44 protein-coding genes (1 of these 44 running past the window's edge) are annotated in these 57,671 nt (G+C 52.0%); 12 read left to right on the forward strand and 32 right to left on the reverse strand.

The annotated features are described in order from the left end of the window. Window positions 1–115: 115 nt before the first annotated feature. A complete protein-coding gene (locus HB631_RS08515; protein WP_213990718.1) occupies window positions 116–1,036 on the reverse strand; it encodes a DMT family transporter in 921 nt (306 codons plus the stop codon). Further along, window positions 1,026–2,243: a radical SAM protein gene (locus HB631_RS08520; RefSeq protein ID WP_255556875.1), complete on the reverse strand. Its 1,218-nt coding sequence runs from the start codon at window positions 2,241–2,243 to the stop codon at window positions 1,026–1,028. The genes HB631_RS08515 and HB631_RS08520 overlap by 11 nt, the downstream gene beginning before the upstream one ends. On the opposite strand from HB631_RS08520, the gene HB631_RS26970 reads away from it, so the two are divergent. Continuing rightward, window positions 2,238–2,546 (forward strand): hypothetical protein, encoded by a 309-nt coding sequence (locus tag HB631_RS26970; protein ID WP_255556876.1) that lies wholly within the window; start codon window positions 2,238–2,240, stop codon window positions 2,544–2,546. The genes HB631_RS08520 and HB631_RS26970 overlap by 6 nt on opposite strands. 220 nt (window positions 2,547–2,766) lie before the next feature. Next, window positions 2,767–3,756, forward strand: a complete 990-nt coding sequence (gene ftrA, locus HB631_RS08525) for a transcriptional regulator FtrA (protein ID WP_213990720.1) — start codon at window positions 2,767–2,769, stop codon at window positions 3,754–3,756. 133 nt (window positions 3,757–3,889) lie between these two features. Here the strand turns inward: ftrA and HB631_RS08530 are convergent, their stop codons facing one another. The 16 genes from HB631_RS08530 to HB631_RS08605 form a co-directional block, all read right to left on the reverse strand. Next, complete coding sequence (locus tag HB631_RS08530) at window positions 3,890–4,855, reverse strand: D-2-hydroxyacid dehydrogenase family protein (protein WP_255556877.1); 966 nt, start codon at window positions 4,853–4,855, stop codon at window positions 3,890–3,892. Window positions 4,856–5,039: 184 nt separating this feature from the next. Next, window positions 5,040–6,650: a methyl-accepting chemotaxis protein gene (locus HB631_RS08535; RefSeq protein ID WP_213990721.1), complete on the reverse strand. Its 1,611-nt coding sequence runs from the start codon at window positions 6,648–6,650 to the stop codon at window positions 5,040–5,042. Between the two features lie 202 nt (window positions 6,651–6,852). After that, window positions 6,853–8,523: a methyl-accepting chemotaxis protein gene (locus HB631_RS08540; protein ID WP_213990722.1), complete on the reverse strand. Its 1,671-nt coding sequence runs from the start codon at window positions 8,521–8,523 to the stop codon at window positions 6,853–6,855. A gap of 796 nt (window positions 8,524–9,319) precedes the next feature. After that, on the reverse strand, window positions 9,320–10,369 hold the full coding sequence (locus HB631_RS08545; RefSeq protein ID WP_213990723.1) for a DMT family transporter: 1,050 nt from the start codon (window positions 10,367–10,369) through the stop codon (window positions 9,320–9,322). Between the two features lie 150 nt (window positions 10,370–10,519). Next, window positions 10,520–10,909 (reverse strand): 4-amino-4-deoxy-L-arabinose-phosphoundecaprenol flippase subunit ArnF, encoded by a 390-nt coding sequence (arnF, locus tag HB631_RS08550; RefSeq protein ID WP_213990724.1) that lies wholly within the window; start codon window positions 10,907–10,909, stop codon window positions 10,520–10,522. Continuing rightward, complete coding sequence (gene arnE / locus HB631_RS08555) at window positions 10,906–11,256, reverse strand: 4-amino-4-deoxy-L-arabinose-phosphoundecaprenol flippase subunit ArnE (protein WP_213990725.1); 351 nt, start codon at window positions 11,254–11,256, stop codon at window positions 10,906–10,908. The genes arnF and arnE overlap by 4 nt, the downstream gene beginning before the upstream one ends. Next, on the reverse strand, window positions 11,253–12,923 hold the full coding sequence (gene arnT / locus HB631_RS08560; RefSeq protein ID WP_213990726.1) for a lipid IV(A) 4-amino-4-deoxy-L-arabinosyltransferase: 1,671 nt from the start codon (window positions 12,921–12,923) through the stop codon (window positions 11,253–11,255). Before arnT ends, arnE begins: the two co-directional genes overlap by 4 nt. Then, window positions 12,920–13,825: a 4-deoxy-4-formamido-L-arabinose-phosphoundecaprenol deformylase gene (arnD, locus tag HB631_RS08565; protein WP_213990727.1), complete on the reverse strand. Its 906-nt coding sequence runs from the start codon at window positions 13,823–13,825 to the stop codon at window positions 12,920–12,922. The genes arnT and arnD overlap by 4 nt, the downstream gene beginning before the upstream one ends. Beyond that, the gene (arnA, locus tag HB631_RS08570; protein WP_213990947.1) at window positions 13,822–15,804 is read right to left on the reverse strand and encodes a bifunctional UDP-4-amino-4-deoxy-L-arabinose formyltransferase/UDP-glucuronic acid oxidase ArnA; all 1,983 of its coding nucleotides are present in this window, start codon (window positions 15,802–15,804) and stop codon (window positions 13,822–13,824) included. Before arnA ends, arnD begins: the two co-directional genes overlap by 4 nt. Continuing rightward, window positions 15,804–16,784, reverse strand: coding sequence for an undecaprenyl-phosphate 4-deoxy-4-formamido-L-arabinose transferase (arnC, locus tag HB631_RS08575; protein WP_213990728.1), 981 nt, complete (start codon window positions 16,782–16,784; stop codon window positions 15,804–15,806). The genes arnA and arnC overlap by 1 nt, the downstream gene beginning before the upstream one ends. Then, window positions 16,771–17,925, reverse strand: a complete 1,155-nt coding sequence (gene arnB, locus HB631_RS08580) for a UDP-4-amino-4-deoxy-L-arabinose aminotransferase (protein ID WP_213990729.1) — start codon at window positions 17,923–17,925, stop codon at window positions 16,771–16,773. Before arnB ends, arnC begins: the two co-directional genes overlap by 14 nt. 486 nt (window positions 17,926–18,411) lie before the next feature. Next, window positions 18,412–19,284: an NmrA family NAD(P)-binding protein gene (locus tag HB631_RS08585; protein ID WP_213990730.1), complete on the reverse strand. Its 873-nt coding sequence runs from the start codon at window positions 19,282–19,284 to the stop codon at window positions 18,412–18,414. Window positions 19,285–19,453: 169 nt separating this feature from the next. Then, window positions 19,454–20,071: a TetR/AcrR family transcriptional regulator gene (locus tag HB631_RS08590; protein ID WP_213990731.1), complete on the reverse strand. Its 618-nt coding sequence runs from the start codon at window positions 20,069–20,071 to the stop codon at window positions 19,454–19,456. A gap of 160 nt (window positions 20,072–20,231) precedes the next feature. Beyond that, a complete protein-coding gene (locus HB631_RS08595; RefSeq protein WP_213990732.1) occupies window positions 20,232–21,647 on the reverse strand; it encodes an efflux transporter outer membrane subunit in 1,416 nt (471 codons plus the stop codon). Beyond that, on the reverse strand, window positions 21,640–24,813 hold the full coding sequence (locus HB631_RS08600) for an efflux RND transporter permease subunit (protein WP_213990733.1): 3,174 nt from the start codon (window positions 24,811–24,813) through the stop codon (window positions 21,640–21,642). The genes HB631_RS08595 and HB631_RS08600 overlap by 8 nt, the downstream gene beginning before the upstream one ends. A gap of 10 nt (window positions 24,814–24,823) precedes the next feature. Then, window positions 24,824–25,963, reverse strand: coding sequence for an efflux RND transporter periplasmic adaptor subunit (locus tag HB631_RS08605; protein ID WP_213990734.1), 1,140 nt, complete (start codon window positions 25,961–25,963; stop codon window positions 24,824–24,826). Between the two features lie 275 nt (window positions 25,964–26,238). Between HB631_RS08605 and HB631_RS08610 the strand changes: the two genes are divergently transcribed. From HB631_RS08610 to HB631_RS08630, 5 genes are all read left to right on the forward strand, one after another. Continuing rightward, window positions 26,239–26,847 (forward strand): TetR/AcrR family transcriptional regulator, encoded by a 609-nt coding sequence (locus HB631_RS08610; protein ID WP_213990735.1) that lies wholly within the window; start codon window positions 26,239–26,241, stop codon window positions 26,845–26,847. Between the two features lie 1,502 nt (window positions 26,848–28,349). Continuing rightward, window positions 28,350–29,270 carry a LysR family transcriptional regulator gene (locus HB631_RS08615; RefSeq protein ID WP_213990736.1) on the forward strand — a complete coding sequence of 307 codons (921 nt, stop codon included), beginning with the start codon at window positions 28,350–28,352 and terminating at the stop codon, window positions 29,268–29,270. A 901-nt stretch (window positions 29,271–30,171) separates the two neighbouring features. Next, window positions 30,172–34,509 carry an Ig-like domain-containing protein gene (locus tag HB631_RS08620; RefSeq protein ID WP_213990737.1) on the forward strand — a complete coding sequence of 1,446 codons (4,338 nt, stop codon included), beginning with the start codon at window positions 30,172–30,174 and terminating at the stop codon, window positions 34,507–34,509. 161 nt (window positions 34,510–34,670) lie between these two features. Continuing rightward, window positions 34,671–35,795 carry an Ig-like domain-containing protein gene (locus tag HB631_RS08625; protein ID WP_213990738.1) on the forward strand — a complete coding sequence of 375 codons (1,125 nt, stop codon included), beginning with the start codon at window positions 34,671–34,673 and terminating at the stop codon, window positions 35,793–35,795. 308 nt (window positions 35,796–36,103) lie between these two features. Next, window positions 36,104–37,204, forward strand: a complete 1,101-nt coding sequence (locus HB631_RS08630) for a hypothetical protein (RefSeq protein WP_213990739.1) — start codon at window positions 36,104–36,106, stop codon at window positions 37,202–37,204. Window positions 37,205–37,266: 62 nt separating this feature from the next. Here HB631_RS08630 and HB631_RS08635 read toward each other — a convergent pair whose 3' ends face one another. The 9 genes from HB631_RS08635 to HB631_RS08675 form a co-directional block, all read right to left on the reverse strand. Beyond that, a complete protein-coding gene (locus HB631_RS08635) occupies window positions 37,267–37,980 on the reverse strand; it encodes an ABC transporter ATP-binding protein (protein ID WP_213990740.1) in 714 nt (237 codons plus the stop codon). Window positions 37,981–38,053: 73 nt separating this feature from the next. After that, window positions 38,054–38,929 (reverse strand): ATP-binding cassette domain-containing protein, encoded by an 876-nt coding sequence (locus tag HB631_RS08640; protein ID WP_213990741.1) that lies wholly within the window; start codon window positions 38,927–38,929, stop codon window positions 38,054–38,056. Then, window positions 38,926–40,212 carry a high-affinity branched-chain amino acid ABC transporter permease LivM gene (gene livM / locus HB631_RS08645; RefSeq protein ID WP_213990742.1) on the reverse strand — a complete coding sequence of 429 codons (1,287 nt, stop codon included), beginning with the start codon at window positions 40,210–40,212 and terminating at the stop codon, window positions 38,926–38,928. Before livM ends, HB631_RS08640 begins: the two co-directional genes overlap by 4 nt. Window positions 40,213–40,223: 11 nt before the next feature. Further along, window positions 40,224–41,138: a branched-chain amino acid ABC transporter permease LivH gene (locus HB631_RS08650; protein ID WP_213990743.1), complete on the reverse strand. Its 915-nt coding sequence runs from the start codon at window positions 41,136–41,138 to the stop codon at window positions 40,224–40,226. A gap of 164 nt (window positions 41,139–41,302) precedes the next feature. Then, window positions 41,303–42,421: a branched-chain amino acid ABC transporter substrate-binding protein gene (locus HB631_RS08655; protein ID WP_213990744.1), complete on the reverse strand. Its 1,119-nt coding sequence runs from the start codon at window positions 42,419–42,421 to the stop codon at window positions 41,303–41,305. A gap of 524 nt (window positions 42,422–42,945) precedes the next feature. Further along, the gene (locus HB631_RS08660) at window positions 42,946–43,821 is read right to left on the reverse strand and encodes a D-amino-acid transaminase (protein ID WP_213990745.1); all 876 of its coding nucleotides are present in this window, start codon (window positions 43,819–43,821) and stop codon (window positions 42,946–42,948) included. Window positions 43,822–43,838: 17 nt separating this feature from the next. Continuing rightward, window positions 43,839–44,831, reverse strand: coding sequence for an N-acetyltransferase DgcN (dgcN, locus tag HB631_RS08665; protein WP_213990746.1), 993 nt, complete (start codon window positions 44,829–44,831; stop codon window positions 43,839–43,841). A 761-nt stretch (window positions 44,832–45,592) separates the two neighbouring features. Beyond that, the gene (gene arsC, locus HB631_RS08670; RefSeq protein WP_213990747.1) at window positions 45,593–45,952 is read right to left on the reverse strand and encodes an arsenate reductase (glutaredoxin); all 360 of its coding nucleotides are present in this window, start codon (window positions 45,950–45,952) and stop codon (window positions 45,593–45,595) included. Between the two features lie 353 nt (window positions 45,953–46,305). After that, entirely contained in the window at window positions 46,306–46,488 is a 183-nt protein-coding gene (locus tag HB631_RS08675; RefSeq protein ID WP_213990748.1) for a general stress protein, read from the reverse strand. 628 nt (window positions 46,489–47,116) lie between these two features. On the opposite strand from HB631_RS08675, the gene HB631_RS08680 reads away from it, so the two are divergent. Then, window positions 47,117–47,413: a putative quinol monooxygenase gene (locus tag HB631_RS08680; RefSeq protein ID WP_213990749.1), complete on the forward strand. Its 297-nt coding sequence runs from the start codon at window positions 47,117–47,119 to the stop codon at window positions 47,411–47,413. A 136-nt stretch (window positions 47,414–47,549) separates the two neighbouring features. On the opposite strand, the gene HB631_RS08685 is transcribed toward HB631_RS08680, so the two are convergent. Together HB631_RS08685 and HB631_RS08690 are read right to left on the reverse strand one after the other, a co-directional pair. Then, on the reverse strand, window positions 47,550–48,422 hold the full coding sequence (locus tag HB631_RS08685) for an alpha/beta fold hydrolase (protein WP_213990750.1): 873 nt from the start codon (window positions 48,420–48,422) through the stop codon (window positions 47,550–47,552). A gap of 428 nt (window positions 48,423–48,850) precedes the next feature. Continuing rightward, on the reverse strand, window positions 48,851–50,413 hold the full coding sequence (locus tag HB631_RS08690; RefSeq protein ID WP_213990751.1) for an EAL domain-containing protein: 1,563 nt from the start codon (window positions 50,411–50,413) through the stop codon (window positions 48,851–48,853). 501 nt (window positions 50,414–50,914) lie between these two features. Between HB631_RS08690 and HB631_RS08695 the strand changes: the two genes are divergently transcribed. Further along, window positions 50,915–51,652, forward strand: a complete 738-nt coding sequence (locus tag HB631_RS08695) for a LuxR family transcriptional regulator (protein WP_213990752.1) — start codon at window positions 50,915–50,917, stop codon at window positions 51,650–51,652. Window positions 51,653–51,840: 188 nt separating this feature from the next. Here HB631_RS08695 and HB631_RS08700 read toward each other — a convergent pair whose 3' ends face one another. Further along, a complete protein-coding gene (locus HB631_RS08700) occupies window positions 51,841–52,470 on the reverse strand; it encodes an acyl-homoserine-lactone synthase (RefSeq protein WP_213990753.1) in 630 nt (209 codons plus the stop codon). A 225-nt stretch (window positions 52,471–52,695) separates the two neighbouring features. On the opposite strand from HB631_RS08700, the gene HB631_RS08705 reads away from it, so the two are divergent. Together HB631_RS08705 and HB631_RS08710 are read left to right on the forward strand one after the other, a co-directional pair. After that, window positions 52,696–53,337, forward strand: coding sequence for a DUF1933 domain-containing protein (locus HB631_RS08705; RefSeq protein ID WP_213990754.1), 642 nt, complete (start codon window positions 52,696–52,698; stop codon window positions 53,335–53,337). Between the two features lie 317 nt (window positions 53,338–53,654). Further along, on the forward strand, window positions 53,655–54,554 hold the full coding sequence (locus HB631_RS08710; protein ID WP_213990755.1) for an SDR family oxidoreductase: 900 nt from the start codon (window positions 53,655–53,657) through the stop codon (window positions 54,552–54,554). Window positions 54,555–54,786: 232 nt separating this feature from the next. Here the strand turns inward: HB631_RS08710 and exbD are convergent, their stop codons facing one another. Both exbD and exbB read right to left on the reverse strand, forming a co-directional pair. Next, window positions 54,787–55,212 (reverse strand): TonB system transport protein ExbD, encoded by a 426-nt coding sequence (exbD, locus tag HB631_RS08715; RefSeq protein ID WP_213990756.1) that lies wholly within the window; start codon window positions 55,210–55,212, stop codon window positions 54,787–54,789. A gap of 3 nt (window positions 55,213–55,215) precedes the next feature. After that, window positions 55,216–56,199, reverse strand: coding sequence for a tol-pal system-associated acyl-CoA thioesterase (gene exbB / locus HB631_RS08720; protein ID WP_213990757.1), 984 nt, complete (start codon window positions 56,197–56,199; stop codon window positions 55,216–55,218). Window positions 56,200–56,560: 361 nt separating this feature from the next. Between exbB and metC the strand changes: the two genes are divergently transcribed. Beyond that, window positions 56,561–57,671, forward strand: partial view of a cystathionine beta-lyase gene (metC, locus tag HB631_RS08725; protein ID WP_213990758.1) — the 5' portion only. It continues 86 nt past the right edge of the window; only the first 1,111 of its 1,197 coding nucleotides appear in the window; the start codon lies at window positions 56,561–56,563; its stop codon lies off the right edge, out of view.

Genomic DNA, 57,671 nt, shown 5'->3' on the forward strand with positions numbered 1-57,671 from the left:
CATTCTAGGCTATATACTTGATGTAAGGAAGAGGCATGGCTTAAAGTCATGACATGGAAATAACCCCAAGCTTGGCTGAGGGAAAATTATCCTTGCGGATTATCACATAAAATCTTTAGGGCGATGGCGTGGTTTGCGGTTTTGCTACCGTCGCTCTGTTGGACAGCATCACGCCGGCAATGATGATCAGTGCGCCTATCCATTTGAACAGACCGGCAGGTTCTTTTAAAACGTACACTGACAGCATAACCGTGATAAAAGGCACCAAATTGATGAACGAGGCCGCTTTGGTTGCGCCGATTTCATCAATGCCGTGATTGAAAAACAGATAGGCCAATACCGAACCACCGATAGACATGAATAACAGTGAAGCAATACTGATAAACGTGATGCCTTTTCCCGGATAGCAGTAAAACTGCAAATGGTAAGAGTCCGCCAACACCCATGGCAGGAAGGCAATGCTGCCATAAAAAAACAGGTAAAACATTCTTATCATACCCGGCAGGGGAATAACCCAACGTTTTATCAAAACATTATAAATACCGAAGCATAGCGTGCTGACAAGCAGCATGATATCGCCGATATTGTAGGATGCGGCAGATAAAATATTCAGATTTCCGCCGGTTATTGTAATAGTTACGCCGAGATAAGCTATTATTAATCCTAATAATTGCCAGGGTTTGACATGCTCCATACCCGACATGGCAGCGATGAGCAATGTGATCAAGGGTATGGTGGCTTCGATAATGCCTGCATTGAAGGCGCTGCTACCGTTTAGGCCATTGAAATAAAAGTAATAACATAATGTTACGCCAAAAATGGCCGTAATAAACATTCTCAAATGCGTGATGAGATCGATATGGATCAGCTTACGCTTATCCTTGATAAATAATAAAATTATCATTGCCGCAATAAAAAAACGCAAGAACGTGACGATGGAAGGCACAAAGACGTCTAAAGCATATTTACCTGCAATGGCGGATCCGCCCCAAAAAAAGGCGGATAGGGAGAGCGTGGTGTAAACTTTAATATTCATTTTTATCCGTCCCAAATAGTATTGATAACTCTCTTATCATTTTTTCCAAACGTGGGATAAAGATATATTCCTCTCGCAGAATCCGATCCGATATTGTGCCTGAGGCATCAAGCTCATTTATAATCGAGAGCAAGAACTCCACGGTATGTGCTTGTATCGATTCAACATACTTATCAAATCCCGCCTCCCGTTCTGAATACCCCAATACACCTTTATTAAAATTTTCGATCTTGATTTTGTCGCGGATTTCCCGTAACAAACGATCCTCCAAACGAATAATCTCGTAGCGATCGCATATTCTTTTCACATAGGAATAAAGCTGCGCAACCTTGTTGTTACTGAAAAAGTAGTTGGTCACATCCCATGGTACATGCCGGTTTTCCATGAGGGTGTGTTGATTAAGGCGTATTCCCGGCAGGGTTTCCGCGCGAGAGCAAATATTCCAGAACGAGGACAAGCCGACACCGTATAGAAATAAAATGGTTTTTTGTATTTGATTTAACGTGACATCCTGAAAAAAAGTGATGCAGCCATTGGTGGAGCCGGCCATTCCCTTTGATTTTAAATACTGAAATACTCGGTTGGATTCGGATGGGATGATTTTTTTATTGTAAATATCCATTTGTACATCGTCGCCCGCCTCCAGTCCCAGGTAAGTGCTAATCATACCTATACCGCGCAGCCTCATAAGCAGCCGCTGATCTTTTTCTTTGTCAATATTAAAGCTATCCGCCCGAATAAAGGCATCAAACGGCAGCGACAGTTCCCTTCTTTCCATTTCATCACAGAAAGCATTGATCCATATTCTGTTCTCTTTCGATGGGGTAACAAACGTCGCATCATAAATATGCAAATAATCTTTGGTCTGTCTAATCACCGGTTCTAACGCGGCAATTTCCTTCACGACGTTGGCAGGCGTGCGGGTTCTGACGCCGGTTGATTCATTGCCCAAAAAGCGTTGGGCATTGCAAAAAACACAGGGATAGGGACAGCCCCGATTGATCAATATTCCCGTTTTTACCGGTCGCCCGTTCTTGATGCCCCGGTGGGCTATGTCGTGCGCCGCAAACGAGAGGCCGTCAAGTTCAACGTTGGGCTGCCGGTTATCATTGATATGTATCTGTCCGGTCTTAGGGTCCCGGAACGTTATCCCGTCGATGCCGTTCAGCGGGAAATCATTGCTGATGGTGTCCACCAGCCGTTGCAAGCTGATTTCACCCTCGCCGCGGCAGATGGCATCAATGGACTGGTAGGCCGAAAGGATACCGACATCTTCATAAGAGACATGTTCTCCTCCCAAGACAATAAAGGGCTTCTCTTCGGCGAACTGATAGAGACGCTGGCTGATTCGCAGGGCGGACTGGAGCGTGACGTAGTTGACGCTGAAAGCCGCCAGGGTAAACCGGCCTTTGATGATTTTGGTCACCATCTCGTGTTCGGTCAGGCCGTCCACCCGCAGGTCGAAAAGTTCGACACTGTATCCGGCCGAGCGCAGCTGCGCCGCCATTAACCCTAACGCCAGATTCTCATAATGCCCGTAAAGTTCCCGCATCCCCGCGGTCTCAGTTTCCGGATTAATCAGAGCGATCCGCATTTTCTACTCCTCTTATAACAGCAATAAAATGCCAAGAGTTTGGCACTTTATGAATGAAATAGACGTCGCCAAGCCTCTAAAACAGGGATATTATCCCTTGACGATTCGCTTGTTTCATAGAATGTGAAGAGCCAACATGCGTACATATTCTGCCAATAAAGAACACCATGTCGTTGCCGTGGCCTACGATCGGTTGCGTACCTTTGAATTCGGCTGCGTGGTTGAGTTTTTTGCCGTGCAGCGTCCCGAGCTGAATGTCGACTGGTATCGCTTCACGGTATGCACGGCGGAAGGACACCGCATCCATGCCGTCGGCGGTTTGGTGATGGAAATTGAGCATGGTTTGGAAATATTGGAAACAGCGGACACGATTGTGATCCCCGCCTGGCGCGATCTTAATGAAGCGCCGCCCGAAGCTCTATTACAAAGCCTGCGCGACGCCTATCGACGGGGGGCAAGAATATGCAGTATTTGCACCGGGGTTTTTGTACTGGCGGCGGCGGGACTACTCCATGGCAAAAGCGTTACCACCCATTGGCATCATGCGCGCCTGCTGGCGCAACGCTATCCCGATACCATCGTTTTGCCTTCGGCATTGTATGTGGATGAAGGGCAGATAATCACCTCCGCCGGCTCCGCCGCGGGATTGGATATGCTGTTGCACTTGGTGAAATCCGATTACGGCCACCGGGTGGCGAATATGGTGGCCCAGCGGTTGGTGATTTCTTTTCATCGCGAAGGCCGTCAGCAGCAGTTGCCTAAAACCAAGGCGGTGGAAAAAGGTGAAAATCGGATTGCCAGCCTGGTGGATTGGCTGAGGGCCAATCTTGCCTTGACCCATACCGTGTCATCCCTGGCGAAACGGGCCATGATGTCCGAGCGGACCTTGCAGCGCCATTTTCAGGAAACGATGGGCTTACCCATTATGCAATGGCTGGCGTTGTGCCGGCTGGAGTACGCCAAGGAATTATTGAGCAACGGATCCTTTTCCATTGCCAGGATTGCGGAAGTTTCCGGACACACGTCGGAGGCGACGCTGCGTCACCAGTTCAGAACCCATGAGAAACTCTCCCCCACGGCATTTCGCCGGCAGGTCCTGCACGGGGAGCACGCCGACGCCCTATAACTTTGGGCCGCTACCCCTTTTGCGCTTAACTTTTGCGTTTAACTTTTGCGTTTAACTTTTCCGTTTAACTACAGCGGACCTACAGCGACGGCGCTGCCGCCGGTTCGGCAAACCGCGATGTGCCTCTGCTGATTCAACCGATGGTCCGTACCGGCCGGCCCCCGTGCCAGGCCTGGATATCTTCAATCATCTGGCTGAAAAAGATGCGGTAATCCTCCTGGGTAACGTAACCGATATGCGGCGTAGCCAGCACATTGTCCATCCGCCGGAACGGATGATCCCTCGGCAGGGGCTCCTGATCGAACACATCCAGGGCCGCGCCGGTGATATGATGCTGTTGCAGGGCTGCGATCAGCGCCGCTTCATCTACCAGCGGCCCGCGCGAGGTGTTAACCAGGTAGGCGGAGGGCTTCATAAGGGCAATTGAAGACGCATCCACAATGCCCCGGCTGCGCTCGCTGAGGACCAAATGTATGGATAACACATCCGATCGCCGGAACAACTCCTGTTTGGTGACATAAGACACGTCGTGCTGTTCCGCCGCCTCGGCGGTGAGGTTTTCGCTCCAGCCAATCACCCGCATTCCGAAAGCCCGGGCATAACCGGCTACCCGTTGCCCGATTTTACCCAAGCCGAGAATACCCAGCGTCTTGCCGTATAATCCGCTGCCCAGGCCCACCTGCCATCCCCCGCGCTTCAGGGAACCCGCTTCGTCCGCCAGATTACGCGTCACGGCCATAATCAGCGCCCAGGTTAATTCGGCCGCCGCATGCTTTCCGCTCTCGGTGCCACATACCAGGATACCCGACTTCGCCGCGGCTTCCATATCAATGGCCGCATTGCGCATGCCGCTGGTCAACAGCAATTTCAGCCTGGGTAACCGGGTCAATAAATCCTTATCAAACCGGCTGCGTTCCCGCATCAGGCAGATAACATCATAGGATTGCAACCGCTCCGCCATTTGCGCCGGAGCCGCCGGATAATCATGGAGAAAAGAGACCGACCCCATGGACTGTAAAACCGACCAATCCACAGCCTGCTCGGCTACGGATTGCCAATCGTCAATTACCGCGATGCGTATGGGTAGCTGTTTATTCAATGTGATCACCTTGAGACAATTCCGGATGAGTCAGAGTACAGGGATCTGAAAAGAGGTTGCCACTCATTCTGTCAGGCACTGTGTTAAATTTTGTTTCTTTTACACTTTCGTCATGGGGTCTTTGAGGACAGGAGAATATTCAGACAGCATGATTTATCCTGTAACAGCTTTCGGCCTTAGGCCGCTAGAGCGTCAATGAGAATTTACTGACGCTTTGCCGCAATCGCTGGGAATGGGAAATCAGCGAATCGGAGGCCTGGGCGCTGGCAACCGTCAACGAATGGCTTTGGTGTATTTGATCGTTAAGACGTTTAATCTCCCCGGCGATGGTATTAACCTGATGACTCTGCTGATTGGCGTTCTGTTGTAATTCTCCCAACAAGACCGCCACCCCCCGCACCGACTTGATAATATCCAGATAAAAGGCATCCAGTGCCTTAACTCGGCTGAAACCGCTGTCGATGTGTTTATGGGTGGAATGAATCAGATGGTCAATTTCTCGCGTGGAGCTGCCGCTTTTTTGCGACAATAACCCAATCTCTTTCGCCACCACGGAAAAACTGCGGCCATACAGACCGGCATGGGCCGATTCGATGGCGGCATTGAGCGCCAGAAGCTTGGTTTGCATGGAGATCCCTTCCAGCAGGGTGATAATACCGGCGATCTTTTCAGACTCAGCCACAATTTCATGCATTTTACGGTCGACTTCCGTGACCATTTCGCCACAATGCCGGGTTAAGGCTTCCGCATCGTTCATCTGTTTGGTGGCGTTGCCGGCGAAACGGGCTCCGTTATCCACGTCTTGCGCAACGCTGTTCAATTTGACGCTGATGGCGTCGAAGGCGGCCATCTGCTGTTGATTTTGCCGGCTATAGCCCTGGTTATGCTGGGCAATATCATCGGCGCTTTGCATGACCAAAGAAGATATTTCGTTGATTTCCCGAATGATGTGCCGCAAACCCTGCTGCATCCGATCGATACCCTGATTAAGCCAGTGAATTTCACGGGATTGCCAGCGCGAGGCGGGTAACGCATGGCCGATATTGCCGGTGGCGATTTGCGCCAGATGACGCAAGGCGCGATTAAGCGGCGTCACCACCGCATAGGATAATACCAGGCAGGCTAAGATTAATAAGCCCATCAATAACGCCGAAATGCTCAGCGAGATATTACGGTTATGGGTCAATGAACTCAGCATGGTTTGGTTAAAACGCTCGGCATCGGCGTTATCCTGCTGCAGCCATTGATAAAACAGGTCGTTGAATTGTTCCTGGAAGGCCTGGATCGGCACCATAAAAAACGAGTCGATATTATCGGTCCTTAGACCCTTTAACTGCTCGTGAAGCCCGTCGAATACCATGGCAAAGCTCTGTTGCAGCGCGCTGTCATCCTGTCCGGAGCTCAGTTTCTGATAGGAAGAATAAAAGCCCTGCGCGGCTTTGAGGGATGCGTCGGCACTGTCCGCCAGGGCATTCCAGCTGCCTACCGAACCGCTTTGCTTATCCTGCATGTAATAGATGCCGGCGCGGTTGATGTTATCACTGGCGGTTAAAAGCTCTATCCTGGATTTGTTCAATAAAGACTGGCGTTCTGTCATCATGCGGGCGGTGGTGACATTCGTCGTGGTTTGCGTCACCAGCCGGGTTAATAACGCAATGGATGCGCACTGCAGCAAGCAAAATACCAGGGTAAAAAGGATAAAACCGCCTCGTAGGCTGGTCATCCATCCCGGCAGCGACAGCCGGCGAAACCGCAGGATTTTAGGCCAGTAAATCGCCGGTTTGATAATAGACATCTTTTTATCCGCGCTAAATAAAAAGCAGTATTCGATCACTTTATTTCAGAAACGTTACAGCCGGACAGACCGCGACGCATAAAGATCATTAGCTCGTCCTAAGTCAAATAGCCGGAATGATATACCCGCCATACTTCAGGCCGCAGGGGCGTCGCCGCTTTCCCGCAACCCGAATTATTCAAGTTATAGCGTGGTCACAAGATTAAAAGGTTTCCCAATTTTCCGTTGAGTGTTCCCGCCCCGGCGAGGCGGTCAGCGGCGACAACAGGGTCTTTTCCAGCTTGTCACCCGACGGTAGCGCGCTGTTGACACTTTTTTCCCCGGCGGGCAGGTGGAATATGGCCACGGTTTCAGTCAAAAGACGAGCCTGCTCTTCAAGCGAGGCCGCCGCCGCCGCGGATTCCTGAACCAGCGCCGCATTTTGCTGAGTAACGCTGTCCATTTCCGATACTGCTTGCCCCACCTGACTGATGCCCCTGCTCTGCTCATCGGAAGCCGATGAAATTTCCCCCATAAGATCGGTGACTTTGGTCACCGCCTTAACGACATTGTGCATGGTTTCTCCGGCGCGGGAGGCCTGAACCGAACCGGTATTTACCCGTTCAACCGACTCGGCAATCAATCCCTCGATTTCCTTTGCCGCCTGTGCGCTGCGCTGGGCCAGACTGCGCACCTCTCCCGCCACCACGGCGAAACCACGGCCCTGCTCGCCGGCTCTCGCCGCTTCAACCGCCGCGTTCAATGCCAGGATATTGGTCTGGAAAGCGATGCCGTTGATCACCCCGGTGATATCGGCGATTTTTTTCGAACTGGTGCTGATGCTGCTCATGGTTTCCACCACTTCATCCACAATCGCTCCGCCTTTTTTAGCGGTATCAGAGGCATCCTGCACCATCTTGTTGGCTTGAAAAACATTTTCGGTATTTTGTTTTACCGTCGCGCTCAGCTGTTCCATGCTGGCGGCGGTTTCCTCCAGGGCGGACGCTTGTTGTTCGGTACGGGATGACAGATCGCTGTTGCCGAGACTGATTTCCCCCGAGCCTTGATAGATAGAGGCTGAACTATCGCGAATAGCCGTTACCGTCCGGATCAGGCTTTGCTGCATGTTCTGTAAATGGGGAATCAATTGTCCGACATTGTTGCGGCCAAATTCGGCGATAGCCTCGCCAAGATGGCCTTCCGACAGGGTCTCAAGCTGGGATGCAATACGCCCCAGGGGTTTAATCATGAAATTGATCAGATAACGGTCCGTGAGCAGCAGGATGACAACACCGGCAATCAGAGCGCCAATCAGGCTTTTCCGGCTCAAATCCACCAGAGAATAAACCTGTTTAACCGAGGCATCCGACCGGGTCTGCTGTTTGAAGTTCTCGGCGGCGGCGCCAAACGCCACGCTGAACGGCGGATATTGTGTCCGGAATAATTGACGGAATTGATCCATCTGTTTGGCCTGTGCCGCGCGGAACATGGGATCAAGCGCTTGATCAATCAGCGCCGTCCATTTATCAATCATGGCTTTGGTGACGGCGGGATCGCTCGCCGTATGCTGGCTGGCTTTGAAGGAGGCAAGGGCATCTCTGGCGCCCTGAAAGGAATCCACCGCCGATGCCATTATTTTATCCGCATCCGCCGCTTGCCCGGTTTGTACAAAATCCATCGCTCTGGCGAGCCGCGTCACGGTACGGAAGTACTGATCGTTGCCGCGACTTATGATGTCGATATCGGACTTTTGCTCTTCACTGGTGGCTAAAAACTGAGTTACCTGATTTAAGGAAGAGAGGGTAAACGCAGAAACCCCACCCCATAAAATCAAAAAAAAACCAAGCGTAATTAGTAGGATAACCCTGATACTGGTATTTTTAAGTAAGCTCATGGTAATGCTCCTGTCCATTATATCTATGCTGACTTCTGCGCATTGTGTGAAAAGGCGTGCAGGATGTTAAAACATAAATTTTTTAATTTTCGATTAAACATATTCTCGGTTGTAGGTGTATAAGAGAATTGTCCTCATATTTATCCAGTGAAATATCAGATATTTTTCCGCACACGGTAAAACGATTTACTGATATAAAATCCTTATCGACCGATATGGCGGAAACTTTATGGCTCAGTAGGAAAAAAGGGATCAAAAACAGATGGTTAGGTTATGCAGGAGATTCAAGAAATCCCAGCTTCTTATTGCGTAAAATCTGTAAATTTTTCATCCTTCGGTCGCCACACTTCACTCATGGCATTAATAAACAAGGAATTTAATCAGCGATTTTCAAGATGCCCGCTGTTTTTGTTCTCTTTTCTTTCATACATCCATTTTATTTCTGTCCGTTAAAGTTATAATCAGGGCGTTACGGCCGGAATATAGGCTAACGATGATGACCGAACCATTCGAGCGTCCTATAACCCAAATCCTATAAAGAGTAACCTGTAATACGGTCGCCCGGCCGCCGTCATTTTCCTGACCATCGTACTTGATTATCGCATTTAGCCAACCCCCTGCCCAAGCTGCGGGAAGCAACCAAATATCAGGTATTGAAATATCCAGGTGGCCTTAAAATAAAGCTTATGCATTGCTGGTAATGGGCTGAAAATACAAAACAGGGCTAAGTTACTCTCTGTTACCGAGGGATAAACCACATATCTAAAGAATATTAATCCAAATTCAACCGTTATGATTAATGAGTATGCCGATGATGGGAATCGGGGAAATGCGGGTGGGTATGCACTAACGGCGGATGGTAATGGGGATGCCGGTGTCGGCCGGACGACATCTCCGATGCGGGATGGGAATGCTGGTGATGCTCATCATGGCTGTGCTCATGGTCATGCAGCAATGCCTCATGGCCATGTTCATGACGATGGCGTTCGGTAAGGTGCAGCCACAGGCCCAGCGCCATCAACATACCGGCGGCAATCATTCGGAAGGTGACGGGATCGCCCATGATGATAGCCAGCAGCACACCGATAAACGGCGCCACGGAAAAATAGGCTCCGGTTCTCGCGGTACCGAGATGCCGCAGGGCAATGATAAATAACGTCAGACTGACGCCGTAGGCCAGAAATCCTACTGTCAGCGCCACCAGGAGATAAGGCCAGGAAGGCAAGGTCATCCCCACCGCAAACGCCAGGCACAAATTCACCGCGCCGGCCACCAGGCCCTTGATGGCGGCAAGCCAGCCGGCATCGGTTAACGAGACTTTACGGGTCAGATTATTATCCATGGCCCAGGCAAAACAGGCGCCCATTATTGCCAATACCGGCCATATACCGGCAAAATGCGCGCCGCCCGGCCAACTCAATACCAGTGTGCCGCCGATGATGGCAGCCATGCCCAGCGCAATACGCCCATCGACATTTTCCTTGAAGGCAAACCATGCCAGCAACGCGGTAAATACCCCTTCGGCGTTGAGCAGCAATGAGGCGCCGGAAGCGGGCATGGCGTTGAGCCCGGCCATCAGCAAGACCGGGGCGATGACGCCTCCCGCCGCGATGGCGCCGGCAAGCCACGGCAGGTCGCGGCGTGACGGCCTGGCCGGCGGTAAACGGCGCAGCCGGCGATAGAGAAACAATCCCAGCCCGGAGCCTAAATAAAGCAGTGCCGCCAGCAGCCAGGGATTGATACCGTTCAGTAAAATTTTCGCCACGGGTGTCCCTGCGCCAAACAGCAAGGCGGCGCCCAGTGCCGCGAGCACGCCGGGTTGACGCAATCCTTCTTTTACCTTCATTCGGGCGCTCCTGTCCGCAGACAAAAACAAAGATGAATTTTACTCCATGACCCGGCTAAATAAGACAGCGGGCTACGGGTATAGTATGTTGAAGGCATTCACCTGCATAGAGGGCCTGATTGAGAATAGGGAAGATTGGCCGGAAGCGTGCTAATGGGAGGAGCGCTTGCCGTTGCTGTTTATCAGCCACACGCCAAATAAAATGCAGGCGACACCCAGAGTTTTCAGGAGGGTGGCCGATTCATTGAACCACGGCAGCAAAACAGCGGCGAAGTATACCAGCGCATAACTGATACTGATTAACGGATAGGCCGCGCTCAGCGGCAGATAGAGCAACGCATAAAACCAGCACAGCATGGATAAGGCATAGCCCAGAATGCCGCCGGCCACCGCCAGCAACGGCGTCCCGTACTGGGCAACCAGTCCCGGAGTAATGAGATTCAACGGCAGCAACGGGATTTGCGCCATACCCCATTTCATCAGCAATTGCGCCGCCGTCACTAACAAAACGCTGGCCGCCGCCCAGGCTAATCCTTTCATATATTCAGGCTCATTAATGCTATACCTAGTATAATGGATGCCACACCATACCAGTGGCGAAGGGTGATTCGCTCATGAAAAAACCAGTGGGCGCAGAGGGTAACCAGAACAAAGTTCAGACTGAGCATGGGATAAGCCTGGCTCAGCGGCAATCGTTGCAACACGTTCAGCCATACCGCCATGGCTATAATCAACAGAAGCAGCGCCGCCCCCAGCCAAACCAGGGCCGTCCGACGACGATGTTCCGGCAGCCGGCGGCGCTGCCAGCGCAGAGCGGCCTGCTTTTGGCACAATTGACCGCCACAGGTCAGCAGGCTTGCCAGCAACACCATAAGATAACCGGTCATGGCCGTTGCCGGTAAAAATACAATGCCAGCCAATTTTGCCGCCGTACGGCGTCGGCGTCGGGGAGGTTGCGGATATAAGACTGATCGTCGTCCAGCCGCAGCAGCAAGGCGACATTGCCGTGCCGCCTGGCCTGCGACAACCAGTCGGGAAAATCCGCCTCGCTGACAAAATGTCCCTGTGCATCGGGATAAGCCAGTCCGTAACTCAATTCACCTTTGTCCCGGTATATTTCGATATCGCTGCGCTTGAGTTCCCATGCCAGGGTGGTAGCCACACCTACGTTGTTGCTCAATAGGTAGCCGTCGTGATTCAACAGATCGGCGTTCGCCCGGATAAAATGTTGCGGCTGTTTATTATTGACTGTATTTTGCGGAATAACATAGCCCACCAGTAATGCGAGCAGCAGCGGGCAGGCCGCGGCCCATGCAAAGCGTTGCCCGCCGCGACGGCCGGATAAAGCCGCGAACAATACCCAGCCGGCAAAGGCGATGACGCCGATAATAATTTTCGGCCACTCCTGCCGGTTATACAGTGAATGCGGTGATAACAGACCGAAACCCATGACAACCACTACCGCGATGCACAGCGCGCCGAAAACAATATTGATGGCAGCATTCAGCCGGAAAACGCCATGGCGGAACGCCGCGGCGCAGTCAACGGCGTAAGCGGCCATCAGCAGCGCCAGTGGCGCCATACAGGATAAAATATAGGTCGGCAATTTCCCTTTGGCGATGCTGAAAAACAGTAGCGGCATCACTACCCAGGACAGCAGGAAAAACAGCTCGGGCCGGGCACGGCGTTCAATCCAGCCCTTTCGCAGCGATCCCGGCAGCAGCGCCAGCCAGGGCAAGCTTCCGGCCATGATCACCGGTAAATAATACCAGAACGGCGCCCTGTGCTGCGCGTTTGCCTCGGCAAAACGCTTGATGTGCTCTACCCAGAAAAAATAGTGCCAAAAATCCGGTTCCCGGCGCGCAATGACCAGTGCCCAGGGCAGGCAAAGCAGCACCGCGGCAATCACCGCCGCCGGGCCATAGATCAGCAGTTCCCGAAAACGGCGCTGCCGGATGGCTATGGGCAGCACGGCAATCACCGGTACCGCCAGCGCCAGGAACCCCTTGGTCATAACGCCCATGGCGCAGGCCAATCCCAGCAAAACATACGCGGCCAATTTTTTTCCCGGACGCTCGCTACGCCATGCCAGGTAAAAACTGGCCATGGCCGCCGTCAGCCACAGGGCGATCATCGGATCCAACACGTTATAGGTGCCGATGCCGAACACGAGTGTCATGGAAAGAAAAATCAACGCGGCAAGCCACGCCGTGCGGCGTTGCCGCCACATCATCATTGCCAGGGCAAAGACCAATAGCGCGGTAATGCCGCTGCTGAACGCCGCCCCGAAACGAACGGCGAAATTCGTGTCGCCGAACAGCCACTGGCTGATATTGTTAAACCAATATCCCGCCACCGGCTTTTCGAAATAACGCAGCCCGAGCAAATGCGGCACCACCCAGTCGCCGCGCTGCAACATCTCCCGGCTGATCTCGGCATAGCGGGTTTCATCGGGCTGCCATAACAAGCGGCCGTTCAGCGGCAGAAGATAAAGCAAAACAAAATAAAGGGCTACGCCGAAGCCGAGGGCGCGGGAGCTGTTCCACGGCTTCATTGATTGTCACCCGCGGCGGCCTGACACCCCAGCCAGCCCTCCCGCCCCGGGAACGGCGCCCGAACCACGCGCCCCAGCGGCAATGAGTCGATATCCGTCGGCAATAAGGCGCTCAAAGGACAAAAGCGAATGTCCTGTTGCTGTGCCCGTTGCAAAAACTGTTCAAACATCATCGACTGCGACCGGCCTTCCACTTCGGTGTGGATGGTGTAAACCGCCGTGCCGGTGTCTTTGTTGATTAAATCGAGCATATAGTCGTTATAACCATTCAACTGTATTTCACGCCCGATCACTTCATCGAAGGTCGGTAGCGTTACCGGGATCTGCACGGTACCGATACGATTATCCCCCAGCAGCGGCCTGAAGGGATGCGTTCCACGGCAGTCGCTGTTATAGCGGAAGCCAAATTGCTGTTTTGCCTCCAGCACCCGCCCATCGGCGCGCCATCCCGCCGCCGCGGAGCAGGTCACCGGCCGGCCGGTGACGGCCTGCAGCGCCTCCACGCCGAGCCGGATCTGTCGCTCCAGTTCGGTGACCGGCCAACGTCCCGCCTTCGCCTGCCAGCCTTGATGATCCCAGGCATGCAAACCTACTTCATGCCCGGCGTCGGCGGTTTGCGCCATGAGAGGACCCAGCGAGCGGGAGATATTCCTGCCCGGCCAGGCGGTACCGGCCAGCAAAATGTCCCAGCCATAGAGGGATGCCGCTTTGGAATGCAGCATTTTCAACAAAAACCGTGGATAGATCAGACGCCAAAGATGGCGGCCCATATTGTCCGGTCCGACGCTGAAAAAGAAGCTGGCGACGATATTATAGTGCTCAAAGAGTTCCAACAGACGCGGCACCCCGTCACGGGTGCCGCTGAAGGTATCCACGTCGACCCGCAATCCGACCCGTTTCACCCTGGATTTCCCGCACAAACGGTACTGCGCAGGAAGAAGTCCAGGGTATCGTCAACGGTCTGCTCCATGGCAATGGACGGCTGCCAGCTCAACAGCCGACGGGCATTTTCTATGCTGGGTTTACGATGCTCAACGTCCTGGTAGCCCTGGCCGTAATAGCTTTTGCTTTCAACATTTTTAAAACCGGCAAAAGGCGGAAAACGATCGCGCAACGGGTGGCGTTCAAAGCTGACCAGCAGCATTTCCGCCAGTTCACGGATACTGGCCTCGTTGGCGGGATTGCCGATATTCACAATCTGTCCGTCGCAGCGTCCGTCCCGGTTCTCAATAATGCGATAAAGGGCTTCTATCCCGTCGTTGATATCGGTGAAGCAGCGTTTTTGCTCTCCGCCGTCCACCAGCTTGATGGGCGAGCCTTCCACCAGGTTAAGAATCAGCTGGGTAATGGCCCGTGAACTGCCGATACGGGCGGCATCAAGGTTATCCAGTCGCGGACCCATCCAGTTGAATGGACGAAAGAGGGTGAATTTCAAATTCTCTTTGGCGCCGTAAGCCCAAATCACCCGATCCAGCAATTGTTTGGAAACCGAGTAGATCCAGCGCTGTTTATTTATGGGTCCGACGATAAGACGAGAGCTGTCTTCGTTAAACTCCGGATCGTCGCACATGCCGTACACTTCCGACGTTGAAGGAAAAATAATGCGCTTGTGATACTTTACGCAGTCACGAACGATTTTCAGGTTCTCTTCAAAATCCAGCTCAAACACCCGCAATGGGTTTCGGGTATATTCGATGGGCGTGGCGATAGCCACCAGCGGCAATACCACATCACATTTCTTGATATGGTATTCAACCCATTCGGAATGAATACTGATATCCCCTTCAACAAAATGAAAGTGCGGGTTATCCAGGAAACGTTCAATGGCATCCGAACCGATATCCAGCCCGTAAATATCATAACGATCTTCCCGCAGCAGGCGTTCAGTAAGGTGGTTGCCGATAAAACCATTCACGCCGAGAATCAACACCCGGGTCCTGCGCCGCTGCGCCGTGGTGGGCTTGGCCGCCAGACGCACGCCGGCCATGATGCCCATCTCCTGGGCCAGGCGATTACCCTGCATATACAGGCCGGTCTCGTCCTGGCCGCTGAGGATAACCAGCGCGCCTTCGCCGCAGGCGATGGTGAGCGGTTCAACGCTAAGCACGGTGCCCGGCTGCTTGTTATGGGCCGTATCCGCTACCCGGGTGCGCCAGATAATCAGTTTTCGCTGGCCGAGATAACTGAAGGCCCCCGGGTAGGGTTCGGTCACCGCCCGTACCAGATTGGCGATTTCCCGCGCCGGCTTATGCCAGAAAATTTCGCCATCCGCCGCGGTACGGCGGCCAAAATAGCTGGCTTCGGCTTCGTTTTGCGGGCTGCCTTTGATATTTCCCCCCTTGATCAGCGGCAGCAAATCATCCAGCAGGGGTTTTGCCGCCCCGCGCAGTTTTGCGTGCAGGCTCAAGGCGGTATCGTTCTCCTCGATGGACAGAATGGTCTGACCCACAATGTCACCGGCATCGGCCTTCTTCACCATACGGTGCAGTGTGATACCGGTCTGGGTTTCGCCATTAACCAACACCCAATTCACCGGCGCGCGTCCGCGGTAGCGCGGCAGCAGTGAACCATGCAGGTTAAAGCCACCTTCGGCCGCCAGGGAGAGGATCTCCTCGCTCAGCATATGGCGATAGTAAAAAGAAAAGATAACGTCAGGCCGCAGCTTACGGATATGCTCCACCCATAACGGATGATTTACGTCGTCCGGCGCATAAACCGGCAAATCCAAATCGGCCCCCAGCCGCGCGACGCTTGAGAAGAATTTATTCTCACCGGGTTCGTCGCTATGGGTAAACACCGCCTGCACGTCATATCCGGCGTCCACCAAGGCTTTTAATCCAATACAGCCGATATCATGGTAAGCAAATACAATAGCTTTCATCATTCATTTTCCTGAGTAGGCGAAGACGGCTGCCGGCCTATCACTTTTTGTACAAAATAACGGGGGCGCGCCCGGACATCGTTGTAGATACGGCCTATATACTCCCCCAATAGCCCCATGCCGACGAACTGAGCGCCAATAAAGGTAAATAGCACGGCGAAAAGGGTAAAAACGCCGTCCGCCGCCCATTTGGGGCCCAAGAGCAGCCGCATGGCGATTAAAATCACCGACAGGGTAAAACCGGAGACGGCAATCACGCTGCCAATCAGGCTTAATAACCGCAACGGCGTGGTGGTCAGGCAGGTGATCAGGTCATACATCAAATTGATCAGTTTCAAAAAGCTGTATTTGGAATCGCCGAATTCACGTTCGGCGTGGCTTACATTGATTTCAGTGGTCCGCCGGGCGAACGAGTTCGCCAGGATGGGGATAAAGGTGCTGCGTTCATGGCAATGCAGCATGGCTTCCACCACCTGACGCCGATAAGCGCGCAGCATACAGCCGTAATCTCCCATGGCTTTACCGGTAGAACGTTGAATCAACAGATTAATCATGCGCGAGGCGGATTTGCGGAACCAGGAATCCTGCCGGTTGGCGCGTACCGAGCCCACCACGTCATAGCCCTCTTCCGCTACGCTCACCAGGCGCGGTATCTCCTCCGGCGGGTTTTGCAGATCCGCGTCCAGGGTGATGACCAAATCGCCGGTCGCCTGGATAAAACCGGCCATAATGGCCGAGTGCTGGCCATAATTGCGATTCAGCAGCACGGCGATGATATCGCTGTCCGGCTGTTCCGCCGCCGCCGCCATAATATCGGCGGAATTATCGCTGCTGCCGTCGTCCACCAGAATAATTTCATAGGGCTGGCGCAATTGACGGCAAGCGGCGGTCGTCCGCTCAATCAGCACCGACAAACTCTCTTGCTCATTAAAAACCGGAATGACGACGGAAACTTTATTGATGGGTTCAACGCGAGGCACAGGGTGGCTCCACTAGAGAAAACAAAGCATTGACCACCAGATCGACATCTTCCTGGGTCATATCGGGAAATAGCGGCAAGGTACACAGGCGCGCCGAGTTCCATTCCGTGTTCGGCAATGACAATCGCGGATAACGTTCGCGGTAGAATTTTTGGGTGTGAACCGCGCGAAAATGCAGACCGGTGCCGATACCCTTGGCCTGCAAGCGTTCCATCAGCTGGTCCCGGTCCAGTCCGCAGCGTGCGGGATCGACCCGGATCATAAACAGATGCCATGCGTGTTCGTGGGCATAGCCGGGCAGTCCCAGCGGCAGGAAGGGCGAATCCCCGAGCCGCCGGCGATAATGTTCCGCCAACTGCATGCGTCGGGCGTTCATTTCAGGCAGACGGGCCAATTGCACCACGGCGATAGCCGCGTGGATATCCGAAAGATTATATTTAAAGCCGGGCTCCACCACTTCTGCCTGGGGTTTGCGCCCCAGTTGATGGCGATCGAACGCATCAACGCCCAGGCCATGAAATTTCAATCTGCGCACCCGTTCGGCCAATTTATCGTCGTCGGTGGCAATCAGGCCGCCTTCGGCGCATGTCATATTTTTGATGGCATGAAAAGAGAAAATCGCGGTCCCCCGTGCGCCTATCCACTCGTCTTTATAACGGGCGCCCACGGCATGGGCGGCGTCTTCAATGAGCGGAATACCGTGGCGCAGGGCAACGGCGCGCAGCGGGTCCAAATCGAGAGGCGCGCCGGCGTAATGCACCGGAACGATTGCTTTGGTCTTGGAAGTGATGGCTTTTTCCACCGCGACGGCATCCACCATCAGCGTCTCGCGGTCAACATCGATCATCACCGGCCGGGCGCCAAGCAGTTCGATCATATTTGCCGTGGAGACCCAGGTTTGGGAGGGAGTGATGACTTCATCGCCGGGGCCGATGCCAAGCGCCATCAGGGCAATATGCATGCCGGCGGTTGCCGAACTGACGGCGATGGCGTGCCGGCAGCCGAAGGCCGCGCTGAAGTCGATTTCCAATTGCCGGTTCTGCGGCCCGGTGGTAATCCAGCCCGACCGCAACACCCGCTCAACGGCGTTTATCTCGTCTTCGCCGATGGACGGACGGGAGAAAGGCAGAAGGAGATCCATATTCAATACCACATAAATGAATTCATTATGGCAATAATTATAATCCTTGTTTATTAAACGAAGATTAAATTTCATGGGAATAAGTGCACCCTTTGTGGGCTAAAAATAAGCGTTTATGATGAAATTCAGCTTATTTCATGAGCATTAATTAGCAAAATGCGCACTTTTACGTGATAAATCAAACCTAAACACTTCGTTTAACTGTATCGTTGTATTTTAATAGGTAAATATTATTTTTTGCCATGGAGGTTATTTTACATAATACGCCTGTCACGTTTATCTGAGAAAAATTTAAAAATTGAATGGCAAAACTGCGAGGGGATTGGCATTGTCATGTTGTCCCCGAGGGGGGTATTATTAATTAATCCTTAAGAAAGACCTTTAGTAACGAACGTCATTATTCTTTCTTTTACCCATAATTAACACTATTTTTACCATCGTCACCTCCCGCCCGGCAACGCTGATTGGAAAGATGAATTATCAACGTTATTGGCCGTGGGAAAAATCCCCGCGATGTTCTTTGATCCAGGCGATCGCCGTTCTTGCCGGCCGGTGGTTCAGATCAAACAGGTCCGCGCTTGTGTCGGCATAAAACCCGTGACGAATCAGATTATCTTGCTCAAGCAGCGCGTCAATACGCGGTGTAAGCAGGCCGGCCTGTTGGTATATTGTCCGCTGTTCATCCTCTCCGCGGTGATGGTACCTGACCCGGCGAGACAGGTTTTCCGCCAGGTAATCGGCAATATACCCCATGGTTACCGCCGCGGGGCCGTTAAGATGATAAATTTTGCCCCCGTGACCCTCGGCGCCTTCCAATAATATCCGTGCCACGGCGGACACGACGTCGCGCAAATCCACCAGCGCCGCCTGGCCGGAGCTGGCGGTACCGCCCCATAATCCTGGCGGCACAAACTGCGCCGCCACGGCGAAAACGGCGTCCAGCGATAGAGCCGGATGTATCCGGGTGGTCGTAACGCCTTGGGCGGCGAGGTGGATATCGGTTTCACTCTGCCAAAGCCGCGCCGATTGCCCAACGCATCCGCCCCCTTCCGACAGGTTAACCAGATAAGGCACTTCCGCCCGCACCGCCGCGTCAATCAGGGCAAGATCGTAGCGAGACGGCCGTTCCCGGTCCCCGCCGGCCAAAAAAGCCCGATCGGTATCCTGGAAGGCAACCCGTAACGACAAGGGATCTTCCAAATGGATAGCCATATATTCAACGTTTCCCCGGTCGTAATTCTCCCGCGCCCGAAGGGGATTCTCCGTCAGCACCCGCACCCTGACCCCTTGCCCGGCCAATGCGCCGGCCAGTTTATCCACCGCCGCCCATGTACCGCCCGCAATGGTTACCCTGATCATGGGGAAAACTCCTTATGCCTTGAAGAGCGCCATCGCGTCGGATAGCGAACCGCACCTACAGCACCGCGGCCGGTAATGGCCGACGTTTACCCGGCGCGGCAAAGCGAAATAATATGAATATTATCACTAAAATAGCGAAATTACCGGCAGCGGAGGGAAATGGCCGCGATCAAGCCGAGGGAGGTGGCGGGAAAAGGGTGCCGAATATCAATAGAAAAAGCGCTTTCATTTGGCTGCGATCCACATGCTGCTGCTGCTGATGGGTTAGCATACGCAGTGCCGTGCCTTCACTCAGCACCGCCATCATCTCGGATAAAGCCGCGATGCGCCCGGCATCCAGGTGGGGATAAACCTGTTTCATCATCTCGCAGCCCTGGTGAAAAAGATGGGCATCGGCCTCGCATAATATCTTCTCCACCTGGATATTCCGGGTGGCTTCGGCGGCGATTTCCAGCATCAGCGCCTGGTTGATTTCCGCGTCCTCGCCATCCAATAACCGCTGATTGGCCAATTCGTCGGCCACCAGGCTTAAATCATTATCATGATCCCACATCAGTTTGATGCGATGTTTAACGATACGCCGAACGATTTCTTCAATAATGGCCTCTTTATTGGTGAAATAACGATAAATCTGCCCCACGCTCAATTTGGACAATGAGGCGATTTCAGCCATGCCCGCCCCATGAAAACCATGCAGTCGGAAGCAAATCCTGGCCGCCGCGATGATTTGATCGCGGCGCTCTTCAATTCGCTGCTGTTTGCTTGAAGAAATCTCGTTTCTATCCATCGTTTTCACAGACTCCGATTGCTGGCATTCGGCACTCGAGGTGCCAATTAGGGTGCCGATAAAATGGATCCGGTGGCGTTTAGCCAGACATACGCCACCGGTGGGAACGGCGGTGGGGATTATACTGGTCAACCCGTTTGGTCAATAACTCGAGCCGTTATCATTTCCAGCCTCCACCCAGAGCTTTATATAAGGTTATCTGTTGATTTAACAGATCCAATCGGGTGGTAATCTGCGTTTGTTGCGCCTGATAGAGCGCGCGCTGGGCAACCAGGACATTAAGATAATTATCAACTCCCTGACGATAACGTAACTCAGATAAATCATAATTTTGTTTATTTGCCGCGGTATCCAGCGTGCGGGCGTCCAGTTCGTCCTGATAAGTGGATTGTCCCGCCAAGGCATCGGCGACTTCCTTGAACGCCGTTTGAATAGTTTTTTCATAATTCGCCACATCAATCTTTTGCGAGGTCTTGGCCATATCCAGATTGGCGCGGTTTACCCCGCCATCGAAAATAGGCAGACTCAGCGTCGGCACAAATGACCATGCGGCGGTACCGCCCGACAATAAATGACCCAGGCTGCTGCTTGAGGACCCCCCGTTCGTGGTCAGGCTGATGTTGGGGAAAAAGGCCGCCCGCGCCGCGCCGATATTGGCATTGGCCCCTTTAAGGGTATGCTCGGCGGCGATAATGTCCGGACGGCGCGTTAATAAATCGGATGGCAAACCGGCGGGGGTGGACGGGAAATGCCAATCCTTGTCAAGGCGGGCATGCTCCGTCAGTCCGGCGGGGAGTTCGGTACCCACCAATAGCCGCAATGCATCCATATCCTGGCGCACCTGGCGAGAATATTTCGCCACATCGGCCTGGGCGCTGCGCACCGGGCTCTCCGCCTGGGCCAGATCCTGCGCTGTGCTTACGCCCGCATCATAGCTGCGCTTGGTCAAATCATAGGATCGCTGCTGGCTGTCGGCGGTATGTTGCGCCAGCATCAATAATTCATTATCCGAACACAGCGTCAGATAACCCTCGGCGACTTCTGAAACCAGGCTGATTTGCGTCGCCCGTTGGGTCGCCTCGGTGGACAGATAGTTTTCCAGTCCCTGATCCCGCAGGCTGCGTAAACGGCCGAAGAAATCCACCTCCCATGAGGTGACTCCCAGGCTGGCGTCGTATTGATGGTAGGTCACCGGACCGGTGCTCTGGGTGGAATAGAGATTGCCGGGCAGATGCTGCGAGGTTTGACTGGCGGTGGCATCCACAGTGGGCAAGATGGCGGCGCGATCGATATGAAACTGCGCCCGCGCCGTTTCGACATTCAGCAAGGCAACCCGCAAATCGCGGTTATTGGCCAACGCCAGTCCAATAAGCCGGTTGATGGCCGGATCGTTGAAAAACGTTTTCCAGCCGATATCCGCCCCGGTCGCGCTACCCGCCCCATTCTGGCCGGCGACGTTCCAGGAAGCGGCTACCGGCATGGCGGGTCGGTGATATTCCGGTTGCAGCGTGCAGCCGGCAAGAGCCAGGAAAATCATGGCCGGCAATAAGGCCGTCACCGGATAAAATTTATTCATGTTCGCTTGCCTCGGATGGCGACGGTTTAATTATTTTGCCGCTTGATTTATCGGTGAATTTTTTAGTAAATTTTTCGGTAAATAACCCGGCCACAACCACATAGAACATCGGCACGAAAAAAATCGCCAGGAAAGTGGCGGTCAATAAACCGCCCACCACGGCGGTACCGATAGAGTGCTGACTCCCCGATCCGGCACCATGGGAAATCGCTAACGGGAATACCCCCAGCACAAACGCCATGGAGGTCATGATGATGGGACGGATACGCAGTCTGGCTGCCTCGATAGCGGCCTCGGCAAGGTTTCTTCCCTCTTTTTCGTGCAGCTCTTTGGCAAACTCCACAATCAGGATGGCATTTTTCGCCGCCAGGCCGACGGTGGTTAACAGGCCCACCTGGAAAAATACGTCGTTTTCCAATCCGCGCATTAATACCGCGCCGATGGTGCCCAGCACGCCGAGGGGAAGCACCAGCAATACCGAAAACGGAATAGACCAGCTTTCATACAGGGCGGCCAGACAAAGGAAGACCACCAAGACCGAAAGGCTATATAAGGCCGGCGTTTGCGAGCCCGATAACTGCTCTTCATAGGACAATCCATGCCAGGCGACGGTGAATCCCTTAGGCAACTTCGCGGCGATTTCATTTACCGCTTTAACCGCCTCGCCCGAACTTAAACCACTGGCCGGCGAACCCATGATTTCCACCGCCGAGACGCCGTTGAAGCGTTCATACCGCGGCGAGCCGTAAATCCACTTGCCGCCGCCAAAGGCGGAAAACGGCACCATCGTCCCGGCGCTGTTACGGAAATACCATTTGTTAAGATCTTCCGGCGTCACGCGCGACGAGGCGCGGCCCTGGATATAGACCTGTTTGACCCGGTCCTCATACATGAACTGATTGACGTAGGTGGAGCCCCACGCGGCGGATAATGTATCGTTAATATCCTCCAGGCTCAGACCCAGCGCACGGGCCCGCTCATCATCGATTTGCAATTGATATTGCGGCTCATCTTCCATGCCGTTGGGACGCACCGCCGATAGGCGCTTATCCTGCGCCGCCAGCTGCAAAAATTGATTACGGGCCGCCATCAGCGCCTCGTGGCCTTTTGCCGTGGTGTCCTGCAAATAGAAGTCAAAACCGGTGGCGTTGCCCAATTCCATCACCGCCGGCGGAATCAAGGCAAAAGCCTTGGCGTCCTTAAGCGTGGCGAAATGTTGCATAGCGCGGCCGGCCAACGCCTGCACCGATTGACTGCCGCCGGTGCGCTGGCTCCAGTCTTTAAGCTTCACGAAGGCCATGGCGCTGTTCTGGCCGCGGCCGGAAAAGCTGAACCCGTTGGCGGCGAATACCGAGCTCACCGAATCGGATTCCTTGGTCAACAGATAGGTTTCCATATCCAACAATACCTGTTGAGTGCGTTCCGCCGAGGCATTGGACGGCAACGTCACCTGCATCATCATGACGCCCTGATCTTCATCCGGTAAAAATGAGCCGGGCACCCGGGTAAACAAAAAGCCGGTGACCAGCACAATAACCAGGTAAATCAGCATAAAAATGCGGCGGCGGGAAATAACGCCGCCGACGTAGCGGGTGTAATGCAGCGTGCCGGAATCGAATGTGCGATTAAACCAGCCGGAAAATCCCTTGCGGGACGGTTCCGCCGCGGAGGTCCTCAGAATTGTGGCGCACAGCGCCGGCGTAAAAATCAGCGCCATCAGCACCGACAGCGCCATGGCCGACACGATGGTAATGGAAAACTGACGATAAATAATTCCGGTGGAGCCGCTGAAAAAGGCCATGGGCACCAGCACCGCCGCCAGAACCAGCGCAATGCCGAACAGGGCGCCCTGGATTTGCGCCATGGATTTAATGGTCGCCTCCTTCGGACCGAGTTTTTCCTCCGACATGACCCGCTCGACGTTTTCCACCACTACGATGGCATCATCCACCAGCAGGCCGATGGCCAGCACCATGCCGAACATGGTGAGCGTATTGATGGAGTAGCCGCAGGCCGCCAGCACGCCGAACGTCCCCAGCAGCACCACCGGCACCACGAGGGTGGTCACCAGGGTGGCGCGAAGGTTTTGTAAAAACAGCAGCATCACGCAGAACACCAGCGCGATGGCTTCAAACAGGGTTTTCACTACCTCTTCAATGGAGGCGCTGACCACCGGAGAGGTTTCGTAGGGGTATTCCACCTTCACGTTATCCGGCAGCGAGGATTGCAGCTCGGTTATGGTGGCTTTAACCCTTTTGGCGGTATCCAGCACGTTGGCGCCGCTGGCAAGCCGCAACGCCATCCCGGAAGAGGGTTTGCCGTTAAAGGTGGATGAAATGCTGTAATCTTCCGGTCCCAGATCGATATTGGCCACATCCCGTAAACGAACCTGGGAACCGTCGCTATTGACCTTCAGCAAAATATCCTGAAACTGCTCAACGCTTTCAAGTCGGGTCTTGCCGATGATAGTGGCGCTGATTTTTGCATTTCTGATGGTGGGCAATCCCCCCAGCTTACCGGATGAGATTTGCACGTTTTGCTGAGTAATGGCGGTGGTAATATCACTGGGAATCAATGAATATTGATACAGCTTGGCGGGATCGAGCCAAATACGCATCGCATATTCGGAACCCATGACCATAAAGTCCCCCACCCCTTTGGTGCGGGCGACCGGATCCTCCAGTTTAGACACCAGCAAATTGGCCAGGTCGGAATCGCTCAGTTTGCCGTCTTCGGAAATCAGGCTCACCACCATCATAAAGTTGGCCTGATATTTAGCCACACGCAACCCTTGTTCGGTCACTTCGGTAGGTAACTGGGATTCCGCCAGCGACACTTTGTTTTGCACCTGCACCTGGGCGATATCCGGATCGGTGCCCTGATCGAAGGTGACGACGATGCTGGCGCTGCCGTCGCTGTTACTCTGCGATTCGATATAGCGCAGATTGTCCAGCCCGTTCAGCTGTTGTTCAATAACCTGGACCACGGTTTTTTGGGTGGTTTCCGCGCTGGCGCCGGGATAGGTCACGCTGACCGATATTGCCGGCGGCGCGATATTAGGATATTGGTTGATAGAAAGCGAGAGTATGGATAATCCCCCCGCCACCATAATAACAATGGCAATCACCCAGGCAAAAATAGGGCGTTCGATAAAGAACTTCGACATCTGATATCCCCTATTGCGCCGACGGATCGGTCATGGAAGAGCTGTTGCCGCTGACGGCGGCGGTGCCGGACTGATGCTCCCCGGCCTTGACCTTGCTGCCGGCCCGGACGTTTTGCAGACCGTCGATCATCACCTCATCATCAGCCTGTAATCCGCTGGTGACCTGCCACTGGCCATCGGTCATTTCGCCGGTGGTGATAGTACGTTGTTCAACGGTGCTATCCGCTTTCACCACAAAGACATACGGCTTACCTTTCACATCGTGGCTGACCGCTTCCTGCGGGATCAAAATACCTTGCTCCTGCACTCCTTGCTGCAGCACGGCATGGACAAACATCCCCGGCAGTAATTCATTGTGGGGGTTCGGAAACGAGGCGCGCATCGTCACCGAACCGGTGCCTTCATCCACCGTGACTTCGGAAAATTCCAGCGTCCCTTCCTGATCGTAATGACTGCCGTCTTCAAGGATCAGCTGCACCGCGGCGGCATGGTCTCCCGTCGCTTTCAGATGCCCTTGCGCCAGCGCGCGGCGCAGGCGCAATAAGTCCTGCGATGATTCACTGACGTCCACATACATTGGGTTTAATTGCTGGATAGTGGTGAGATAACCGCTTTGTCCGCTGGTCACCAACGCGCCTTCGGTATATATCGATCGGCCTATATGGCCGGAAATCGGCGCGGTGACCCGGGTGTAATTCAAATTGACCCGGGCGGTTTCCAAATCCGCCGCCGCTTCCTTGGCGGTTGCCACCGCATCGTCATATTGCTGGCCGCTGATGGCATGGGCCTGTGACAGCGGTTGGTAACGCCGGACCACCGCATTGGCGTTGTTCAAGGTCGCCTGCGCCTTGTCATAGGCCGCCTGATAAACGGCGGAGTCAATTTGGTAAAGTTGCTGACCCGCCTTCACCTCCGTCCCCTCGGTAAACAGCCTTTTTTGCAAAATGCCGCCGACCTGCGGTCGAACCTCGGCGCCCCGCACCGCCGTGGTTCGACCGGGCAAACTGGTGGATAAGGCTATGGGTTGGGTATGTACCCGTAACACGGTAACCGGAACCGCCGGCTCGGCGGATTGAATATCGGTGGCGGACGGCCGATCGCAGGCGGTAAGCAGCAGGACCATAGTGACAACTATTATTTGATAATGCATAAGCGACTCATGGTTATTGAGAATGATCATTCTCGAAATGAGGCTATTCTATCAGCATGCTTAGGGAGCGAATGGACGGATTCGGTAAAGAATGGTTTCACCGGATGTGCCGGCGCCAGGTAAACCCTCGGCGGCAATCAGGCTTTTTGCGCTATTCGGCAGCTGAATGGCGGACAAAAGAGTTAAAATGTACCTTTATACGCGTGGTGATATCTGAACTGGCGGCCCAGTGGCGCGGTGTTGACTAAACTAATACGTACGACTATATTACTTTTATGGCTAGAGCATCTCATAAAGAAAAAATCCTGACCGTCGGCATGCAGGTTGTTCATGCACATGGTTTTGCCGGTGCGAGCGTGCGCGACATCGTCCAGGCGGCAGGGGTCCCTCAAGGGTCGTTTACCAACCATTTCGCTTCGAAAGAGGCTTTTGGGCTGGAAGTGATCGACCTTTACTTCGCCAATGCCCGCAAGACCATCGACGAGACCCTGCGTAACGACTCCCTTCCGCCATTGCAACGCTTGCGTGCCTATATTGACGCCGGTCTGGCAAGGCTCAATAAAAATAATATGCGCGACGGATGTTTGTTGGGCAATTTTACCGCCGAAGCCAGCGGCTGGAGCGAGTCCATCAGGCTACGATTAAATGAAATCTTCGCTGAAATCCAGCAATCATTGGCCTATTGCCTGCGCGCGGCAATCAAAAGCGGTGAGCTGGATGCCCAACTCGACAGTGAAGAAATGGCGGCATTTATCGTCGCCTCCCTTCAGGGCGCCAATCTGCTGGCGAAAGCCCAGCACAGCCCCGCGCCGGTGGAGCGCTTCAGGGAACTGCTGTTTTCGGCGATATTGCCCGTGGTCCATCCCGCTGAAGCCGTTTTATAACACGCCTTGACCTTCCTCCCGCCAGAGTCGCGGCGGCTATTCCGGTCTGCCCATCGGTGGTGTGGCACACTCGCTTCTGTTGCCGGCTCGCGGTTCCTCTGGCTGTCTTTTTGATTTTGCGGCATGGGATTATCCTTATTTAACCAGCCGTTAGATAAGATAAATTGGATATTTAGCTTGATTCTTAATAAATATTTATGTTTTTCCATCTTTCCATCTCATAAATTTTATATAAATTTGTGTCTATTTTATAAGCATCGATATACAGCGTTTTTTAACCTTTCTCATTGATATCTATCGAAAAAGAGACATTTCAGCGTTTTAAGCCGATTTGCTGCTCTTCATGACAATAGATATAGATATCTTTCCAGGCTCATTTTCATTAAATACAAATCGACCCCTATCTGACCTTACTGAGGATAATCATTGTGTTTACTTACTAGTTTCGTTAGTTAATAATATGCTAAAAGGAAACTTACCAGACAAAATAATGAAATTGACTAAAATTAACAATTATGCCACATGCATCACAGATTAAAACACTATTTTATAAGTACTTTTCCTATTTCTTTTATTGGTTTTCTGTCGGCGAACCGAAGTAATTTCACGTTTTAATTGAACATATAAAATATTATAATATATTGATAATAAAAGGTTTTATGATGAAGTGTTAATTTAATTGATAGATAAGAATATCGATCCAAGCCGCTAAATATGAACAATCAATAAACATTGACCTGGTGCAAATGTTGAAATTTAGCATTGCCTTTAGTAATGTATTTCCTTTATTGTCAAGCAAGTAATTAAGCGTGAGCTGGCTAACAATATCATGCAATACTTTTAATTTACTCATACGAAAGGCTTGTCAAGTTGTACACTGTAGACGTACCTTTTATCCATACCGGCCGCAAATGATCCTATACCGATTTGTTAACAAAAGCTGATGGAAAGCGGTCTTCCTTGAACATGAAGAAAAACTGGAGTGATAAGAACTACTTAGCTCTCTTTTGATCTACCCGGCAGGGTTAATGTTAAATATATACAACTATCAATCCCTACAAAGAGACGGTTAACCAATACAAAAGCGCTGGTTCAAAATGTTAACCAGTTCACAACGGATTGGGTTTACCTTCTTTGCCGCCATCAATACGACAAAGGGATGTGCCGAGTTCTGGCTTAGGCCGGTCTCAGATAATAAGTGTAGGAATATAACAAGAAGGTGTCTACCGACAACGAACAAAATCACCAGGGATTGCAAAGCAGAAAACTCACCTGCTGCCATTATAAATAAATGGCCACATTCAATTGGTTCAAGTTTTTTTTGTTATATACAAAAAATATCTATGAACTCAATATTAAAGTCTTTGCAGCGCCCTGTTTTCTGAACGGAATTAAGACTTTCGTTATGGATATTTTATTTAGCCTTGTCTATAAAATTTGTCGAATCAAAATGAACTGTTTTTAACGTCCTGAAATTTAGTAAGTAACGTTGGAGGTTTAACATGATTCTATTATCTAAAACATTGAGATATTTTATAGTTACCGCACAAGAGCAATCCATAAGAATGGCGGCATTGATTCTCTGCATCACTCCGTCCCCTCTTTGCCGGACGATCAAAATTTTTGAATTGAACCTGGGACACAAATTATTTACTCGAACCAATAACGGATTAAAGTTAACCAGCTATGGCCGAGATCTCTATGCGACGTTACTTCCGTTGTACCAAGAAATTTGCGAAATTGAGAAAAAAGTGATCAAAAAGACTCACCAGATACAAAGTGGAAGATCGAATATCAAAATAGGATTGGATCATCGTGATTATTCGTATTTATCACCTTTTTTCTCGTCACCATTATTTAAAGATGCAAAAAATAATATCTCACTTGAATATTTTCCGCCTGAGGAGACGAATATAGGTGAGACGCTTAATAAAGAATTATGCCAGATATTTTTTACACAAAAAAAGATTCATTGTCCGCCAGGATTATTGCACCAGACTTTGTCAGCTGACGTTATTATGCTGGCGGTTAACAGCGATCTGAAGACCGAAGATTTTACTCAAAACGATCTGTTTATGAATAAAATCTTGGTACAATATGAATCAAATCAGAATGAAGAGATATTTGATGGCATTGAGGAATACATTTCAAAAAATCAACTCAACCCGAAGCGGGTGTTTATACCCGAATTGTATGTTCAGCTCTCTATGATCGAAAAAGGTGACGCCATAGGACTTATGCCTTCGTCGATTATTAATATCATTAACGATCGTAATTTTAAGGTAAAATTCATACCCTTTGATTGTGATAATAAAAAATTGGTTATTGAACGTCATATCTACTATACCCCCGCGTATCAGGAGTTTATAGAGGAAAAAATGTTACCGTTGATCGCTAACCACGATAAGTGCTTAACGGGATAGAATTTTTTTAATTATGGCTAGGACATTTCATTAACAAGTATCACTGGATGATTTTTAGATGGTAAACTCTTTTTTGGCAATGATTATTTGACCCTGATCCAGTGATACTCTCAGATATGCCAATTGGCTATCCGGGAGTCATACGGTCGTTTTCCCTCCTTCCCAATGCTCACTTCAACTTCTCTGCTTTTACCATGATACCTGATGCATGAAGACATGATGCTGGCGATCAACGGCATAAGGCAACCCTTATCTTCTTCAAATAATAATACAAAATTAATATTTATTGATTAGCAAGAGAATTAATTCATATTATTTATATTAATTTTAATATCAACAGGATATCCATAAAAATAATATGGCCATAGACCAGGAAGATGTTTGACAAGCACGGTTTGCATACTGTGATTAGCGACACGCAATAAGCGCCTAAGGCCAATCCCATACTTGACGGTGAGTAGGGATTATCAGATCCCTTTTGTTTACCCTCACCATACCTACGCTCCCCCCTGGGTATTTTCTTCACATCAAAGTCACACTGTCGAAGCCCAACTGCTCTATATCCCTTTCTCGTTGCCACACGAGGGATGGATTTTGATTTATGTGACTGAGGTTAATTACTTTTCGATTTAGACTAGGTATAAAATTTTGTGGAATTGTCAAATGGAATATGGCAATCTCGGTATTATAAAGCACCCACGGGCTATCGTATTTTGAAATAAGATTAGGGCTATTTATGTAACCAGGGGCATCTTATACCGACAATATATTTATTTATTAGATGATACTCATACATTAACCATAAGCGTTAATGAAAAAATGATTTTATAAAAAATATTCAGTGAATACTGAAGGTAACGTATTAACGCGTCCAAACGAAATAGACGGCAGGATAACAACAATGGTTAATTCTCTTAATAATTATTTGCACATATTGCTCTTCCATGCCGCGCAAAATCTCAAAAGAACCGTTAATTCGGTGGGTCGCTTCTCAGCCGATAAATTAAGATTATTTAATCTGATGGTATGGATCACTATTCTTTTCCAACTGTTGTTTCCTCTCAGTATCGCATTTTCACCTGCCATTGCCGCCGCGATAAAGCAACAAACCATTACTGCGAGCGAGCCCTATGTTATCGGTCCAGGAGAAAGCGTGCTCTCGGTAGCGAATAAATATCATCTTACCCTGGATGCGCTCAAAAAAATTAATCAGTTCAGGGCGTTTTCCAGGCCATTCGAACAATTAACCGTCGGGGATGAAATCGACGTTCCGTTGAATGTCGCTGATTTTTCAGGCGTGAATGCGGTGTCTAAAAACCAGGACGCCCTGCCGGACGATATAGACAAAATGTCTATTTTTAGTACCCGGTCTTCCGTGAGCAACGGCAAATCCGCCTTCGACAATAACCTCGTCGGCGCGCCTGCCCCGGCCGATCAAAACGGCGATGCCGCCTCCTCCATGCTCCGCTCCACCGCCACCGGAGAAATCGGCCAGAAAGCCCAGCAATGGCTCAGCCAATTCGGCACTGCCCGGGTCCAGCTGAATGTCGATGATGACTTTCATCTTGACGGCAGCGCACTGGATTTATTGATTCCGCTGTATGACAAACCCCATGAAATGTTTTTTAGCCAGTGGGGGTATCGGAATAAGGATAGTCGCAATACCATTAATATCGGCGCCGGCGCTCGCACTTGGCAAGGGAGCTGGATGTACGGCATGAACGCCTTTTATGACGAGGATATTACCGCCCGTAACCGGCGGCTCGGCATGGGGCTGGAAGCCTGGCGTGATTACCTTAAGTTTTCCGCCAATGGTTATTTCAGGCTGTCCGACTGGCGCGATTCCAGGGATCTGGAAGATTATAATGAACGTCCGGCCAACGGATATGATATTCGCGCCGAAGCCTATTTACCCTCCTACCCCCAATTGGGGGGCAGGCTGATTTTCGAACAATACCGCGGTGATAATGTGGGGCTGTTCGGCCCGGACAATCTGCAAAAAAACCCCTATGCCGTTACCCTCGGCGTTAATTACACCCCTATAAGCCTGGTCACCCTGGGCGTCGATTATCGCCAGGGCAAAGGCGATATGAACGACACCACCTTCAGCCTGCAAATGAACTATCGGCTCGGGGCATCCTTGCAGTCGCAAATCAGCCCCGACAACGTGGCGGCAACCAGGACCCTTGCCGGCAACCGCTACGATCTGGTTGATCGAAATTATGATATCGTCCTTCAGTACCAGAAACAGCAGGTGATTGAACTCAGGCTGCCGGACCATTTATCCGGCTATGAAGGGGACCCTCTCACGGTCACCGCCGCGGTCACATCCAAATACGCCCTGGATCATATCGTCTGGGATTATTCAGCCATCACCGCCGCCGGCGGCACGGTCACCCAGAGCGGACAAACCGCCCTTATCATCAAGCTGCCGCCTTATCAACACGGAGCCGCCGCCACTAACCTGTATAACCTGAGCGCGGTGGCTTACGACGTCAGAAAGAATGCGTCCAATACCGCCGCCACCCGTATTGAGGTCATGCCCGTCGCGGCGCAAATTACCGCCGCCAACCTGAATGTCACCAAAAATAATGCTGTTGCCAACGGCAGCGACAACAACGAGGTAAGAGCCAAAGTCACCGATGCCGGCGGCAATCCGGTGGCCGGTCAAACCGTCACCTTCACCGCCACCAACGGCGCCACGGTCACCACGGTTACCGGCACCACCGGCGCGGACGGCTTCGCCACCGCCACTCTCACCAATTTGCGCGCCGGCACCAGCGTGGTCACCGCCACTCTCAATGGCGTCAGTCGCTCGGTGAATACCAACTTTAACGCCGACCCGACTACCGCGAAAGTCACCCTGTCCGTGGTGCATACCGGCATGGTGGCCGACGGCATCGCCACCAACGAAGTCAGCGCCTTAGTGACCGATGCCAACGGTAACCCGCTTTCCGGGCAAACCGTCGCTTTTACCGCCTCTAACGGTACCGTTACCTCGGTTATCAATCCCACCGGCGCAGACGGCATCGCCACTGCCAACATTACCAGTAAAACCGCCGGCCCCAGCACGGTGACTGCCACACTGACCAACGGCGGCAACCAGGCGAAGGAGGTCACCTTTATCGCTGACGTCGCCACCGCGCGTATCACTCTGAGCGTAGTAAACAGCGGCGCGACGGCAGACGGCATCCAGCGCAATGAGGTCAGAGCCGAAGTCACCGATGTCAACGGCAATAAGCTGGCCGGACAGACCGTCAACTTCACCGTCGCCGCCCCCGCCGTCCTTTTTTCGGCGACCAATCCCACCGACGCGGACGGCAACGCCACCGCCACGATTATCAGTAAAACCGCCGGCACGTTCGCGGTTACCGCTAAACTGATCAACGGCACCAGCCAAAGTCAGGACGTCATCTTTATCCCCGACACCGTCACCGCGGGAATCGAACTGACAGTGGTGCGCACCGGCGAGGTTGCCAACGGCATCGCCACCAACGAAGTCAGCGCGCATGTCACCGATGCCAGCGGCAATGATTTGGTCGGGCAATCCGTCACCTTTACCGCCACGGACGTTGATGCCAGCCCGATAACACTAATCACCGGTGATGGCGGCCTTGTTACCGCCACCTTCACCAGCCATAAGGCCGGCACCAGCACGGTTGTCGCCACCTTGACCAACGGCAACAACGCCAGTGAAAATATCGCCTTTATCGCCGACGCGTCCACCGCCCGCATTGTCTTGACGGTGGTGCGCACCGGCGAGGTGGCCAACGGCACGGATACCAACGAGGTCAGCGCCCATGTCGCCGATGCCAACGGCAATATTTTGGCCGGGCAAACCGTCACCTTTGCCGCCAACAACGTCATCACCAGCCCGGTCATTCTTACCACCAGTCTCACCGGCACCGTTAATGCCGCTTTCGCCAGCCACGTTGCAGGCACCAGCACGGTAACCGCCACCCTGGTCAACGGCGCCAATCAGGCGGTGGCTATCGCCTTTATTGCCGACGCGTCCACCGCCCGCATTGCCCTGACCGTGTTGCGCACCAACCAAGTGGCCAACGGCATCGCCACAAACGAGGTCAGCGCCCACGTCACCGATGCCAACGGTAATGACCTGGTGGGACAAACCGTCACCTTTAACGCCACCGATGTCCTGGTCAGTCCGGTTGTCGTGCCAACCGACGCGGACGGTTCCGCCACCGCCACTTTCGCCAGCCATACCGCGGGCACCAGCACGGTAACCGCCACCCTGCCAAGTGGCGGCCCTCAACAGGTGCCGATCAACTTTATCGCCGACGTCACCACCGCGCGGGTTGTCCTGAGCGTGGTGCGCACCGGCGCGGTGGCCGACGGCATTGCCACCAATGAGGTAAGCGCCCTGGTGGAAGATGCCAACGGCAATATCCTGGCCGGGCAAACCGTTACATTTACCGCCTCAAACGGCGCTACTCCGACCGCGGTTATCAACCCCACCGGCCCGGACGGCATCGCCACCGCCACCCTCACCAGCATGACGGAAGGCAACAGCGTGGTGACGGCTCAATTGACCGGCGGAACGTCAGGAACGGCAACGGTAAACTTCACCCGCAATATCTTTATCGTCAGCATCACCGTTGTGGAGAACGACGGTTTAGCCAACGGTCTGGAGCCCAATACCGCTGATATATTGGTGCACAATGCCGCCGGCGCTCCGTTGCCGAATACTCAGATAACCGTGAGCGGCAGCGCCACCACGGGAACCTTCAGGTTTGTCACCCCGGTCACGGGTCCTACCGATTCGAACGGCATTCTGCGGGTGCAATACACCAACAGCTATGTCAGCGCCACCTCCTTAACCGCCCACGCCACCAATGGCACTGAGCTTACCGCATCCGGCGGGAATTTCAGGCTGCCCACCATGACCATGGTGTCGATAGTCGCCACTGCGCCGGCGGACAATATAACGCCGGCCAGCGTATTGATAAGGTTGGTCTCCCCCCGCGGCGCACCGGTGGTCGGGACTCATTTGGCGATGCAAGCAATGAAGTATGTGGGCGGGAACCCCTTGCCGACACAGGCTACCATGGTTGATTCCAACGCGACAACCGATGACGCCGGTGAGACTATGGGCTACGTTGTCAGCCCCGTACCAGACGTTTCTATATATGTTATCGTGACGATGAGTGACTTTAATAACGGCGGCCAAGGCACAGCATTACGACCTTTTTATGCGGGTTCCAACCTCACTTTTAATTAGCATCGGCAAATCCTAATAATTATGGGGAACCACGAGTTTGGTTCCCCGTTTTTTTTAGCACCCCCCGCGATAAAAATGAACATTGAAGATTATGCCATTACATTACAAAATTACTCGGCAGTAATATAAATGAATTATCAAAATTCACCGAGGATATATTTATGCCTAATACCATTACAGTCATAGCCACACCGAGTTTTTATCCTTATACAACGCCGGCTACGGTAATTGCGCAAGCAACGGTGGCTGATGAAAACGGCGCGCCGGTTGTCGGATTGCCAGTCACCTTTACCTTTACCTCTGATACAGCAGGGCTTACCCTTCCGGCTACAGAAACGGTCCCTACCAATGCAGACGGGGTGGCCATAGCTTCGGAGTTTAATATCGGCCCCCGCCCTGAGGCCTATGTGGTTGGCGTTAGGGCCACTATCGCCGGCGGTATTGTAGATAACGTATACATCGCGGCATATACCCCTGGCGTTCCCCAGGTGTTTGTCACCAATGCTTTTGATGATATCATCGATCAGTACGCCATCAATGCCGGCATACAAAGCACGGTGCCTGCCGCCATAGCCTTGGCGCCTGGACAGAACTACACGTTTTATTGGGGAGAACGACGGCTACAAAGGACCACTGAATACAATGACGTGGGACAGGTCGTCGGCGTGCCGTGGATAATCAATGTTAAAACCAATTTCCAACTGGCCAGCGTATTGTCCAACGGCGTATATTCAGTATTTTACAGCGTTCGGGATCAGTCGGGTAACGAAGCGGTGTCAACACCGAGACTTATTACAGTGGAAGGTAGCGCGACCAGTCCGGCCACCCTGTTGGCGCCTGAATTGTTACCCGCCACCCTGAATAATGTCATCAATTTGAATGCGGCATTCGGCAACCCAAGCATTTTCATCCCCGCCCAGGCTGCTCTCGTCGCCGGCAGTGCTTATACCATCAATTTGATCGCCACGCCGAGAGCCCCCGGCGCTCCAGGCCCCATTACCAGGATAATCGCTACCGGCACCGTGCCGGCTAACGCCGCTACCGCCGGGATTGACGTTCCCATGACCTATGCCAGCGGCATTTTGCTGGGTATTGACGACTCTACCGGGGACTTCTACTATACCATTACGCCCACCAGCGGCCCGTCAGGAACTTCCCGCCATTTGCTGGTGGAGATTGATACCGTACCGCCCATAGCCGCAACCGAGGATTTTGATGATGATGATGATTTTGATGATGATGATCATCATCACCCGGGCGGGCATGGTAATCACCATCCACGCTAGGAAGGAGATGTTGAGCATTCTTGCTTAAGCAGGGACGATGGACATCGATTAGATAGGTAATTGATAAATTATTTTTATAAGCGTCAATTTTCATTAAACAAAAACTATCATGCATTTGATGGGACGATAGCCTTTTGCTATCGTCCTTTTTTACAGCTTATTTTTTGAATTTTTTCACTTAAGTCATTGCCTGTATCAATTCACGCAATGACCGCGTTAAAAATAAACATTGTAAATTTAAATAAACGTCTCAAAATAATGAACCTATCAAACTAATCTTTCCGCAAATATTTTTTAAGGAATGAATTATGGCTTATATCATCACGTTAACAGCCACGCCAGAATATTATCCCGTATCCGCGCATTCAGCCGCTACGGTGACGGTGACCGCAACGGTGGTCAACGAACACGGCAATCCGGCCGATCATGTGGACGTCGCCTTCAGCTCACCACAGTTCCGCTTTGAACCGCCGACCCCGGTGGCTACCAATCACGGGGGTAAGGCCGTCAAGCATTTTAATTATCCCCTCGGCGGGGTGATAACCATTACCGCCGCCCTTCATCACGGTCCGTCGGCCACAGTCTCGGTCTTCGCCTATTCTCCCGAGTTGAAGCAGGTCAGGATTACCAATGCGCCGCATAATCATATCAATCAGCACTCCATAAACGCAGGCATCCAGGCGGAAGTCCCCGCGCCGATACGAATCGTCACCGGGGAATTGTTTGAATTCCATTGGGGGGACGCTACCAGACAACGCTTTATTCAAAGTGAAATTGACGGGTTGCCCTACGGTGTGCCCTGGGTGCTGAACCTTAAAACTCAGTTTGCCCCCGAAACGGTACTAAAAGACGGCTGTTATCGAGTCTATTACGCCGTATTTGACCAAGTGGGTAATGTTTCCATCTGCAAACCGAAGGAAATTACCGTTACCGGCAGCAATTATTCCAAATTACTGGCGCCAGTCCTGCTGCCCGCCTCGTTGCACAATAAAATCGATCGCGAGGCCGCCCGTCACGGCGTTACCATCCGGATACCGGCGCAGCCGGAAATCAAAGCGGGCAATAGCTACCGAATCAATTTAAACATCACCCCCGGCGCCGACAGCCAAGAGCCCGCCGAAACCCGTCATATCCATTCCGGCACGGTGGTCGCAACCAACGCCGATATCAATTTTAATATTACCTACAGCAGCGGTTTGCTGGAGGGCCTCGATAACGTTACGGGAGAATTCGTTTACGATATCGCCCCGGCGGGCGGAGGCCGTATTAGCTATTCATTGCCGCTGGTCACCCGTATTGATACGGTAGGTCCCAGATTATCAACAGACGAATTGACTGAAGAATCCGCTAGGGATTTGACTGAAGAATTTACTGACGCTGAGGCTCAAGAACCTGCTCAAGATGAGTGATTCATTTTTCGCTATTGGCAATAATCGGCGGGCATTATCCCACTCCCGCCGATAAGCAAAAATCATATTCCCCCCAAATACGCTTGCCTTACCTCTTGATTGTCCAGCAGTTCCGCGCCGGTACCCTGCAAGCGAATGCGGCCGTTAACCATCACATAGCCCCGATCCGAGAGCTTAAGGGCATGGTGGGCGTTTTGCTCCACCAGAAACAGGGTCATCCCCTCCTTCGCCAGTTCGCGCAAGGTTTGGAAAATCTGTTTCACCACCAGCGGCGCCAGCCCCAGGCTGGGTTCGTCCAACAGTAGCAGCTTGGGCCGGCTCATCAGCGCCCGGGCGATGGCCAGCATTTGCTGCTCCCCGCCGGACAGGGTCATCGCCCGCTGGTGGCGACGTTCTTCCAGATGAGGGAACAGCGTGAACATGCGCTGCAAATCCTGCGTTTCATGGCGATTACCGATGGGAATGGTGCCCATTTGCAGATTTTCCGTCACCGTCATATCCGGAAAAACCCGCCGCCCTTCCGGCGCCTGAGCGATACCGCCGGCGGCGATGGAGTGCGTGGATTTGCGGCTGATATCCTCGCCGCGAAACAGGATTTTACCGCCTGCGATACGAGGCTGGCCGAAGATGGACATCAGCAGGGTGGATTTACCGGCGCCGTTGGCGCCGATAAGCGCCACCGTTTCCCCCTCGTTAACCTCAAGAGAGACCTGCCGCAACGCCTGGATCGGTCCGTAAAATACATCAACGTCTTGAAACTCCAGCATCCGGCTCATATGACGCCCTCCTTGCCGGAGATACCGAGAATGGCGGCGGCGACTTCCTCACGCTTCAACGCCGATATCCGTCTCATAGCGCCGCCTCTTCATCGTCGGTGCCGAGATAGGCGGCGATCACGCTTTCATGGTGCTGGATATAGTGCGGCGCGCCGCGGGCAATCACGTCGCCGTGATCCAGAACGATAATATGATCGGAAATCTCCATCACCATGCCCATATCATGTTCAATCAGCAGTACCGTGATGCCGTGGCTGTCGCGCAGGAAACGGATAATACCGCTTAAGGTGCGGGTTTCCACCGGGTTAAGGCCGGCGGCGGGTTCGTCCAGGCAAACCATTTCCGGATCGGTGCACATGGCGCGGGCGATTTCCAACCGGCGCTGCTGGCCGTAGGACATCTCACCCGCCAGCCGGTTGGCGCAGTCCACCAGATCCACCACCTCCAACCAGTAAAAGGCCCGGTCCAGCGCCCGATTCTCCGCATGACGGTAGCCCGCGGTGTTAAGTATGCCGGCAATCAGGTTGCGGTTGCTTTGCCGATGCTGGGCCACCAGCAGGTTTTCCACCACCGACATCTCACGGAACAACCGTATATTTTGAAAGGTCCGCGCCAGCCCGGCGCGATTCACCAGATGGGTGCCGCCGAACATTTTGTAGAAGACTCGACGGCCCCAACGCGCCGGGTGCAGCCAGTCTTCGCCGCGGAATTTTTGGCCGAGGATTTGAATGATATCGATGCTGCGTTGCCGGGTATTGAGCTCGATACGCCCGCCGGAGGCCCGGTAAAAACCGGTCAGGCAGTTGAATACCGTGGTTTTCCCGGCGCCGTTCGGGCCGATAAGGGCGGTGATGGAACCGCGCTCCACCTCCAGGTTGACATCGTTAAGGGCCTTGATACCGCCGAACTGCATCATCAAATGCTCGACCCTGAGGATGGCGTCGCTCATGGCGCCACCCCCTTGCGCACCGCGAAGCCGGAACGGCTGATGCGGATAAGTCCCCGCGGCCGCCAAATCATCATCGCCACCATTAATATGCCGAACAACAGCACGCGATATTCAGCGAAACTGCGCAGCAGCTCCGGCGCCACCGTCAGCACAAACGCCGCGATTACCACGCCGACGGTGGATCCCATCCCCCCCAGCACCACGATGGCCAGTATCAGCGCCGATTCAAAAAAGGTAAACGAGGTGGGATTGACAAAACCCTGGTAGGTGGCGAAGAACACCCCCGCCACCCCGGCGGTGGACGCCCCGAGGGTAAAGGCCGACAATTTGACCAGCACATGGTTTAGCCCCAGGGAGCGGCAGGCGACCTCATCTTCACGCAGGGCCTCCCAGGCCCTGCCGATGGGCATGCGCCGCAGGCGCTGATTGATATACAGCACCAGCAATACCACCAGGGTCAACACGGTATAGATAAAAACAAATTTGAGATCCGGATTATAGGGGATATGCAAAAACTCATGAATCGGCACGCCCCCTTCCCTGGCCCGGCGGCCGAACTCCAGGCCGAAGAAGGTGGGGGACGGCACTTCCACTCCGTTGGGGCCGCCGGTAAATGCCAGGGCGTTATTCAAGATCAGCCGGATGATTTCGCCAAATCCCAAGGTCACGATGGCCAGGTAATCCCCGTGCATGCGCAATACAGGAAAGCCCAGCAGCGTGCCGGCCAGAGCCGCCAGCAACGCCCCCAGCGGCAGCATGGTCCAGAAGCCCAGCCCCAGGTATTCATGTCCCAGCGCCAGACCGTAGGCGCCGATGGCGTAAAACGCCACATACCCCAGGTCCAGCAGGCCGGCCAGCCCCACCACGATATTCAGCCCCAGGCCCAGCAGCACATAAATCAGACCGAGGATGCCCACCGTCAAGATATACTTGGTGGCGAAAAAGGGGAATATTACCGCCAGCAGCACTATCAGCGGCATAATCCAGCGCAGACGGCTTTTATAGCCCGCCGGCAAGACATACACCCCGCCGCTATCACCGTGGAAACGGGTCAGGAAACGCCGCCCCGGGCCGGTTTGCAAAAACAGGCTCACCAGGGCGCGGCCCGCCATCACCACCAGGATAACCCACATCAGCCGCCGTGGCTGGAAGTCGAAACTGTAACCGTTGAGCACCACCCCCACCATGGGGCCGAAAACGATTAGCGCGAGAAGCCCGGCCAATACGGTATCCACAGCGCATTGCCTGAAATCAATGGCGCCGCGCGTTACGGGTTGCGACATAAAAGCTCCCTTTATACCTTAGCCACCATAGGGCGGCCGAGCAGGCCCTGCGGGCGAAAAATCAGGATGACCACCAATAATGAAAATGAAAACACATCTTTATAGTCGGAATTGACCATGCCTGCGAATTGCGCTTCCGCCACACCCAGAATAAGCCCCCCCAACATGGCGCCCGGCAGCGAGCCGATACCGCCGAGCACCGCGGCGGTAAAGGCTTTGATGCCGATAATAAAGCCGGCATAGAAGTCAAAGGTGCCGTAGTTCATGGTGATAAGCACCCCCGCCAGTCCGGCCATGGCGGCGCCGATAACGAAGACCAGGGAAATCACCCGATCGGTGTTGATACCCAGCATCGAGGCCATTTTACGATCCTGCTGGGTGGCCCGGCACATCCGCCCGAGGCGGGTATGGCCGATAAGGTAAGTCAGCACCAGCATCCCCGCAAGGGAAGCCAACAGGATGAAAACCTTGGTATAGGTGATTTGAACAAAATCGCCGCCAAGGGTGAATTTAAATACCCCGTCCATCATGGTGGGGATGCCCTGCTGGCGCGGCCCCTGGCTAATTTGGGCATAGTTTTGCAGGATCAAGGACATGCCGATGGCGGAAATCAGCGGCGCCAGGCGGGTTGAGTTACGCAGGGGCCGGTAAGCAATACGCTCGATAACCCAGCCGTACACGCCGATGACCACGATGGTAAACACCAGGGTGCCGAGAATCAGCAGGGGAAACGAATGCAGGCCGAAAAAAGACAGCAGGGCCAGCGCGATGGCGCACAGATAAGCGGAGATCATATAAACTTCGCCGTGGGCGAAGTTAATCATGCCGATAATGCCGTACACCATGGTGTAGCCGATGGCGATCAAACCGTAGACCGCCCCCAGCGTTAAGCCATTGAGCATTTGTTGCAGAAAGGTAGCATCCATTATTAAGCAGTCTCGTTTGAACGGGCCGCCCGGCGCGGCATGGGGCCGTAACAGCCTCGGCAATACCCTGTTCCGTCCCGCAGGCCGGCAAAACGGGCATCCAATGGGTCCCGCGCCGGATTGTCCGGCATAGGAACCCTGGAGACCCGACATGCCTCGGTGGATTAAGGTATTTCGTGATATTTACCCTGATCGTCCCACTGGTAAACCACGTAATCGGAGACCTTCAGATCGCCCTTGCTGTCCCAGGTTTTTTGCCCCATGACCGTATTCACCGGATGGGATTTCAGCCAGGCGCTGGCCTTGGCGGAATCGGTGCCGACGGCGTTAAAGGCGGCGGCCAGAGCCTGTACCGAGGCGTAAGAGTAAAGGGTATAACCTTCAGGTTCGAACTTGGCGACGCGGAATTTTTCAATCACCGCTTTGCCGTCCGGGATTTCACGCGGGTCTTTACCGAAGGTCATTAACACACCCTTGGTATATTGCGGACCACCGGCGGCGGTCACCATATCAGCGGTGACGATACAGTCGCCTGAGAAAAAGGTGGCCTTCACGCCCTGTTCACGCATCTGGCGCACCAGCGGACCGGCTTCCGGATGGCAGCCGCCGAAATACACCACATCCGGATCCGCGGCGCGGATCTTGGTCACCAGCGCGTTAAAATCCTTTTCGCCGCGGGATAACCCTTCGTACATCACTTCCTTCACTCCCCGGCGGTTAAGCTGGGCTTTGGTGGCGTCCGCCAGCCCCTGACCATAGGTATCTTTATCATGGATAATGGCGACTTTTTTCGCTTTCAGCTTATCGATGATGTAATTGCCGGCCACCAGTCCCTGCTGATCGTCCCGGCCGCACATGCGGAACATCGCGGTTTGGCCGCGCTCGGTGATCTGCGGATTGGTGGAGCCGGGGGTAATGGCGATAATGCCGGCCTCGTCATACACCGCCGACGCCGGCATGGTGGACGAAGAGCAAAAATGCCCCACCACCCCGGCAACATGGTTTTCATCCACCAAACGATTGGCCACCGCCACCGCCTGTTTCGGCTCACAGGCATCGTCTCCCTGCACCAGGGTAATTTTTTGCCCCTTGATGCCGCCGGCGGCATTGATATCCGCCGCCGCCTGCGAGGCGCCGTGCCAGTATTGATCCCCATAGGTGGCATTAGGCCCGGTGAAGGGCCCGGCGACGCCGATAATCACATCGGCATGGGCGGCGAAAGCTGTGCCCAGGCAGGCGATAAGCAAAGCGGAAAGCGGAGTTCTTAGCAGTTTTAGTGACATTATCTGGTTCCTTTATACTGTTTTTAGCAAAACGCCGGAGGCGCGGACCCGTTATCCTGAAGCAAAAACGTACAACCCATGCACTCGCCGCGATAATGCCGACATCCGGACGAGGCTGGAAACGATAGCCGTCAGCAATCAGCCGTTACAATCAGCCATTACTATCAGCCGTTTCAATTAGCCGTTTCAATTAGCCGTTTCAATTAGCCGTTTCAATTAGCCGTTTCAATTAGCCGTTTCAATTAGCCGTTTCAATTAGCCTTAAAACCAAGCAATATTTCTGCCACTTTGGCGGGCGCCGTGTAGAGCGGACAATACCCACCTCCGATAGCGTAAGGGACAACCCTTTAGGCAAAGGCCTGCCTTAAAACAGTGCGTAGGGATTCAGATAAAGTGATAACGCAGCCCTTTTGCACCGCCGATGCATCCAGATCAGTAAAGAACAGATTGTGTCGGGCCGTACAAAGTTTGGGTGACAAACCCGACAAACATCACAATCAATTTCCCTCGCGAAGGGGCAACATTCAGCGCCTGGCGCTTCCGCCGGTGGCTTCCAGCGCCATTTCCACATAGATATTGCGCAATGCACGAGTGACCGGACCGGGATTACCGCTGCCGATGGGCTTGCCGTCGATCTGCACGACCGGCCAGATAAATGAGGTGGCGGAACTGATAAACGCCTCGCCGGCACGGTAAACCTCTTCGACGCTGAAGGGCCGTTCTTCAAACGGGATGCCGTGACGCGCCGCCAGTTCCAGCAGCGACCGCCGGGTAATGCCGTGCAAAATATCCGTGCTGAGCTGCCGGGTCACCAAGGTGCCCTGCTCGGTGACGATCCAGGCATTGGAAGAGCTGCCTTCGGTTATCATGCCGTCTTCCACCAGAAAGGCGTCGTCCGCGCCCTGGCTATGGGCATACTCTTTCGCCAGGCAAGGGGCCAGTAACCCGACGGTTTTAATATCGCGGCGGCGCCAGCGGATATCCTCCACCGTCACCACCCGGATGCCGGTTTGGGCCTTGACGTTGTCGATGACCGGCCGGGCCTGGGTGAATAACGTCAGCGTCGGCTCCACCGTCGCCGGCGGAAAATCAAATTCCCGATCGCCGGTCGTTCCGCGGCTCAACTGCAGATAAATCGCCCCTTCCCGCAGTTGGTTAACGGCGATAAGTTTATGCTGAATGATTTCCAGGGCGGCGGCCGTCACCGGCAGCCGCAGTTTCAGCTCTCGGCAGGAGCGCTCAAGGCGTGCGATATGGCCGGCATTTTCCAGTAATCTGCCGTTCAATACCGCCATGACTTCATACACTGCATCGGCAAACAAAAAGCCGCGGTCGAAAATCGATATTTTTGCCTCGGACTCCGGCACATACTCGCCGTTGATATAGACGGTTCTGGTCATTGTATTTTCCCGCCGCATTAAAGATGGTCGATGATACTGTCAACGCCCTGGCGGAACGGATCCACCGCCGGCAGGCCGAATTGACGCTCAAGGTCCGCCATATAACCAAGCGCGTCCGGTTCGGACAGAAACGCGCTATTAATGGAGATGCCGACAAAACGCGCTTGGGGATTGGTTAACTGCGCCATCTTCAGGTTGAGCGCCATGCAATCCGCCAGATCCGGCAGCGGATAATCCACCCCCCGCATGGCGGTACGCGTGGGCTCGTGGCATAACACCAGGGCATCGGGCTGGGCGCCGTGAATCAGACCGGTGGTGACCCCGGCAAAGGAGGGATGAAACAAAGAACCCTGTCCTTCGATCACATCCCAATGATCCGGTTCATTGTCCGGCGCCAGCACTTCCACCGCGCCGGCGATAAAATCCGCCACAACCGCGTCAATACTGATGCCCGCGCCGCTCACCAAAATACCGGTCTGGCCGGTGGCGCGAAAGGTCGCCTTTTGACCTCGCGCCAGCAACGCCTTCTCAATGGCCAGAGCGGTATACATTTTTCCGCAGGAGCAATCGGTACCCACCGGCAGCAGACGTTTGCCGCTGCGTTTGCGCCCATTGCCCACCGGCAGGACCGCGCTGGTGTGGCGCACGTCGAACAGGCTGCGGCCCAGACGTTGGGCTGTTTCTTTTAATACCGGGACATCGGACAGGCGGTTATGCAATCCCGCCGCCAAATCCATGCCGCTTTCCAACGCCTGTTGCAAAAGCGCCACCCAACTTTCGCTAATAACCCCGCCGCGATTAGCCACCCCCACCACCAGCGTCTTGGCCCCTTTGGCCACAGCGGCGTTTATATCCAGATCCGGCAGTTCGCAATCCACCTGGCAGCCCGCCATTCTCAGTTGACCGACACAATATTCCGGATGCCAGTGGCGTATGCCGGTGGCAACTTTTGCCGCCAGACGGTCATGGGCATCGGCCAGAAATAACAGGTAAGGTTTTTGAATTTCCATTATAAACGCCTCGATAATAGGAGCAATGTAGGGACCGGCCTCACCGGGTGCGGGGGTCTGTTACTCTGCTGACAGACAGTGCCGGAGTGTTAGCGGAGTAACAATATTAAGCACAGGACATGCCAATGAGAAAATTTCAGTCTATTATATTAAAAATCAAAAGGTTAAATATTAAAATGCTGCTAAATCATCCTCAGATCCCGGCACGGGGCATTTTTTTGCACCAACTTCAGGCATTAACACTGCCTGAGTGCCCCATGCAGGTGAATATTAATAATTTTTTAACAAATATCATGATAAAGCACTGGCATCACCGCCACAATCCGGCATAAACGTCGAACGACTCGCGCCCATTTCGACATAAAAATACGCTAACGGCTTTTTTACCGACGCTTATGCGGCTCCGGGGATAAAAGAGGATTAAATACGATATGGAATCAGGAAAATGAGATGCAGACGGCGGAAATCAGTCAAGGTCATCTGAACGTTTTATTCATAAGTTTAACGCAAAAAAAAAACCTAAACCGCTTGTCCACCACCATACGCAATAGGAACAAGGAGTTTAGGTTTTACTTAAATTGCTTTCTGATACTAAGTACAAGCACGGTTTATGATAATGAAACGCGCCCGGATTTTTAACAAGCGCGACGCGTCGGCAGATGTGAATTCTGTGATTCCGCTCAAATTCTAACCATTAGCAGACCTGCCCAAAGCAATCAATTCAATGTGCGAGAAATATGACTGATAACGGTTTCGCGCGCTCAATCGTGGGGCAGGATTTCCAATACCCGTTCCTTGGGGCGGCAAAGCCGGCTACCCAACGGGGTGACAACGATAGGACGGTTGATTAAAATCGGGTTATCCACCATAAAATCAATCAGCTGCTGGTCACTCCAGCGATCATCCGACAAATCGAGCTGCTGGTAAGGATCGTTGTTGGTTCTTAACAATGCGCGGGCCGTAATGCCCATATCGGCAATCAGCTTTGCCAATTGCCGGCGATCAGGGGGCGTTTTCAGGTATTCAATGATATTCGGCTCATGTCCCAGCTCGCGAATCAGCGCCAGGGTATTGCGGGAGGTGCCGCAAACAGGATTATGGTAAATGGTAACGTCGCTCATCGGTGCTGTTCCTCCAGTCAGGGAATAAAATGTAACTTCATTACCTGCCAGTATCGCGTTTTACACGTTTTGCCGCACGTCATTTTGAGCAATGCCCTGAACGACCTCAGAGCCCGACCCATTAATAAACACTCTATATGGAGGCCTTTTGATGCAGGAACGATTTGTATAATTATCTTGTCATTTGTCTTTTTATTTTAATTAAAACCATAAAAAAACTGCCGGAGATTAATCCGGCAGTTATCAGCTATGACGGTCATATAATTAGGCCACGCTATCCATCAAGATAAATTACCGTTAAGATAAATTGACGAAGCATAATTATGTGGCTGTATCATATCCTTCCCGATAAATTACCGGGAAGGCTTTCTTCCGCCGCCATGGCTGTTGCGGCCGCCTTTTTCACCGGCTTCGGCTGCGCGTTGCGGGTCGTTCTTGAAATTGCCTCCGCTATGCTGGCCGCCTTTCTTGCCTGCGCTGGACGCTTTTTCACGATCTTCAGCAAAGTTACCTGAACCGCCACGATGAGTAGCCATCAGAGACCTCCGAGTGAGTTAAAAGTTCATGCCGTAATACATAGTATTTTAGAAAAATAGCTATCTATCATTTCCGGTTTCTTAATCAAAGAATGATTCAAAGAATGATTCAAAGAATGATTAAGCGACCGTTATGATTGATCCTAGTAGACTCACCTCAGCTGGCAAGGCCTATTTACACCTTGAAACAAAATGCGGGAAAATAAATTTCACGTCCTCTACCAATATTATATTTAAGTGCCTGAATACCGGGAAAGAAAATTAATACTTCATCATCCTGCCCGCTCGAATCTTTTCATGCCTATTAAGCAAACATATCCACGATTGAATTCAACGCCTGTTTGATGAGGAATATGTCCCAAGACGTGCCGCCGACACCTGACCGGCCAAACAGACAGCCCACATAGAACGGATCCGGGCCAGGCACCGGAATCCGGCGATAAAATGCCTGATAAGCCCTGATATCCTTCCTGCTGGGGTTTTAGTCCCGCGATTGCCAAAAAAAAAAGCCCGATCCAAAAAAAGCCCGATATAGTAAAGATACGCATTTCCCTGGAGTATATTGGAAAGCACAAATAATTTGACCCTGAGTGGAACCGGGTCGTTCGTTCTGATGAAGGAGTACTCTATGTCCACAGATATTCATGTCGTTGCCGTAATCGAAGGAAAACCTGGCAGTGCCGAAGCTATCAAAGCGGTGACCAAACCTTGTGTTGACGCGACGCGCAAGGAAGAAGGCTGTTTAAAATATCATCTTCACCAGGATCAAGAGCGCCCCGATCATTTCATTTTTGTCGAACACTGGGCCAGCCAGGAAATTCTGGCAAAGCACGGTCAGTCTGCGCATCTCAAGGCGATGGTGGACGAATTGGCCTCGCTTACGGTAAAACCTTTGGAAGTCTCGTTATTGAAAAATGTGTACTGATCCACGGTTAAGCAGTCGATATGGCCAGGCAACCCAGTGATGTTTGACGATTTTCACCGCTCCGGGACCCGTTAGGCCGGCGAATACCGTCGTCCGTCGGGTCCCGTCACGGGAGGGCAGCGACCGGCCGTATCCCTTAGAGATATTCACGCAGCCAGTACAACTGACGTTCCGCCACCTGCGTAAAATGTTTACCGGCAAACAAATCGTAATGGCGGGCCTGCGGTTGAATATGGCAATGTTTTTCCGCCGCAACGGCCTGATAGAAAGCCAAGCCATACTCCAGAGCAATCACTTTATCATCCTCCGCGAAAACCATTAAGGTCGGCTGGGTAATTCTCTCTGCCGCCGCCGCCGGATGGTATTGAATCGCTTCCCACACCGTCATGTAAGGCACCTTGATATTCAGCGCCGGGTAACGTTTTTTGTTTCTTTCAAAAAAAGCGCGCGATTCCTCATCGGTCATGACCTTGATGATGGGCACAAACAGCTCTTTGCCGGATTGACGCTTTTTACGCTCCATTCGCTCCATGGTATTGAGGAATCTCTTTTTTTCGTCATATGCCATATCACCCGTCACCAATTGTTCACCATCGGCAAAACCCATCTGGCTGATGATGCATTTCACTTCGGGATGCCGGGCGGCAACCTCAACCACATGGCAGCCTCCGAGGGAGGTGCCCCATAGCGCTATGCGTTTCGGGTCAATATCCGGCCGGTTTTCACACCATTCAAGCACGGTAATAATGTCGTTGATCTGCTGCTCAGGAACAACCCTGCCAGCCTCACCCTCGCTGTCGCCAAATCCCCGGTAATCAAACGTGACCGCCGTAAAACCGGCATCGGCGAATAACCCGGCGAAAACCGGCAGCAGAAGATCCTGGATGCCGAAAAAGCCATGGCAAAGCAGAACTGCCGGCGCGGGAAACGCAGTGGGTCCCTGAGCAGGAAATAACCGTACCGCCAGTTTATCATTCTGGGAGACGATAGTATGTCGCTCTATGTCCATCGACTTTTCTCCTTAATAATGAATCAATCATCGTCGTGACAAAATGTCTCTGTTCTTGTTTTTACAGAAATTATTTTAATCGAATGTAAGCTATTACTGTTTTCGTTAACTTCCATGCCATTGTATAGCACTGTCAGGTGCGGACTCAATGTGATAAATACGATTGAATTTAGTTGTTTGGCTAATTAGTTTTTATATAACTATATAAAACATTTCCGAATTAGCTCATTGATTAATTAGCCACAATCCAGTTATGAGAGTATCTTTTACTAACCTTACTATTAAAAACAAAAACGGACAAGCACAAATATAAATAACCTGCTAATAATAAATATCCTATTTTCATCTGGAATTAAAAAAATGATAGCCTTTTTTAAGCATCCTATGCCCAAGGATATAATTATACACTTAAATTATTTTATGAGTTATTAATTAGTTTGATTGAAGTAATGTTGGAATTGGGCTATGGGTAAAGGTTTGGAAAAGAGAAAGCCTTGCTGAAAGATAACCTTTTTGTCGAGCAAATACTGTTTTTGATGTAGATGCTCCACCCCCTCTGCAATGACCTGCATATTCAGCTTTTGTGCCAAATCAATAACCACATCGACAATAATTTTGGTGGCGCTCTCCAGTTCAATCATCGCGATAAACGACTTGTCCAGTTTAAGAAAGTCGATATTCATTTTGCTAAGATAAGAAAGACCGGAATACCCGGTACCGAAATCATCGATACCGATACGGACGCCAATCTCTTGCAACGCCGATAAAACCTCTAAGGTGACGTCATTGATTTCAATGGACTGACGTTCAGTCAGCTCAAGCAATAGCTGGACATTTTTGCCTTGCACGCTTCGTAAAAATTCACGACAGTCATCAACAATCCGCCTGTTCAGCAGATGGATGGCCGAGATATTAACGGCTATATGCAAGTTTTCGCGCCAATATACCGGCGTTTTGGCCACGACCTCCGCTACCTGTCTCATCAACTGCCGCGTCAGCGGGACTATCAGGCCGGACTCTTCCGCCAGGGGAATAAAGACTTCAGGGGATACCACGCCGTCGGTGGGATGGTTCCACCGTGCCAGGATCTCTACGCCGGTACAGCAATCATTCCCGGCATCCATTACCGGCTGAAAGAAGGCCTCAAATTCATTGCGCTTTAACCCTTGAGCCATGGAGGATCGGATGGAGGTCAGCGTCTTGAGCCAATTACGGATCAGCAGCGAAGTGACTATCGATACCACCACCGAAAAAAGCACTATCACCCCGTAGGTATCGATAAGATCATCAATGAAACGGTGACGGGAGATATTAACCTGTAATTTGTATGGGTATTTGTGCGAATGCCCGGAGACAGCGATATACTCTTTCGCCATGGCGCTAACCGGCGCCAGCTTACCCAATGGAGACAGGAATTGATCGCCGATAATCACCATGACCTGATTATCAGTGCCGACAATATTCATCATATAACTCATATACTGGGTATCTATAATGGCGCTGACGCCGTCGTTACCCCGGTATTTATGCAAAATGATGACGGCAAGATTGGGGAAAAGACGGGTGCCGCTGCGAAAGTGAATGGACGGCAGGGATGAGCTGTCGCTGGCGCTATGGGGTATTAACTGACGATGCGTAGTCAATGGCACCGTGCCGCAATAAACTTCATCGTCATGAATAAGATTAACAGTGCGCACCATGGTATTTTTCACGCCCATCATACGCAACTGCTCCACCACCTCACCGCAGGGCCGACCGAGCAGCGCCAGTGCATCTTCCGCCGTGCCACTGGCATCATCCAATATGGTATCGATAAATTTGACCGTGCTGAGGATGTCGTTACCGGCTCTTTTCTCCAACGCGTGCTGTGCGATAATGGCTATTACAACTAATGAAAAAATGAAAAGGCATGCCGGGATAACCACCCATAACAGCATCAGATGTTTGTTGGTGAGTTTCGCTAAAACGGGTGCATCCATTGGCCAACGCATTTATGTTCCCTTCTCATCGATCCTTCTTCGCGGCGAAGAGATTATCCCGCATTACAGTGTAAGTTAAGCCCTTGCTGCTCAAGAAGAGTATACACCCATTGAATAACTTTCAACTCACTGTGACGCGGGATGGCTGCAGGATTGATTAAGCACATACAGGCGTATCGGGGCAGACGGGGCGCGGTGGGTTATCCGGCGGACGACTCTCGCCTCTCCGGATGAATGGCCTTTGTTTGAAGCATGCCTTACTGATATTGTTCTCTTATCCGGCATGAGTATTCACTTTTTTATTAGATTATTAAATCATTTTTTATTAATTGACTTTAATATTATTTTATTTTTATATCATTTACATTAATGATAGTATTTTGTCGTTGACCGAACCTGTTATTTGTTTTACTATCAAATTAAATAATAAAACATATTTCATGCTTTATCCAGCCTTTGCTTTAGATGACTGACCCTTGCCAATACCACCGCATGTGAATAATGAGAAGAAAAATGCTTATTAATGTTAAATCTGTCAGAGATAATAAACATGTTCTTATCACCGATGAAATCAATGATCTTATACATCGTGAGATCAATTTCCCAGAACACACCCGCTTTGCTTATTCGGTTATCAATAAGCGTCATTTGGACCCGCCCGTCATATACTCCAATTATCCGGCCGAATGGATTAATAAGTATATCAATATGACGCTCTACCAGCATGATCCTGTCATTATCATTGCGTTACAGCGCATCATGCCTTTCACCTGGAATGATAAAATATTGCCCCCAGATAAAATACGCCGCATAGACATTTTTAAAGTTGCCAAAAAATACAACATTTCTAATGGACATACTTTTCCTTTGCACGATCATGAAAACAATCTTGCCACGCTCAGCCTGTACACCGAGGGAGACATCGATTTATTCCAACACTATATTACAAATAACAAAAAGAACTTACAGCAATTATTACTCTCAATTCATGAACGTTATATCATCGAGCGGAGACAGGATCACAGTATTTTGCGAGGTAAATTGGAAAAGAAATTAACATCTCGTGAAATAGAAGCACTGCGCTGGGCAAGTATCGGTAAAACCTATAATGAGATTGCTATTATCATGGGTATTACTGAAAGCACCGTTAAGTTTCATATAGGTAATCTGATCGTTAAACTTGGCGTCGTGAATGCAAAACATGCGATAAAAAAAGCGTCTGATTTACACCTGCTGCAATTCTCTGAATAAGCAAGCGTCAATGACATGTATCACGGCATATTAAAAAGAGGTGCCCTGAGTACAGCGGCCATTGCCATTCTCATGTCATTGACATGATATTACCCAATGTAGTTGGCACTAACGGGTTAAATTTATCTCTAACCATGCAGGGGTGTGCACATTGGAAACAATATCATACTTTTTAAATGAATAATAAGTTAAAGATAAATAGGCCATTTTTTCAAATAGTTCTCTTCACAATAGTGATAACGCCGTATATATTTTATCAGTCTATCCTGGCTCTCATTATCAACACCCAGACGAAGTAAATAAACGGGGTCTTTTTTCTCGGATAATCCTATACTTTCAATGGTGATATTCCAGCCACTTCGTTTTAAGAGGATGTACATTGATTTGCTACATACTGTCATGATGTTTTTTTTACCAATAGTGCGCGTATAATTTATCATGCCTAAAAATAATAAGTGACAGAAGGGTAGCTTCGTTTCCGCCAGGGATTTCATCCGCTCTTTATCGACAAAAAACCGGCTAGACTCCAGCAGAGCTTCATCTTCGGGGGCCTGGTAGTTGAAAAACGCCTTGAACGGACCGGTGATCATGTTCGGATACTTCATGCTGATGAAACGTACGCTGCTGACAATATAACCATCATAACAGCCCAGCAAATAGTGGGTATGCTCATTGTCGTATTGATCGAACTCCCGGTCCCCTACGCAGGATACCTGCCAATCAAGGCGATCTTTAAATGTCTTTTTTCTCAGCAAATATAATTCGTCAAGCTTATCATTGATAATATCCTGGTAATCTACACTAATTAAGTTAAACATACCCAATCCTTTTATCGTTATGATGAATTCACTACCTTTGCTTAAACTGAATACAAAGTGATTTAATGGTATCAGTTAAAAAAAAACCTCACAACCTGTACTAAAGTCCAGGTAATAACTGCACTTAATATCAGCTTTCAATAAATCCATTAACGAGTATCGTATTTAACCAGGTCGTCTTCGCAGTAACCATTATTATCACATATGATAGTTATAAAGGAATGTATGAGCAATCGATTTTGTATCATTTTAAACGAAGGAAATAATTTATTGACCCTGAAGACATCGCCACAGGACAAGGTTTACCGGCTACGGCAAGGCCATTTATTTATTGGTAATCATACGCCTTACGACGCATTTGATTTAAATAGCGAGTCATGGCATATTATAGGGCATATTGACAACTTACCGTTGTTGAATTATCTGATATATAGCTATTATCCTTCACAACATGATGTGATCAGTAAAGAAATTATTTGTCTGGCGGTAAAACGTTATGGTATGAAAATCCTCGAATTGCTTCAGGGTAATTTCTGTATTATCTATGAGAATGCCGAAGGCGATCTCACGCTGGTAACGGAAGATGAAACGCAGCGTGGCAACGCGCTCAAGGCCGCCGACAACGCCGAAACGGATTGCGCCGACGCACCCCGACCCGCCCTTGCCGCCGCCACGGGCATATTGCTTCATCAGCCCAATATATCACAGTCTTTTTCTAGTTCCACCGCCGAGAAAGAATCGGACAAGTCTATGTCGACGTGCCGCTACCCGCGACAGCCTTATAATAAGCAGAGAAAAATAGCCATAACACGCTGGCATGACAATCATTTGCAATTTATCCAGAGCAGGAGCTATCCGATGTATTAGGACAATAAGACCTGCGCCATGAATGACATAAGCGTCGTAAATGATATAATTGCCAATAATGATACAATAGAGAAAGTGATTGATATTGAAAAATATTTTTTGTCATCAAATGAGAAGCCAAAAAAACTGTTATATTTTAAAAAAAAGGTTATTTAAAAAACCTTGAGTTTATTTTTTTAAGCAACAGGCTGTACTTTGCCATAATATACGTTGCCTTCGCCAATTAATATCTATGGTTTACTTTCATTAGACAAAACGTCAAAATCGACTAGGCTTAGAATAAATATTACAGTTCGAGCGAGCTCAAGGAGATTAAAATGGCCGAATTTGATCAATATAAAATGCAAAACCCTTTAACACAATATCCGGCGGGCGAGTTTCCTAAGCAACAGCAATCCTCTCCGGGTCTGCAATCCGAAATGGGGCCGGTTCCGGATTGCGGCGAAAGCAGCTATCGGGGCAGCGGTCGATTGGCGGGGCGCAAGGCGCTGATTACCGGGGGAGATTCAGGTATTGGACGCGCGGTGGCAATCGCTTTTGCCCGCGAGGGCGCGGATATAGCTCTCTCTTATCACCCGGCTGAACAGAAGGATGCCGATCAGGTTGCGGAGCTGATAAAAGAGGCCGGCCGTAATTTGGTGATGCTGCCGGGGGATTTAAGCGATGAGTCGGTCAATCTCAAAACGGTGGAAAATGCGGTCAATCAGTTGGGCGGCTTGGACATTATGGCATTGGTGGCCGGTAAACAAACCGCGGTCGAAGATATTGCCGATTTAACCACTGAGCAATTTCGCAAGACCTTTGAAACCAACGTATTCTCCCTGTTCTGGATCACCAAAGCCGCGTTGCCCTTTATGCCGGCAGGCGCTTCAATCATTACCACCTCGTCCATTCAGGCTTATCAACCCAGTCCCTCCCTGTTGGATTACGCATCCACCAAAGCCGCCATCCTCACCTTTACCCGTGCGTTGGCCAAGCAGGTTATCTCAAAAGGGATACGGGTCAATAGCGTCGCCCCCGGCCCCATTTGGACCGCGCTGCAGGTCACCGGCGGCCAGCCGACTGAAAAACTTCCGCATTTCGGCTCGCAAACCCCGATGGGCCGCGCCGGACAGCCCGCCGAGCTGGCCCCGGTCTACGTCTATCTGGCGTCACAGGAATCCAGCTATGTAACCGCTGAGGTGCATGGCGTGACCGGCGGCAACCATCTGGGTTAATAATTCTGGGCAACCATCTGGGTTAATAATGCGGGGATGGGCATGCTTTTACCCTCAGTGATAGCGGTTTTATATCCCCCGCGCTGAGGGGCGCTCGGTCGGGCAGAAAAACCATGCCCGATACGACCCTATCGGCGCGGTCTCCCTTTAACACGCTCGGTTGAAGCCTCGGTTAACATGCAAGACGGCTACTCGCGCTGTCCTTGTACTTGCGCCAAAGGGATACTGGAGATCAACGCTGCTCCGCTGTCTCCATGCCCACCAGACCGACCTTGAAATAGCCCGCCTTGCGCAAGCTGTCCATCACCGACATCAAGGTCTCATAGTCAACCTGCTTGTCGGCCTGAAAAAAGATGGTGGTGTCTTTATTACCCTGCGTCTGTTGATTCAGGGCGTCTGACAGCGTGTTCATATCCACCGCGCGATCGCCGATAAACAGCTGTTTGTCCGCTTTTACCGACAAATAAACCGGCTTTACCGGCCGAGGCTGCACCGGGGCGGTGGAGTTAGGCAAATCCACCCGGATATCCACCGTTGCCAGCGGGGCGGCCACCATAAATATAATCAGCAGCACCAACATAACGTCAATAAAAGGCGTGACGTTGATATCATGCATTTCACCGTCGCCATCGATATCTTCATTCAAATGCATTGCCATAACTTACCCTAACCGAAGCTTAGAAACGGCTTTCTGTTCCCGATTTCCGGCGCTGGCGGCCAGATCCAGATCGCGCCCCAGCAGCAAGAGGATTTGCGCCGCGCTGTCCCCCACCATGGCCTTATATCCGGCAATGGTGCGGGCGAATATATTATAAATCACCACCGCGGGAATGGCGGCGAATAGACCGACCGCCGTGGCCAGCAATGCTTCGGCAATGCCCGGCGCCACCACCGCCAGATTAGTGGTTTGGGTGTGTGCGATGCCGATAAAGCTGTTCATGATGCCCCACACCGTGCCGAAGAGGCCGATAAAGGGAGAAATGGCGCCGATGGTGGCCAAAAATCCGTTGCCTTTACCCATCATCCGGCTGGAGGCCGCCACCCGCCGCTCCAATCGAAAAGCGGCGCGCTCCTTGATGCCGGCGCTGTCGGTAGCTCCGGCGGATAAAGCCAGTTCATCTTGCACTTCGGCCACCAGGCCGGAGCTGACGCCGGCGGACTGGAATGCGGCGACAGCTTCAACCGCCTCATCCAGGCTGCGTACGTTTTTTAACGTTTTCAGTTCATCACGCAGGCGCCGTTTGGCCGCCGTCAACTCGATGCTTTTGCCGAAAAACAGTGCCCAGGTGATGACCGACGCAATTAACAACCCCACCAGCACGGTTTTCACCACCACATCGGCATGCCGGTACATGCCCCATACCGATAAATCCATTTGGGCAAGCTGTTGGGCGGAGCCCATATCGGCGCTCATTGGTCCGGACAGGGTGGGCGACTGCTGAATGCTTTGGACCGGGGCGGGGTCAGGGGACGGCGCCTGCTGGACGTGTTGAGTACCCGAGGCTTGCGGGGCGGCTTGATCCGGCGGAGCGGCGACGCTCAGGGCGCATGAAAATATTGACGCCGCCGCCAGGCCACGCAGGATGGCGGGTAGCGGGCCGGCGCATCGCCGAGCCTTGTGGTATAAGTCCTGGATACTCGTCATGACAGCCGTCTTCACGAAATGCCTCCACCGGATTATGTTACAGGAAATTAAATCAGCGAGAATGATAACAAACAGGACGTGAATTGATAGTGGTTCTCATTATTATTTGTATCAATTTTATTAATCAGCCAGAAATCCACTCTATAGTTTCACTTCATTAATAAATGGTAGCTTAATTTGTAACGAATTTTTAAAGATTACCGACACCGGCCACTGTCAGCAGAGCGCTTCCCGTCAGCGATTTTTGCCGCCGGATGATTAATAGTGTTAATCGTTTTTAGCGTGCTAAAACGCCTGCCGTAGGCCTGCATTCATGTTAACTTAACCCAAGACGTGTATAGCTAAGGGCACAGCACAGATAATGACGGTTAAGAAAATTGAAACGGCACTGATCGCCGCCGGCAGAGATAAGAGATTTACCCAGGGATCGGTCAACGCAGTGATTCAACGGGCTTCCTCGTTGGTTTTTGATTCGGTCCAGGCCAAAAAACACGCCACCGCACAGCGGGCGAACGGGGAATTGTTTTACGGCCGGCGGGGCACCCTGACCCATTTTTCTTTACAACAGGCCATGGTGGAATTGGAAGGCGGGGCGGGCTGCGCCCTGTATCCTTGCGGTGCCGCCGCCATAACCAACGCGATTCTCTCTTTTGTTTCGGCGGGGGATCATATTTTGGTCACCGGATCCGTTTATGAACCCACCACGGATTTTTGTCGTCATATTCTCGGCAAGCTGAATGTCGACACCACCTGGTTCGATCCCATGATAGGGGCCGGCATTGCGGATCTGATACAGGAAAACACCCGCGTGGTGTTCCTGGAGTCCCCGGGATCCATCACCATGGAGGTGCAGGACATTCCGGCCATCGTGCGGGCGGTACGGTCCGTCAATCCCGATATTGTGATTATGCTTGATAACACCTGGGCGGCGGGTATTCTTTTGCCGGCACTGGCGCTGGGCGTGGACATTTCCATTCAGGCCGGTACGAAATATATCATCGGCCATTCCGACGCCATGCTGGGCACCGCGGTAGCCAATGCGCGCTGCTGGGACCAATTGCGTGAGCAATCCTACCTGATGGGTCAAATGGTGGATGCCGATACGGCATACATGGCGGCACGCGGTCTGCGAACGCTGGGCGTCCGGCTTAAACAGCACGAGGCGAACGGCCTGCGGGTGGCGCAATGGCTGGCGGAACGCCCGGAAGTGGCGACGGTGAATCACCCGGCCCTGCCGGGCAGCCGGGGATACGAATTGTTCATCCGCGACTTCAAGGGCGCCAGCGGGCTGTTTTCCTTTATACTCAAGGAGAGGCTGAGTCAGACGCAGCTTGAAAACTATCTTGATCATTTCGAACATTTCAGCATGGCCTATTCCTGGGGCGGCTTTGAATCCTTGATACTGGCCAATCAACCCGAAGAGATCGCGGCCATACGTCCGGCGGGCGGGGTGGAGTTTACCGGCACGCTGG

Origin of the sequence: Sodalis sp. dw_96 (assembly GCF_018449575.1) — a bacterium.
In the GTDB taxonomy this organism is placed as follows: Bacteria; Pseudomonadota; Gammaproteobacteria; order Enterobacterales; family Enterobacteriaceae; genus Acerihabitans.

What these genes read in the sequence shown, in the direction of transcription:
- HB631_RS08515 (WP_213990718.1), bottom strand. Translation starts at nt 1,036, where the DNA reads ATGAATATTAAAGTTTACACCACGCTCTCCCTATCCGCCTTTTTTTGG.
- ftrA (WP_213990720.1), top strand. Translation starts at nt 2,767, where the DNA reads ATGCGTACATATTCTGCCAATAAAGAACACCATGTCGTTGCCGTGGCC.
- HB631_RS08535 (WP_213990721.1), bottom strand. Translation starts at nt 6,650, where the DNA reads ATGTCTATTATCAAACCGGCGATTTACTGGCCTAAAATCCTGCGGTTT.
- HB631_RS08540 (WP_213990722.1), bottom strand. Translation starts at nt 8,523, where the DNA reads ATGAGCTTACTTAAAAATACCAGTATCAGGGTTATCCTACTAATTACG.
- HB631_RS08545 (WP_213990723.1), bottom strand. Translation starts at nt 10,369, where the DNA reads ATGAAGGTAAAAGAAGGATTGCGTCAACCCGGCGTGCTCGCGGCACTG.
- arnF (WP_213990724.1), bottom strand. Translation starts at nt 10,909, where the DNA reads ATGAAAGGATTAGCCTGGGCGGCGGCCAGCGTTTTGTTAGTGACGGCG.
- arnE (WP_213990725.1), bottom strand. Translation starts at nt 11,256, where the DNA reads ATGACCGGTTATCTTATGGTGTTGCTGGCAAGCCTGCTGACCTGTGGC.
- arnT (WP_213990726.1), bottom strand. Translation starts at nt 12,923, where the DNA reads ATGAAGCCGTGGAACAGCTCCCGCGCCCTCGGCTTCGGCGTAGCCCTT.
- arnA (WP_213990947.1), bottom strand. Translation starts at nt 15,804, where the DNA reads ATGAAAGCTATTGTATTTGCTTACCATGATATCGGCTGTATTGGATTA.
- arnB (WP_213990729.1), bottom strand. Translation starts at nt 17,925, where the DNA reads ATGGATCTCCTTCTGCCTTTCTCCCGTCCGTCCATCGGCGAAGACGAG.
- HB631_RS08585 (WP_213990730.1), bottom strand. Translation starts at nt 19,284, where the DNA reads ATGATCAGGGTAACCATTGCGGGCGGTACATGGGCGGCGGTGGATAAA.
- HB631_RS08590 (WP_213990731.1), bottom strand. Translation starts at nt 20,071, where the DNA reads ATGGATAGAAACGAGATTTCTTCAAGCAAACAGCAGCGAATTGAAGAG.
- HB631_RS08595 (WP_213990732.1), bottom strand. Translation starts at nt 21,647, where the DNA reads ATGAATAAATTTTATCCGGTGACGGCCTTATTGCCGGCCATGATTTTC.
- HB631_RS08600 (WP_213990733.1), bottom strand. Translation starts at nt 24,813, where the DNA reads ATGTCGAAGTTCTTTATCGAACGCCCTATTTTTGCCTGGGTGATTGCC.
- HB631_RS08605 (WP_213990734.1), bottom strand. Translation starts at nt 25,963, where the DNA reads ATGCATTATCAAATAATAGTTGTCACTATGGTCCTGCTGCTTACCGCC.
- HB631_RS08610 (WP_213990735.1), top strand. Translation starts at nt 26,239, where the DNA reads ATGGCTAGAGCATCTCATAAAGAAAAAATCCTGACCGTCGGCATGCAG.
- HB631_RS08615 (WP_213990736.1), top strand. Translation starts at nt 28,350, where the DNA reads ATGATTCTATTATCTAAAACATTGAGATATTTTATAGTTACCGCACAA.
- HB631_RS08620 (WP_213990737.1), top strand. Translation starts at nt 30,172, where the DNA reads ATGGTTAATTCTCTTAATAATTATTTGCACATATTGCTCTTCCATGCC.
- HB631_RS08625 (WP_213990738.1), top strand. Translation starts at nt 34,671, where the DNA reads ATGCCTAATACCATTACAGTCATAGCCACACCGAGTTTTTATCCTTAT.
- HB631_RS08630 (WP_213990739.1), top strand. Translation starts at nt 36,104, where the DNA reads ATGGCTTATATCATCACGTTAACAGCCACGCCAGAATATTATCCCGTA.
- HB631_RS08635 (WP_213990740.1), bottom strand. Translation starts at nt 37,980, where the DNA reads ATGAGCCGGATGCTGGAGTTTCAAGACGTTGATGTATTTTACGGACCG.
- HB631_RS08640 (WP_213990741.1), bottom strand. Translation starts at nt 38,929, where the DNA reads ATGAGCGACGCCATCCTCAGGGTCGAGCATTTGATGATGCAGTTCGGC.
- livM (WP_213990742.1), bottom strand. Translation starts at nt 40,212, where the DNA reads ATGTCGCAACCCGTAACGCGCGGCGCCATTGATTTCAGGCAATGCGCT.
- HB631_RS08650 (WP_213990743.1), bottom strand. Translation starts at nt 41,138, where the DNA reads ATGGATGCTACCTTTCTGCAACAAATGCTCAATGGCTTAACGCTGGGG.
- HB631_RS08655 (WP_213990744.1), bottom strand. Translation starts at nt 42,421, where the DNA reads ATGTCACTAAAACTGCTAAGAACTCCGCTTTCCGCTTTGCTTATCGCC.
- HB631_RS08660 (WP_213990745.1), bottom strand. Translation starts at nt 43,821, where the DNA reads ATGACCAGAACCGTCTATATCAACGGCGAGTATGTGCCGGAGTCCGAG.
- dgcN (WP_213990746.1), bottom strand. Translation starts at nt 44,831, where the DNA reads ATGGAAATTCAAAAACCTTACCTGTTATTTCTGGCCGATGCCCATGAC.
- arsC (WP_213990747.1), bottom strand. Translation starts at nt 45,952, where the DNA reads ATGAGCGACGTTACCATTTACCATAATCCTGTTTGCGGCACCTCCCGC.
- HB631_RS08675 (WP_213990748.1), bottom strand. Translation starts at nt 46,488, where the DNA reads ATGGCTACTCATCGTGGCGGTTCAGGTAACTTTGCTGAAGATCGTGAA.
- HB631_RS08680 (WP_213990749.1), top strand. Translation starts at nt 47,117, where the DNA reads ATGTCCACAGATATTCATGTCGTTGCCGTAATCGAAGGAAAACCTGGC.
- HB631_RS08685 (WP_213990750.1), bottom strand. Translation starts at nt 48,422, where the DNA reads ATGGACATAGAGCGACATACTATCGTCTCCCAGAATGATAAACTGGCG.
- HB631_RS08690 (WP_213990751.1), bottom strand. Translation starts at nt 50,413, where the DNA reads ATGCGTTGGCCAATGGATGCACCCGTTTTAGCGAAACTCACCAACAAA.
- HB631_RS08695 (WP_213990752.1), top strand. Translation starts at nt 50,915, where the DNA reads ATGCTTATTAATGTTAAATCTGTCAGAGATAATAAACATGTTCTTATC.
- HB631_RS08700 (WP_213990753.1), bottom strand. Translation starts at nt 52,470, where the DNA reads ATGTTTAACTTAATTAGTGTAGATTACCAGGATATTATCAATGATAAG.
- HB631_RS08705 (WP_213990754.1), top strand. Translation starts at nt 52,696, where the DNA reads ATGAGCAATCGATTTTGTATCATTTTAAACGAAGGAAATAATTTATTG.
- HB631_RS08710 (WP_213990755.1), top strand. Translation starts at nt 53,655, where the DNA reads ATGGCCGAATTTGATCAATATAAAATGCAAAACCCTTTAACACAATAT.
- exbD (WP_213990756.1), bottom strand. Translation starts at nt 55,212, where the DNA reads ATGGCAATGCATTTGAATGAAGATATCGATGGCGACGGTGAAATGCAT.
- exbB (WP_213990757.1), bottom strand. Translation starts at nt 56,199, where the DNA reads ATGACGAGTATCCAGGACTTATACCACAAGGCTCGGCGATGCGCCGGC.